The sequence below is a fragment of the Pantoea sp. JKS000250 genome, from assembly GCF_003201065.1.
GTDB lineage: Bacteria > Pseudomonadota > Gammaproteobacteria > Enterobacterales > Enterobacteriaceae > Pantoea > Pantoea vagans.
Window position 1 is genome coordinate 1,197,759 of the sequence record NZ_QICZ01000001.1, and the last position, 57,671, is coordinate 1,255,429.

Genomic DNA, 57,671 nt, shown 5'->3' on the forward strand with positions numbered 1-57,671 from the left:
GGCGTAATCAGCTCACTGACGAACTGCTGAGTCAGTATGCCAGCGGCAATGCGCGTGAGCAGTTGGCGTCACAATATGGCAAGGCCATACAGTTTTTACAGGCGAAGAGCTATGCCGATGCGAAGCGGATTATGACGCCACTGCTGGCGAAACAGCCTAATAATGTCTGGTTCCTGGATATCATGTCGGACATCGATATCGGCCTGAACCAGCCACAACAGGCTATCGCCCTGCTCACCGCCGCAACCGGTGCCAAAAACAGCCCGGTGGTGCAGCTCAACCTGGCGAACGCCTACGTGGAAGCGAAGCAGTATGCCAGTGCCAGCCGTATTCTGAACCGCTATACCTGGGCCAATAAAGACGATCCCAACGGCTGGGATTTACTGGCACAGGCTTCTGCACAGCAGGGACTGAATGATGAAGAGTTATCTGCACGGGCTGAGAGCCTGGCGCTGAATGGCCAGCTTGATCAGGCCATCACCGCGTTAGGCAGCGCCAGCGCACAGGTGCCACTCGGCAGCCTGAAGCAGGCGCGCTACGATGCCCGTATCGATCAGCTGCGCCAGTTGCAGCAGCGCTTTAAGCAATATCAGAAAGGCTGAGAAACGACGTAGCTGACATGCCAAAAATAAAAGGAGAGTCTTAAATGGTGACGATTTACCACAACCCGCGCTGCAGCAAGAGCCGCGAAACGCTGGCGCTGCTGAACGTCCGCGGCATTGAGCCGGAAGTGGTGCTCTATCTGCAGACGCCGCCCGATCGCGAGACGCTGCAGATTCTGCTACAGAAACTGGGGATGCAGAGTGCACGAGAGTTGATGCGTACCAAAGAGGCGATCTACAGCGAGCTGGCACTCGGCGACAAAAACGAAAGTGCGCTGCTGGATGCGCTGGTAGAAAACCCGGTGCTGATTGAAAGGCCGATTGTGATCAATGGCGATAAAGCGCGGATCGGACGTCCGCCAGAAGCGGTGCTCGACATTATTTAAAGGCCGAGCGTCTCTTTAACGAAGGGAATAGTGAGTTTACGCTGCGCGCTGATCGAGGCGCGATCAAGCCGATCCAGCGTATCAAACAGCGTGCGCATTTCACGATCCAGTCGCTTCAGCAGGAAGCGACCCACATCTTCCGGCAGCTCAAAACCACGTAACCCGGCACGTAGTTGCAGCGCCTGCAGTTTGTCTTCGTCGGAGAGCGGCTGCAGTCGATAGATCTGCCCCCAGTCCAGCCGCGAGGCGAGATCGGGCAGCTGCAGATTCAGCTGACGTGGCGGACGATCGCCGGTAATAAACAGGCGCGTATTGCCGGTTTCCAGAATGCGGTTATAGAGATCGAAGATCGCCATCTCCCACTCCGGTTCGCCTGCAATGCACTCGATGTTATCGATGCAGACCAGTGACAGCTGCTCCATTCCTTCCAGCACTTCCGGCACAAACCAGGTGCGTTTATCCAGCGGAACGTAACCGACCGCTTCGCTGCGCGCGGACATTTCAGCGCACGCGGCGTGCAGCAGATGGCTCCGCCCACCGCCTTCGCGTGACCAGAAGTAGAGATAGCTGCCATGTTGTTGGTTGAGAGCGCCTTTGAGTGCGGCAATCAGCGACGTGTTTTCCCCCGGCCAGAAGCTGGAGAAGGTTTCATCGTCGGGTAAATAGAGTGGCAATGACAATTGTGCCGGCGTGTTCAGAAGCACCTCAGCAAGAGAACAAGCAAAAAATCGGGGGAAGTCTAACACAGTTTTCAGAAAGAGATGAATGGGGCGTCCCTGCCCCGATCCTGTCAGGCGCGCTGCGATCAATGTTCGCGCGGTTCTTCAGCCTCCAGCACCACTTCTTCCGGACGCAACAGCGAGATCACGCGGAAGATCAGCGCCAGGCCAACACCCACGATCGTCGCCAGCGCCATGCCTTTCAGCTCTGCCGCACCGATATGTACCTTCGCTCCGCTGACGCCGATGATCAGGATCACCGAGGTCAGAATCAGATTCTGCGCTTTGTTGTAATCGACTTTGGATTCGATCAACACGCGGATACCGGATGCGCCAATCACGCCATACAGCAGCAGCGACACGCCGCCCATCACCGGCACCGGGATCGCCTGGATCACCGCCGCCAGTTTGCCAACGCAGGAGAGCAGAATCGCCAGAATCGCCGCACCGCCAATCACCCAGGTGCTATAGACGCGGGTAATCGCCATCACGCCGATGTTTTCACCGTAAGTCGTATTCGGTGTGGAACCGAAGAAGCCAGAAATAACGGTGGATAAGCCGTTGGCGAACATCGAACGATGCAGGCCGGGGTCGCGAATCAGATCTTTCTTCACGATGTTGGCCGTAACCACCAGATGACCGATATGCTCGGCAATGACCACCAGCGCCGCAGGCAGAATCGTCAGCATTGCCACCCACTCGAAACGCGGTGTATAGAAGGTTGGCAGGGCAAACCACGGGGCTTTCACCACGCCACTCCAGTCAACGATGCCCATAAAGGCAGAGAGCAGATAGCCTGCCACCACACCGACCAGAATCGGGATAATCGCCAGGAAGCCACGGAACAGTACCGAACCGAAGACCGTTACCGCCAGCGTGACCAGCGAAATCAGCACGGTTTTGCTGTCGGGCGCACTGCCTTCAACGGGCAGCAGGCCAGCCATATTGGCGGCGACACCCGCCAGCTCCAGACCGATGACGGCGACAATCGCGCCCATCGCCGCCGGAGGGAACATCACGTCGAGCCAGCCGGTTCCGGCACGTTTCACAATCAGCGCCACGATACAGAACAGCACGCCGCACAGGATAAATCCGCCCAGCGCGACCTCGTAACCCAGTGGCAGTAACAGCAGCACCGGCGAGATAAAGGCAAAACTGGAACCGAGGTAGGCAGGAATTTTGCCTTTACAGATAAAAAGATAAATCAGTGTGCCGACACCGTTAAACAACAGCACCGTCGCCGGGTTGATGTGGAACAGAATCGGCACCAGTACCGTGGCACCAAACATGGCAAACAGGTGTTGCAGGCTGAGTGGAATGGTTTGCAGTAACGGCGGCCGTTCACTGATGCCAATGGCGCGACGAGTCATCATTTATCCCCTTATGTTTTGTATCCCCGTGGGTTCGCGCCTCTGGCACAGCAGCAGGCACGCCGGTGCGCATTGCGGCAGACCGAATCCGTTCGGGGCATTATTTTTGTCAAAAAAAAGCCGACTCTCTGGTCGGCTGTGCGATTTATTTGGTTCCGAAAATCTTGTCCCCGGCATCGCCGAGCCCGGGAATGATGTAACCCTTTTCGTTCAGTCCCTGATCCACTGACGCGGTGTAAAGCTCGACGTCAGGATGCGCTTTCTCCAGTGCGGCAATCCCTTCTGGCGCGGCAACCAGAACCAGCACTTTGATGCTGGTGCAGCCCGCTTTCTTCAGCAGGTCGATTGTAGCAATCATGGAACCACCGGTCGCCAGCATCGGGTCGACCACCAGCGCCAGGCGCTCTTCGATGTTAGAGACCAGCTTCTGGAAATAGGGAACCGGCTCCAGCGTCTCTTCATCACGGTAAACACCCACCACGCTGATACGGGCGCTGGGAACGTGTTCCAGCACCCCTTCCATCATGCCCAGGCCGGCACGCAGGATCGGGACCACCGTGATTTTTTTGCCTTTGATCTGATCGATCTCTACCGGGCCGTTCCAGCCCTCAATGGTCACGCGCTCTGTTTCCAGATCGGCGGTCGCTTCGTAGGTCAGCAGGCTGCCCACTTCAGAGGCCAGCTCGCGAAAACGCTTTGTACTGATATCATGCTCACGCATCAGGCCCAGTTTATGTTTGACCAGCGGGTGTCTGACTTCCACGATCTTCATTGGTGTTCTCCCGGAATGAGTTGAGCTAAAAAAAATCGCGGGATTATACCGCCTTTTGCACGCTGCGCCACCTGCTCTTGCGCAAAGCCGTGGGTTTTACCGGGACAAACAGAGGATTAATGAAAATCGCCCGATGCGCAATGCCGGACTCGCAAACGTTTGCCTGCACTGATAGAATTGCCGCGCTTTATTTTAAACCACCAACCGCAACTCGCGTGGGGACCTCGCAGTGACCGACAAAACCTCTCTCAGTTACAAAGACGCCGGTGTTGATATTGATGCTGGTAACGCTCTGGTTGACCGTATTAAAGGCGTAGTGAAAAAGACGCGTCGCCCGGAAGTGATGGGTGGACTGGGCGGTTTTGGTGCGCTTTGCGCGCTGCCGCAAAAATACCGTGAACCCGTGCTGGTCTCCGGCACCGATGGCGTAGGCACCAAGCTGCGTCTGGCGATGGATCTCAAACGTCACGATGCCATTGGTGTTGACCTGGTCGCGATGTGCGTCAATGACCTGGTGGTTCAGGGCGCCGAGCCGCTCTTCTTCCTCGACTACTACGCCACCGGCAAACTGGATGTGGATACCGCCTCTGCGGTGATCACCGGCATCGCCGAAGGGTGTCTGCAGTCAGGTTGTGCGCTGGTGGGCGGTGAAACCGCTGAGATGCCAGGCATGTATCACGGCGAAGATTACGACGTGGCCGGTTTCTGTGTCGGCGTGGTGGAAAAGTCAGAAATTATCGACGGCAGTAAGGTGCAGGATGGCGACGTACTGATCGCCCTCGGCTCCAGCGGCCCGCACTCTAACGGCTATTCGCTGGTGCGCAAGATTCTGGAAGTCAGCAACACCGATCCGCTGGCTGAACAGCTGGAAGGCAAACCGCTGGCCGATCATCTGCTGGAACCGACCCGCATCTACGTGAAAAATATCCTGAGCCTGATTGAGCAGGTCGATGTGCACGCTATCGCACACCTGACCGGCGGCGGCTTCTGGGAAAATATCCCGCGCGTCCTGCCCGACAATACCCAGGCTGTCATCGACGAGAAGAGCTGGCAGTGGCCGGCGGTCTTCAGCTGGTTACAGCAGGCGGGCAACGTCAGCCGTTTCGAGATGTACCGCACCTTTAACTGCGGCGTCGGCATGATCATTGCACTGAGCCCGGCAGACGCGGACAAAGCGATTGCGCTGATGCAGGCCGCAGGCGAGAAAGCCTGGAAGCTCGGCGTGATCAAAGCGTCGGATGCTGAAGAGCGTGTGGTCATCAACGGATGAAAAAGCTGGTTGTACTGATTTCCGGCAACGGAAGTAACCTTCAGTCCATCCTTGACGCCTGCGAAAGCGGGCGGATTCACGGCAGCGTCGCTGCCGTGTTCAGTAACCGTGCTACTGCTTATGGGCTGACGCGGGCGCAGGAGGCGGGGATCCCCGCCCACGCGCTTGCCGCCAGCGACTTCGCTGACCGGGACGCTTTTGATCGTCAGCTCATCGCTGAAATAGAAGCCTACCGTCCGGATTTGATTGTGCTGGCGGGTTATATGCGCATTCTCAGCAGCGCGTTCGTGGCGCATTTTCACGATCGCCTGCTGAACATCCATCCTTCCCTGCTGCCGAAATATCCAGGACTGCATACGCATCGTCAGGCGCTGGAAAATGGCGACAGCGAACATGGCACGTCCGTGCATTTCGTGACGGATGAACTGGATGGCGGTCCGGTGATCCTGCAGGCTAAAGTCCCGGTCTTTCCTGACGATAGCGAAGCGGAGATTACCGAGCGGGTGCAGCACCAGGAACACGCGATCTATCCGCTGGTGATTGGCTGGTTTGTTGAAGGCCGGCTGCAAATGCGTGATGGCAAGGCCTGGCTGGATGGCGAACCGCTGCCACCGCAGGGCTATGCTAACGACTGATGCACCGGAAGCCAGGGCTTCTTATGAAGTACTGGCAGAGTAAAGGCTCAGGGAGCCTATGCCCTCCGTAAAGACGCAAAAAATGCCATCCATGGCCCGCGATGCTTTACTACGGGCATAGGCTCCCATCGCTTTAAGCATATGAGCCGTCTGACACAAAAACCTGTTCTGCTCCCGATGCTGGCTCAGCCGTAGCGTCCCGTAATGTAATCTTCGGTCCGTCGCTGTTTCGGCGCGGTAAAGATCCGGTCGGTCTCATCAAACTCCACTAACGCGCCCTGATGCATAAACGCGGTGAAATCGGACACGCGCGACGCCTGCTGCATGTTGTGCGTCACCAGCACCAGCGTGAAGTGCTGCTTCAGGGTGGTCATCAGCTCTTCAATCACCAGTGTGGAGATCGGATCCAGCGCGGAGGTCGGCTCATCCAGCAGCAGCACTTCCGGCTCAATGGCAATGGCGCGGGCAATCACCAGCCGCTGCTGCTGTCCGGTCGAGAGCGTCAGCGCATTCTGTGACAGCTGATCTTTCACCTCACCCCACAGCGCCGCCGCACGCAGCGCACGCTCACACGCCTCGTTCAGTACCCGCCGATCGCGCACACCCTGTAAACGCAGCCCGTAAACCACATTTTCATAAATCGATTTTGGAAAAGGATTAGGCCGCTGAAACACCATGCCGACCCGACGGCGCAGCGCGGAGAGATCCTGTTCGGGGCGCAGGATCGGCTGCGATCCCAGCAACACTTCACCCTCTACCCGGCAGTGATCAATCACGTCGTTCATGCGATTAAAGCAGCGCAGCAGCGTCGACTTGCCGCAGCCCGAGGGGCCAATCAGCGCAGTAATCCTGTTTTTCGGCACCTGCAGCGAAATATCCTGCAGCGCCTGGCGCTCGCCATACCACAGCGACAGATGGTTAACGGTCAGCGCGATATCCGTGTCGGACGTCATAGTCATAGCCTGTTATTGAGTCATAAGGCGATAGCGTTCACGCAGACGGTGACGCAGGCCCATCGCCAGCAGATTAAGCGACAGAATAATCAGCACCAGCAGCAACGCGGTGGCGAACACCAGCGGCCGGTCAGCTTCAATATTCGGACTCTGAAACGCCAGATCGTAAATCTGGAAGCCCAGATGCATAAACTTGCGATCCAGATGCAGATAAGGGAACACCGCGTCGACCGGCAGTTCCGGCACCATTTTCACCACGCCCACCAGCATCAGCGGCGCGGTTTCACCTGCTGCACGCGCCACCGCCAGAATCAGGCCGGTCAGCATGGCCGGCACTGCCATTGGCAGCACCACATTCCACAGCGTTTCCGCCTGGGTCGCGCCCAGCGCCAGCGAACCCTGCCGCAGGCTGTTGGGAATCCGCGATAAGCCCTCTTCGGTCGCCACAATTACTACCGGCAGCGTCAGTAACGCCAGGGTCAGCGACGCCCAGAGTAAACCTGGCGTGCCGAAGGTGGGATTAGGCAGTGCGCTGGCAAAAAAGAGCTGATCAATCGTGCCGCCCACCAGCCAGACAAAGAAGCCCAGACCAAACACCCCATAAACAATGGAAGGAACGCCGGCCAGATTGACTACCGCGATGCGCACCAGCCTGGTCAGCGCATTCCGTCCGGCATATTCATGCAGCCAGATAGCGGCGACGACGCCCAGCGGCATCACCACCACCGACATCAGCAGCACCATCAGCACGGTGCCGAAAATCGCCGGAAACGCGCCGGATTCACTTTCGCCCCCGGCAGGTGAATCACTGACGAAACGCCACAGCTGATGCAGAAAATGTCCGGTTTTTCCGGTCAGCGTCATCGCGTTCGGCTTCCAGCTGTCGACGATTTCGGTCAGCGGAATCGCATGTTCATTGCCCTGCCCATCCCGCAGGATTAACAGATCGCGCTGACTCTGCTGTTGCAGAGAAGCCAGTGTCTCACTCAGCTGATTAAAGCGGCGCTGCAGTGCGGCCTGATTCGCCTGATATTCTGACTCTGCCTGCAGATCAAAGCGTCCGGCAGCCCGGTTTGTGCCCGCCTGCTCATCAAGCTCTTCACGCTGGCTGTTGAGGCGCGCCATATCCACCCGGCGAATCTGGTTAGCCTGCCGCACCAGCATCTGTACCTGACCGAGCCGCTGATGCAGCAGCGCATCGGGATTCTGTGCAGTTAACTCTTCGTTATCTTCACGCAGGCCGACAAACCAGCCATAGGCCTGACCGTGGCTGCGCCGCTGCAGCACCATGACGTCCGGCGGCTGACTGATTTTTGCCGCTGTACGGCTGTAGACCACGCGGAAATCGGGAGCGTCCCAGTCGCGGTTACCGGTTTTAATCAGATAGCGATTCACCTGACCACCACTATTGCCCTGCTCATCGGCCGGCGCTGGAAAGTGCCGCTGATGTTCCAGGGTTTCACCCAGCAGGCGCGTTTCACCGCCTTCAGGCTGGCTGAAGGTATAGAGATCCACGCGCTGCGGCCAGAAAGCACGGACGCCCTGCCACGCCAGTAGCCCAATCAGCAGCGTGAAGGCCAGCAGGCAGACGGCGACGGCACCCGCGGTTAACCAGCGCCAGCGATCGTTTTGTCGCATCGCCTTCATGCCTGCTCCTCCTGCTGGCTGTAACGCTGACGCAGCCGCTGGCGGATCAGTTCGGCAACCGTGTTAATCACCAGCGTAAACAGCAGCAGCATCAGGGCGCTGAGAAACAGCACGCGATAGTGCGCACTGCCCGCTGCCGCTTCCGGCATCTCAATGGCGATGTTGGCGGACAATGCGCGAAGACCGCTGAACAGGCCACCTTCGCTTTGCGGCGTGTTCCCGGTCGCCATCAGCAAAATCATGGTTTCTCCCACGGCGCGTCCCAGACCGATCATCAGCGCGGCAAAAATCCCGGCGGAGGCGCCCGGCAGGACGACGCGGGTCAGGGTTTGCCATGGCGTCGCGCCCAGTGCCAGCGAACCCTGGCCCAGCGCCGCAGGTACGCTGAAAAGTGCATCTTCAGAAAGGGTGAAGATCAGCGGCACCAGCGCAAAGCCCATCGCCAGCGCGGCCACCAGCAGATTGCGCTGCTCGTAATGGGGCAGCCAGTCGCCCGCATCCGGTATAAACAGCGTCGGCAGCCACAGTGTCAGCAGTGTAACCAGCAGCAACAGCGGCAGCAGAATCACTACTTCCCGGCCCGGCTGACGCCAGCGCGGCGGTAAACGCGCGCTGAATACACCACACAGCAGCAGCGCGCCTGCCAGCGTCAGGGGCAGCAGCAGTACCCCCACCAGCGCCTGACCAATATGTGGCGCAAGCCAGATCCCGGCAATCAGCCCCACCACTACGCTTGGCAGCGCGCCCATCATTTCAATGGCTGGTTTAACCCAGCGCCTCAGCCCCGGTGCCATGAACCATGCGGTGTACATCGCCGCGGCCAGCGCCAGCGGCGTGGCAAACAGCAACGCTAAACTGGCCGCTTTCAGCGTTCCCGTGACCATCGGCATCAGGCTGAACTTGGCCTGATAGCTGTCACCGGCGGCGGTGGATTGCCAGACCCAGTCGGGTCCGGGGTAGTTTTCATACCAGATTTTCTGCCAGAAATTACGCCAGGTCACATCCGGCCACGGATTATCGAGCCGCAGGGTTTGCCAGCTTCCCGCCCGCTCAATCAGCAGGCTGTCGCCATGGGGTGAAAACTGCGCCTGCACGATGCCGGGTTCAAGCTGACGCTGCAGTATCGGGCCAGTCTGCTTGCTGGCGAACAGTTGCAGCATCCCCTGTTTACTGAGCGTCGCAAACACGCGACGCTGTGATTCTGTCACCAGAATCGTTTCGCCATCGCTGTGCGCAAAGGTCCGGATACGCTGCAGGCGCGGCCCCTGATCGCTGGCGATAGCAAACCACTGGGTGACACCGCTGCGATCCTGAATCAGCAGGCTTTTGCCGCCCACCAGCAGATGCAGACTTTGTGGGGGCTGCGACAGAGTATGCGTTTCGCGCAGCAGGGCACGGTCATCGTCCAGCTGCCAGACCCGCAGCAGCGTGCCGTCGGTGGTGTAGAGCAGATCGCCGGAGGGCGAGATCGCCAGCAGATCAAGCTGGCGTTGCGGCAGCGGGATAACCGACGCCTGACGATCGGTGCCCAGCGTCAGCACCCGCAGTCCGGCCTCAGTGAGAGCAGCGATGCGCCACTGACCCGCATGACGCGTCGCCAGCGCCATCTTTGTCACTGCGCCATCAGGCAGATGAAAGGGTTTGTCGCCCAGCGGGAAGCGCCACTGCTGGTCGGTCGCAGGCTGCATCAGCGTCAGCGCGCCCTGCATATTCAGTAGCAGCGTCTGCCCATCGGCACTCTGCACCACCTCATCAGGCGCCGGGGTCAGCGCCAGCGCCGGTTCCGCAGGCTGACCATCCAGCGGAATAAAACGTGCTGCACCGTGCGCGCTGATACGCCAGCCAATGTTGCCCTGATTGCCTATTGCTAAAGCGGGCGTACGATCCCAGAGTTGCTGGCTGGCCGCGATTTGCAGGCCCGGCGCATTAAACAGCGGTAATACCACGCCAATCAGCCAGCAGAACAGCAGCAGCATCAGTAGCAGGATCGCGACGCCACAGCAGGTGATCAGCCGCCGCGTCAGACGATCAACGGCACGACGCTTGCGATCGCTGAATTGGACAGGAATGTGGTTTGCGCTCATGCGGTTCCGGTAGCAGGCCAAAATAAGCCGCTATGTTGCCCGTAGCCGATTGATAAGACAACTCCTGGCGTTGGACAACGCTGCCATACTCTCGCCATAATGTTGGTGGATACTGGATCTTCAGTCCTGCAACCGCTAAATGGAGTGAGAATGGGTCAGGTAAAGCTTTATATAGAAAAAGAATTAAGCTGGTTATCCTTTAATGAACGGGTTTTGCAGGAAGCAGCAGACAAAAGCAATCCACTGATTGAGCGGATGCGCTTTCTGGGCATCTACTCCAACAATCTCGACGAATTCTATAAAGTGCGTTTCGCCGACCTCAAACGCCGCATTCTGATTGGTGAAGAGCAGGGTTCCGCCAGTACGCCACGCCATCTGTTTAAGAAAATTCAGCAGCGGGTGATGAAGTCCGATCAGGAGTTCGACGCACTTTATAACGACCTGCTGCTTGAGATGGCACGTAACCAGATCTTCCTGATCAATGAACGCCAGCTGTCGCCCAACCAGCAGGCGTGGCTGCGCCACTACTTCAAACATGAACTGCGTCAGCATATCTCCCCGATTCTGATCACCCATGAAACTGACCTGACCGAATTCCTTAAAGATGATTACACCTACCTGGCGGTAGAGATTATCCGTGGTGACGATATTCGTTATGCACTGCTGGAGATCCCGTCCGATAAAGTGCCGCGCTTCATCAATTTACCGGCAGAGCCACCGCGCCGTCGCAAGCCAATGATCCTGCTGGACAACATCTTACGTTACTGCCTGGATGATATTTTCAAAGGCTTCTATGACTACGACGCGCTTAACGCCTATTCAATGAAAATGACGCGTGACGCCGAGTACGATCTGGTGACGGAGATGGAGTCGAGCCTGCTGGAGCTGATGTCCTCCAGCCTGAAGCAGCGACTGACGGCGGAGCCGGTGCGGTTTGTCTATCAGCGTGACATGCCAGAGGCGATGGTTGAGCTGCTGTGCCACAAGCTCTCGATTTCCAACTTTGACTCAATACTGCCGGGCGGCCGCTATCACAACTTCAAAGACTTTATCGGCTTCCCGAACGTAGGTAAAAACAACCTGGTTAACCGCCCGCTGCCGCAGATTCGCCACATCGGTTTTGATGGCTTCCGCAACGGGTTTGATGCGATCCGCGACCGCGACGTACTGCTCTACTATCCGTACCACACCTTTGAGCACGTGCTGGAACTGCTGCGTCAGGCGTCGTTTGACCCCAGCGTGCTGGCGATCAAAATCAACATCTACCGCGTCGCTAAACACTCCCGCATCATGGATGCGATGATCCATGCCGCCTATAACGGTAAAAAAGTCACGGTGGTCGTTGAGCTGCAGGCACGCTTTGATGAAGAAGCCAATATTTACTGGGCGAAACGCCTGACCGAAGCAGGCGTGCATGTCATTTTCTCCGCACCCGGCCTGAAAATTCACGCCAAGCTGTTCCTGATCTCACGCCACGAAGGCGAAGAGATTGTGCGCTACGCGCATATCGGCACCGGCAACTTTAACGAGAAAACCGCGCGGCTTTATACCGACTACTCATTGCTGACCGCGGATGCACGCATCACCAATGAAGTACGCCGGGTGTTCAACTTTATTGAGAATCCTTACCGGCCCGTAACGTTCGATCACCTGATGGTGTCGCCACAGAACTCACGCCGGATGCTGTATGAACTGATCGACACCGAAATTGCCAATGCACAGCAGAATAAGCCCTGCGGCATTACTCTGAAAATCAATAATCTGGTGGACAAAGGTCTGGTAGATCGGCTTTATACAGCCTCCAGCGTAGGGGTGAAGGTTAATCTTCTGGTGCGCGGAATGTGCTCATTAATCCCTGACCTGCCGGGGATCAGTGAAAATATTCGTGTCATCAGTATTGTTGACCGTTATCTGGAACACGATCGCGTCTATATTTTTGAGAATGGCGGCGATAAGAAGGTGTTCCTCTCCTCCGCTGACTGGATGACACGTAACATTGATTACCGCATCGAAGTGGCCGTGGCGATCCTCGATCCCCACATCCGGCAGCGCATACTCGACATTATTGCTATTCAGTTGAGTGATACGGTGAAAGCCCGCATCGTCGATAAAGAGTTGAGTAACCATTACGTCCAGCGCGGCAACCGTCGTAAAGTGCGCTCGCAGCTGGCCATCTATGATTACATCAAGAAACTGGAACAACCTGAATAAATCCTATGCCAATTTCTCATAAAAGTACGCCAAAACCCCAGGAGTTTGCGGCGATTGACCTGGGCTCGAACAGTTTCCATATGGTGATTGCGCGGGTCGTCGATGGTGCGATGCAGGTACTGGGCCGCCTTAAACAGCGCGTCCATCTGGCTGACGGGCTGGATGCTCAACACAACCTCAGCGAAGAGGCAATGGAGCGGGGATTAGCCTGTCTGGCTCTGTTCGCCGAGCGCCTGCAGGGGTTCAGTCCCAGCAACGTGACGATTGTCGGCACCCATACGCTGCGCGAGGCGGTCAACGCCGAAACCTTCCTGCAGCGGGCTGCTGAGGTGATCCCCTATCCGATCGAAGTGATTTCAGGCCATGAAGAGGCGCGTCTGATCTTTATGGGTGTTGAACACACGCAGCCGGAGAAAGGTCGCAAGCTGGTGATCGACATCGGCGGCGGCTCCACCGAGCTGGTGATTGGCGAGGATTTTGAACCGCAACTGGTTGAGAGCCGACGCATGGGTTGCGTCAGTTTCGCCCAGCTCTATTTCCCGAAAGGCGAAATCAGTCGTGAAAACTTCCGTCGCGCCCGCTTAGCGGCTGCGCAGAAGCTGGAAACGCTGGCGTGGCAATACCGTCTGCATGGCTGGCAATATGCGCTGGGTGCGTCCGGCACCATCAAGGCCGCCTGCGAAGTGCTGCAGGCGATGGATGAGAAAGAGAAGCTGATTACGCCTGAGCGCCTCGACAAGCTCTACGACGAGGTGATGAAGCACAAATCCTTTGCGGCCCTCAGCCTGCCGGGCCTGTCGGAAGAACGCAAAGGGGTGTTTGTACCCGGACTGGCGATTCTGTGTGGCGTGTTTGATGCGCTGGCGATTCGCGAGCTGCGTCTTTCTGACGGTGCGCTGCGTGAAGGCGTGCTCTATGAAATGGAGGGCCGTTTCCGCCATCAGGATATTCGCAGCCGTACGGCGCAAAGTCTGGCAAATCATTACGCCATCGACAGCGATCAGGCGCGCCGCGTGCTGGACACCACCGAGCAGCTTTACCTTCAGTGGAGCGAGCAGAACCCGAAACTGGCCAATCCGCAGCTGGCCGCCCTGCTGAAGTGGGCGGCGATGCTGCACGAAGTGGGTCTGACGATTAATCACAGCGCCCTGCAACGTCATTCCGCCTATATCCTGCAAAATACCAACCTGCCGGGCTTCAATCAGGATCAGCAGATGCTGCTGGCGGCGCTGGTCAGATTCCACCGCAAAGCGGTGAAGCTCGACGAGTTGCCGCGCGTCACGCTGTTCAAGAAAAAGCAGTTTGTGCCGCTGATTTTCCTGCTGCGCCTGGGTACCCTGCTGAACAATCAGCGCCAGGCCACTACGCGTCCGGATGCGTTAACTCTGAAATGCGATGACGGCCACTGGACGCTGATTTTCCCAGCGGGCTACTTCAACCAGAACAACCTGGTTCAGCTCGATCTGGAACGTGAGCAGGTTTACTGGAACGACGTCACAGGATGGAAGCTGATCCTCGAAGAAGAAGCCTGACAACCCGGGCGCCTGGCGCCCGTTTAACTGAATTGATGAATATGACACAACCAACTGCACCACTTTCAGGCGAAAACTATTTTGCCGAAATCTATGGTTTAACATCGCCCCACTCCGAAGTGGTTGCGGCTCTGCCTCAGCTCAACGTCGGCAAGGCGCTGGATCTGGGCTGTGGCGTGGGACGCAATACGCTGTTTCTGAACCAGCACGGCTTTGACGTCACGGCATGGGACCATAATCCGCAAAGCCTGGCCCGCCTGCAGGATATTATTGCCCGGGAAAACCTCAGCGGAATTCACACCGAGCAGCGCGACCTGAACAACACGCGGTTTAATGGCGGCTTTAACTTTGTGCTGTCGACCGTGGTGATGATGTTTTTGCAACCGCAGACCATTCCACAGCTGATTGCTGACATGCAGGCCTGTACGGTCAGGGATGGTTTCAACCTGATTGTGGCGGCGATGAATACGGAAGATATGCCCTGCCCGGCTGATTTCTCCTTTGCTTTCAAGTCGGGCGAATTGAGCCACTACTACCGTAACTGGCACATCGTGAAGTACAACGAACATCCCGGCCAGCTGCATCGCAAAGATGAAAATGGCAACCGCATTACCTGCCGCTTTGCTACGCTGCTGGCACAAAAAGCGAGTTACTGATCTTTATCTGCTGTTTTTTTCAACAGCGATTGATTTCATCAGGCGACTGTGACTAAATATTGCAGTCGCCCCTGATGGGGTCATTACAGGAACCACCCCGCGTGAACAGCGCTATTTCTCCCCGAAGACGTCAAAAAACCGGCACCATGACCCGTATTGTGCTGCTGATCAGTTTTATCATTCTCTTTAGTCGCCTGATATTTATCCTGCCCGCTGCCTTCGAGCATCACCAGCAACAGAAAGCGATTCCTGAACCGGTTACCGTTACATCAGGTGATACGCGCTAACGAATACTGACTTTTCGCCTGAAAGACTTCTTAAAAGTAAATGTTATCCAGACAACTGGACTCTTTTTTGCATCCCTTTTTCAGGCGAAACGCTACACTTCGTGCTGGTGCTTTCAGACTAAAGGGATCTCATTGTGTCTGCCTCTCACTCTCAACGTTTAAGTGAAATACGTCATCGCATTCTGACGCTGCTGCTCAACGAGCACGATCTGGTTGATGCTCTGCTGGAGAAATCCGGCGATCTCAATCCTGAACAGCAACGTGAAAATGCGGCCCAGCGTGATGCGCTGGAACAGGACATTCTGCAACTGCATGCCGCTGACCTCGCGGATATTCTCGAAGCCCTGCCCGAAGAGGAGCGTCAGGCGCTGTGGCGGCTGGTGCCAAATGAGCGGCGCGGCCACGTGCTGGTTGAAGCCTCTGAAACGGTCTGGGCCAGCCTCACCGAGGAGATGAGCGATCGCGATATTCTGCGAGCTATCCAGCCGCTGGATATCGACGACCAGGTCTGGCTGGCGCGTTATCTGCCGCGTGACCTGACCGGACGCCTGCTGGCAACCGTGGAGCCTGCTCTACGCGCCCGCATGCTCGATATGGTGCAGCTCGACCGCGATCGCGTGGGCCGGGTGATGGATTTCAATATCCTGACGGTGCGCGACGATGTCACGCTGGCAACGGTGCAGCGTTTTCTGCGTAAGCGTAAAGACATGCCAGGCGGCACGGATAAGCTGTTTATCACCAATAAAGAGAATCAGCTGCTGGGCGAGCTGATGCTGACAGATATCCTGCTTAACAAACCTAAAACCCTGGTGAGCGACGTCATGAATGCGCGCCCGACCACCTTCCAGCTCAACGATAAGGCCGAAGACGCCGCCAGCGCCTTTGAGCGTTATAACCTGATATCTGCCGCCGTCACTGACGCAAAAGGAAAACTGATTGGCCGTGTCACCATTGAAGACATCATCGACCTGGTCAACGCCGAAAACGAAAGCAACATCCGTAAAATGGGCGGTATCAGTCAGGAAGAGGATGTTTTCGCGCCGGTGCGTAAATCGGTGCGTAAACGGTGGGCCTGGCTGGCGATTAATCTCTGTACCGCTTTTGTCGCCTCGCGCGTTATCGGGCTGTTTGAAGGGACGATTTCGCAGATCGTCGCGCTGGCAACCCTGATGCCCATTGTCGCGGGTATCGGTGGCAACACCGGTAACCAGACCATCACCATGATTGTGCGGGCGCTGGCCTTACATCAGGTTGAACCGGGTAACTTCTCGTTTTTGATTGTCCGTGAACTTGGCGTGGCGCTGATCAACGGCCTGTTCTGGGGCGGCATCATGGGCGGCATTACCTGGATCATGTATGACAATATGGCACTGGGCGGGGTCATGATGCTGGCCATGGCGCTGAACCTCCTGCTGGCCGCGCTGATGGGCGTGCTGGTCCCACTGGTGATGACCAAAATGAAGCGCGATCCGGCTGTGGGTTCCAGTGTGTTGATCACCGCACTGACCGATACCGGTGGCTTCTTTATCTTCCTGGGGCTGGCGACAATCTTCCTGCTGCCGCACTGATCAGATGTGAAGACCGTAACGTTGCAGCGACCCGTTAAGATTGCGCTGTCGCGTCACCTGTGCCAGCTCACGTGTCGCTGCGGGCAGCGTATAATTACCGCGCTGGCTCAGCCACTCCAGTACATCCGCTAAGTGCCAGATAGCGGTTTTACCGTCATGCACCGGCAGCGGAAACGGCGGGCGGTGGCTGAGCATCAGCTTACGCATATTCTGTCGCGTCATGCCGATGATCTCCGCCACATCTGTCAGGCCCACAAAATCGGGGGCTGCTTCCACCAGCGTGGCGCCCGGTATCGCTCGCAGTACATCCTCTTCCGCCTGCTTTAATACGTCCGTTGCAGAGTCAGACTCCCTGGTGAACTCCAGTGCAATTCGTCCAGGCATCCCCAGACCGATCAGCGCATCGTCACAGCCTGCTGCTGCCAGCGTTTCCAGCATCTCATCCACCGGCGCATGCCCTTCCGGCAGGCTGAACCGTAGCGTAAAACAATATTCCATATGCCTCTCCTTGTGCTGTCTCAGGACTTCAGATAGTGACAGTTATCGACCACGCGCCGCAGCGCACGGGCATGATGATGTACGTTTTTTGGTGTGCTCCAGATACAGGTCAGACAGAACTCCCCGCATCGGCACATCAACAGATTTTTCGGGCAGTACATTTTGCCCCAGGCATGATGGCCTCCGGTAACCACCAGCCAGCCGTGGGATTCGGCGTAACGTAACGCCATCTCTATCTCTTTACTGGGATGCCGCTTCCTTGCCATATGTGCCCCTATGCTGACGCCGAATGAAAGAGTTGTCAACTGACAACTCAATGAATATTTCTTAATATGGCTCAGCATGCGGAGACTTTTTCTCGCAGTAAAACAGTCAGGGTATAAACTGGAAAACGTCACGCAAAAAACGATCGGCAGCAGTAACGATAATTAATGGAGGCAATATGTTTAAAGCAGAGGATTTTGTTCAGTCGAAAACCGGCGGCCCTAAAATGCAGGTGCTCCGCGTAGAAGGCGACACCCTGTGGTGCGCGCGCATTGATGATGCGGCGAAGAAAGAGATCGAAGTGAAGGCAGAGAGCGTCAACCTCTATCATGAAGAAGGTGACTTTGGCGTGTGCTGAGGCAAAACGGCCCCTGACGGGGCCATATTGTCAGGGCTTGTCCTGCTGAAGATTGTCGTTGCCCAGACCGCCAATAAACGGCAGCCGCAGCCGGAATGGCGAAAAATCGAGTCCCATGTTCAGACCCAGCAGGTTCATTTCAAATCCCTCTTCTGCACCCAGTGTCACGCCCGCCACGCCCAGAATCGACACCTGCACACCGCGCCCGGATGGCGGCAGCCCGACAGGACGCCACAGTGGCCGGTAATCTTTGCCCAGCGCATTGGCGGGGAGATCCAGCCTCAGGGCGGGCACTTCACGGCCAATGTGTGCCAGGAAGGTGTTGCTGTTCGGACCTGGCCAGGCACGGTAGGTTGTCGGCCACGGATACGATTTAATGGCGGCTTCTATCTGCGGGATCATTGCTTCAGCTTCCGGTCCGCGATGTTCCACCAGCAGCCGCGGTTTTGCGCCATACCAGTAACCATCCGGCAGGTTGGTGTTGCGGCGGACCTTATCACCACTGCCCCAGCTAATCACTTCATAGCGCGTGTAGTGTGTTTCACCCGCACGCTTGAAGATGATCCACGGATGCACCGCCACCCGCCCTTTCCAGCCATAGGTCGGCGCGGCATAGACCTGCACGATAGCCAGGCTATATAAAGCGCGCGGATCGGGCGCTATGCCAGCCGAATCACGCCGGGCAGTCGCCCAGCCACCTGACTCTGAACTTTCGCCGTGACGCGTTGCCTGCGCAATGCTGGCTCCGAGCGATAACAGCAGTACGGCAACAAAAAACAGGCTGAACACTTTCAGTGAGAGCATGACAACATTCCTGGTGACGTAAGAATCACGAAATGCCTGATCAGCAGGCGGTTTCAGTAAGTGGTGGCGTTGGGATAGATCGGTGAAAGCGGGACACAGCTGAAGTGAAGTGCAGCTTTTACTGCATGGAGGATAGCGTAATTCCCGGCAATGTGAACAGAAAACCGTCAGATGGCTATCCGGATGTGCCGAAAGGTTAAAGCGGGGAGTCTGCGTGTGTTTCAGGCAATAAAAAACCCGCTGGAAGCGGGCTTTTTAGGCATCAGGGTTTAATCGGCGCGAACCGGTTTATTCCCACTCAATCGTCGCCGGTGGCTTACCGCTGATGTCATACACTACACGGGAAATACCGTCGACTTCATTGATGATGCGGTTAGAGACGCGGCCCAGGAAATCATACGGCAGGTGCGCCCAGTGTGCGGTCATAAAGTCGATGGTTTCTACCGCGCGGAGCGAGACAACCCAGTCATATTTACGGCCATCACCCATCACGCCAACCGAGCGAACCGGCAGGAAGACGGTGAATGCCTGGCTGACTTTGTTGTAGAGATCCGCTTTGTGCAGCTCTTCGATGAAGATAGCATCGGCACGACGCAGCAGGTCGCAATACTCTTTCTTCACTTCGCCCAGTACGCGCACGCCCAGACCCGGACCCGGGAACGGATGGCGGAACAGCATGTCGTATGGCAGGCCCAGCTCCAGACCAATCTTGCGCACTTCGTCTTTGAACAGCTCTTTCAGCGGCTCAACCAGGCCCATCTTCATCTCTTTCGGCAGGCCACCGACGTTGTGGTGCGATTTGATCACGTGCGCTTTACCGGTGGCAGACGCCGCCGATTCAATCACGTCCGGATAGATGGTGCCCTGCGCCAGCCACTTCACGTCCTGCAGTTTCAGCGCTTCTTCGTCGAACACTTCCACAAAGACGCGACCAATGGTTTTACGCTTGGCTTCAGGTTCATCAATACCCGCCAGCGCATCCAGGAAGCGCATTTCAGCCGGTATATGGATGATGTTCAGACCAAAGTGGTCGCCAAACATATCCATCACCTGCTGTGCTTCGTTCAGACGCAGCAGGCCGTTATCCACAAACACGCAGGTCAGGCGGTCACCAATGGCGCGATGCAGCAGCATTGCGGTCACAGAGGAGTCCACGCCACCTGACAGACCGAGGATCACTTTGTCGTTACCCACCTGCTCACGCAGGCGCTCAACGGCATCTTCAATGATTTTGGCAGGGGTCCACAGGGCTTCACATTCACAGATGTCGATGATGAAGCGCTCGAGCATCCGCAGACCCTGGCGGGTGTGGGTCACTTCCGGGTGGAACTGCACGCCGTAGAAACGCTTCTCTTCGTTGGCCATGATAGCGAACGGACAGCTTTCTGTGCTGGCAACGGTCACGAAGTCAGCCGGGATCGCCGTGACTTTGTCGCCGTGGCTCATCCAGACATCCAGCAGCGGTTTACCCGCAGCGCTAATCGCATCTTCGATGTCGCGAACCAGCGCGCTTGGCGTGGTGACTTCGACCTGCGCATAACCAAATTCGCGCTCATTTGATCCTGAAACGGTGCCGCCCAGCTGCATCGCCATGGTCTGCATACCGTAGCAGACACCCAGCACCGGCACGCCAGCGCTGAAGACATATTCAGGTGCACGCGGGCTGTTCAGCTCGGTGGTGCTTTCCGGGCCGCCGGAAAGGATGATGCCGCTTGGGTTGAACTGGCGGATCTGCTCTTCGGTGACATCCCATGCCCAGAGTTCACAGTAAACGCCGAGTTCGCGCACGCGGCGGGCAACCAGCTGAGTATATTGTGAGCCGAAATCGAGAATCAGAATGCGGTGCTTATGGATATTTTCCGTCGTCATTGAGGGGTTTCCAGAACGGTGACTTGATCAATAAAAGCGCCCGGCTGAAGCCGGGCGGGAAATCGGGATTATGAACCCATGCGGTAGTTCGGTGACTCTTTGGTGATGGTCACATCATGCACGTGGCTCTCATTGATGCCTGCGCCGCTGATGCGGACAAATTCCGCTTTGGTGCGCAGGTCGTCAATGGTCGGGCAACCGGTCAGGCCCATGCACGAACGCAGGCCACCCATCTGCTGATGTACGATCTCTTTCAGACGGCCTTTATAGGCAACGCGGCCTTCGATGCCTTCCGGCACCAGTTTGTCAGCGGCATTATCGGTCTGGAAGTAACGGTCAGAAGAGCCTTTGGACATCGCGCCCAGTGAACCCATACCGCGATAGGATTTGAATGAACGCCCCTGATAGAGTTCGATCTCGCCCGGTGACTCTTCGGTCCCCGCCAGCATCGAACCGACCATCACACAGGAAGCACCGGCGGCGATCGCTTTCGCAATGTCACCAGAGAAACGGATGCCGCCATCGGCGATAACCGGAATACCGGTGCCTTCCAGCGCGGTCACAGCGTCAGAGACGGCAGTGATCTGCGGAACGCCCACGCCGGTTACGATACGGGTCGTACAGATAGAGCCAGGACCGATACCCACTTTAACAGCGCTGACGCCTGCCGCGACCAGCGCCAGTGCGCCCGCGCCAGTCGCAACGTTGCCGCCGACGATTTCAAGGTCAGGATATTTGGCACGGGTTTCACGGATACGTGACAGCACGCCTTCAGAGTGGCCGTGTGAAGAGTCGATCAGCAGCACGTCAACGCCCGCAGCAACCAGCGCATCGATACGCTCTTCGTTACCGGCACCCGCGCCTACTGCCGCACCGACACGCAGACGACCCTGCGCATCTTTACAGGCGTTAGGTTTACGTTCGGCTTTCTGGAAGTCTTTAACGGTGATCATGCCCAGCAGATGGAAGCTGTCATCCACCACCAGCGCTTTCTCAACACGCTTTTCGTGCATTTTTTGCAGCACGACATCACGGGCTTCGCCCTCTTTCACCGTCACCAGGCGATCTTTCGGGGTCATAACCGCAGAGACCGGCTGAGAAAGGTCTGTCACAAAGCGGACGTCACGACCGGTGATGATACCGACCAGTTCGTTGTCGCGGTTGACGACCGGATAGCCCGCAAAGCCGTTGCGCTCGGTCAGGGCTTTAACGTCAGCCAGCGGCGTGGTTGGCAGCACGGTCTGCGGATCGGTAACGACGCCGCTCTCATGTTTCTTCACCTTGCGTACTTCATCCGCCTGGCGTTCAATCGACATGTTTTTGTGGATGAAGCCAAGGCCGCCTTCCTGTGCCAGCGCAATCGCCAGACCCGCTTCGGTCACGGTATCCATGGCAGCGGAGAGCATAGGAATATTCAAACGGATATTTTTGGTCAGCTGAGTGCTGAGATCGGCCGTATTAGGCAGGACGGTGGAGTGAGCAGGAACGAGCAGAACGTCGTCAAAAGTGAGTGCTTCTTTAGCGATTCTTAACATGGCAATACTCCACCTCGGGTGATTGAGATTAGATAAAATATTGCCGCGGCATTATACAGGCCGTAATCGATTGCCTCCAGCATTATTTACGAAAAACTCTTGATCCGCACTGACAGCCCTGTAGTATCGATGAATTAACCTGCTGATTTGGAATTTGATCTTCGTCACATGTCGCTGCCATCTACCGCCAATATTTTTACCGTCAGCCGTCTCAATACGACAGTGCGTCAGCTGCTGGAGAAAGAGATGGGCCTGGTCTGGATCAGCGCCGAGATCTCCAACTTCACGCAACCGGCTTCCGGTCACTGGTACTTCACGCTGAAAGATGATGGCGCTCAGGTTCGCTGTGCCATGTTCCGCAACAGCAACCGTCGCGTCACCTTTCGGCCGCAGCATGGTCAGCAGGTGCTGGTTCGCGCCAACATCACGCTCTATGAACCTCGCGGTGACTATCAGCTGATTGCTGAAAGCATGCATCCGGCGGGTGAAGGCCTGCTGCAACAGCAGTTTGAACTGCTGAAAGCAAAGCTGGCGAGCGAAGGCTTGTTTGAGCCGCAGCATAAGCAACCGCTGCCGGAACCGGCGCGTCAGGTCGGGGTTATTACCTCCTCCACCGGCGCGGCGCTGCATGATGTATTACGCGTCATGCATCGCCGTGACCCCTCCCTGCCTGTGGTCATCTACCCGACTGTGGTACAGGGCGTCGATGCGCCAGCGGCTATCGTCCGGGCGATTGAAATTGCCAACCTGCGTAACGAATGCGATGTGTTAATCGTCGGGCGCGGCGGCGGTTCGCTGGAAGATTTATGGAGCTTTAACGACGAACGCGTGGCGCGCGCCATTTTTGCCAGCCGCATTCCTGTCGTCAGCGCCGTCGGTCACGAAACGGATGTCACCATTGCTGACTTCGTCGCCGATTTACGCGCCCCTACCCCTTCAGCAGCCGCAGAAATCGTCAGCCGGAACCAGCTGGAACTGCTGCGCCAGTTGCAGTCGCAGCAGCAGCGGCTGGAGATGGCGATGGATTACTATCTGGCGCGCCAGCAGCGGCTTTACACGCGTCTTGAACATCGCCTGCAGCAGCAGCATCCACAGCTGCGTCTGGCCCGTCAGCAGACCGCCCTGTTCCGCCTGCAGCAGCGTCTGGGTGAAGCGATGGAAACCCGCCTGCGTCAGGCCACACGTCAGCAGGATCGCCTGGCGCATCGGCTCAACGCTCAACAGCCGCAGCAGCGTCTGTTCCAGGCGCAAAAACAGCTGCAAAGCTGGCACTATCGCCTGCAGCAGAGCATGGCATCACAGCTGAGCAATAATAAACAGCAGTTTGGTCAGCTGGTCGCACAGCTCGAAGGTGTCAGCCCGCTGGCGACGCTGGCACGTGGTTTTAGCGTGACCACCGACACCGCCGGTCAGGTGGTGAAGAAAACCGCACAGCTACAGAGCGGCGACCTGCTGCGCACCCGTCTGGATGATGGCTGGGTTGAAAGCCAGGTGACACAGCTGTTGCCTGAAAAGAAGCTCCGCCGTAAAACCGCTTCCTGACGCTCTCCGCCAGCTCACACTTCTCCGCTTACCGCTGGTCTCATTCATGAGGCCTGTACAGCCTGACCGATTGTGTTTATGACTGACTTTTGCTACCACAAATTCTCATAGAATCCGTCAGAATGGTTGTCTGAAAAATAAGCGCCATCTCCAGTCCGCCCCTGACACTGACTTTGCGCGCCACCTCACATTTTTCCATTTACCGCTGGCCTCGCTAATGAGGTCTAACCAGCCAGACGGGTCTATACTTTTGACTCATTCCTTTTTGCCAAGGAGTCTCACATGGCTTACTGCGTTATTCCTCCCTATATCCTTCGCAAGATCATCGCTCACAGTTCCGGCCACCAGCAGGAGCAGGCGCGCCGCACTCTGACGCACGTTCAGCACCTGATGGCGGAACACTGGCAAAAACCGACCGGCGTGAAAACGGCGGCGGGCGGTCATGTTGATCGTGAAATTTATGATGCGCAAAACCAGGAAACCCTGCCGGGTAAGCTGATTCGTCAGGAAGGCCAGCCGGGTAATGATGATGTCGCGGCTGAAGAAGCCTGGGACTACCTTGGCGTCACCTATGACTTCTTCTGGCAGGCGTATCAGCGTAACTCGCTGGATGGTCAGGGCCTGAAGTTGCTGGGTACCGTGCACTACGGTGAGAAATACCAGAACGCCTTCTGGAACGGTCAGCAGATGGTATTTGGCGATGGTGACGGCGAAATCTTTAATCGCTTCACCATTGCGATTGACGTTGTGGCCCACGAACTGGCGCATGGCGTCACGGAAAACGAAGCAGGATTAATCTATTTTGAGCAGGCTGGCGCACTGAATGAGTCGCTGTCGGATGTCTTTGGCTCGCTGGTAAAACAGTTCAGCAAAAAGCAGCGTGCGGATGAAGCAGACTGGATTATTGGTGAAGGGCTGCTGGCGAAGGGGATTAACGGGCGTGGCCTGCGGTCGATGTCCGAACCCGGCACCGCCTACGATGACCCGCTGCTGGGCAAAGACCCGCAACCGGCCCACATGGATCACTATGTGAAAACCCGCGAAGACAATGGCGGCGTGCATATCAACTCCGGCATTCCTAACCGGGCTTTTTATCTGGCGGCCAAAGCGCTGGGTGGTCATGCGTGGGAACAGGCGGGATATGCCTGGTATGACACGGTGTGTGACGACGAACTGCCACAGGATGCAGATTTTAAAACCTTTGCTCGCTTCACCATTAAGCATGGCGAAAAGCGGTTTAACCCGTCAGTGAGCAGTGCCATTGAACAGGCGTGGAAGGAGGTTGGCGTGCTATGAGTGACCTGCCCGAACTCACCGATGATGCGACCATCGTCGTCGCACGTGAAGGCGGCATGGCCTTTATTCCGGGGCTGCGTGCCGAACGTCGTTTTATGCTGGGCGAACTGCCACCCCCTGAAAAACAGCGCGTCTGCCACGCGCTTGAGCAGGCGATGCCGCTGGGCGAACCCGAGGAGAAAGCCGCACAGGTGGGCAGTGGCGACCAGCGTTATTTTCGCATCCAGATTCAGTATGCCACCCGCCGTGAGGCGGGCACCATTGTGCTGCTGATCCCGGAACAGGTAGCCCCGCCTGAGCTAAAGGCGCTGTGGCACGACGGAAAATAAGCAAATAAAAAGGGCCGACAATGTCGGCCCGGAGACAGCGGATAATCCGATGTGAATCTTGCAGCAACGAATAAGCTTAAAGCGAAGGTAACACGGTCAGAGGAGGAAAGCGTCCCGCGCCTGGGACAAAAACGCCGGGAGCGTTTTTGAACAACGCAACGCGTTGGCCCGGCAACGGGCGCACCTCAGGGATGAGGTGCGTAATCGCGCGGGCCGAGCAGTCATGGATGACGATTTTGCGACTTTCCGATCTGACCGTGTTTCCTGAGCATGCTCGCTCTTGCAGCGAACCGGCCAGGTCTTTTTCAAAAAAAGGGCCGACAATGTCGGCCCTTTTCCTTATGCGTTGTTACTTGCTGTCTGGCAGCGCGTAAGCAATCACGTAATCACCGCGGTCCGGTGACTGACGTGCGCCACCTGCTGAGATCAGGATGTACTGCTTACCATCTTTTGGTGAAACGTAGCTCATCGGGCCACCCTGACTGCCGACCGGCAGGCGTGCTTTCCACACCTCTTTACCGGTTGAAGAGTCAAAGGCGCGCAGATAGTAATCCTGCGTACCGGCGATGAACACCAGGCCACCCTGTGTTGCCAGCGTACCGCCCAGCGTTGGCATGCCAACCGGCATTTTCACACGCATTTTGATGCCAAACGGACCGGTATCCTGCACAGTGCCGACCGGCACCTGCCAGACGATTTTCTGGGTTTTCAGATCAATCGCCGACAGCGTACCAAATGGCGGCTTCTGACAAGGAATGCCCAGCGGCGACATAAAGCGGTTTTTGTTCACAGCATATGGCGTGCCTTTCAGCGGAACGGCACCCATACCGGTGTTGATCGCTTCGCCGCCGTTGCTGCCACGGGCAATGTTGCTGGTATCCGCCGGGATCATCTGAACCCACAGGCCCAGACGCATGTCATTGACGAACAGCAGATGGTTGTTCGGATCGATCGACATGCTGCCCCAGTTCATCCCGCCCAGCGAACCCGGGAAGCTCAGCGACTTGTCGGTGTCCGGCACGGTGAACAGGCCGTCGTAGCGCATCGATTTGAAGGCAACACGGCAGGCCAGCTGATCGAACGGCGTTGCACCCCACATGTCAGACTCTTTCAGCGTCTGGTTGCCAATCTGCGGCATACCGGTCGAGTGTGGCTGTGTTTTCGTGTACTGCTCGTTCGGGATATGACCCTGCGGCATCGGCAGTTCTTCGACTTTGGTCAGCGGCTTGCCGGTCATACGGTCAAGCACGAAGATCATGCCGGTTTTACCACCAATCACCACCGCTGGCGTGGTGCTGCCATCTTTCTGCGGGAAGTCGATCAGGCTTGGCTGCATCGGCAGGTCGAAGTCCCACAGATCGTTATGTACGGTCTGATAGACCCACTTCTCTTTACCGGTAGTCGCATCCAGTGCCAGCACTGAAGCACCGTATTTGTGATCCAGTTCGGTACGGTTCGCACCCCAGAGGTCAACCGAGGAACTGCCCATCGGGATGAACACCGTGTTCATTGCCGGGTCGTACGACATCGGCGCCCAGGAGTTTGGCGTACTGCGGGTATAATCTTTACCCGGCATCAGAATCGCATTCGGGTCCACATTGCCTGGGTCAAACGCCCAGCGCATTTTACCGGTGATAACGTCAAAGCCACGCAGCACACCACCTGGCATATCGGTCTGCACGTTATCTGCGACACGACCCCCCACCACGACGGTAGTGCCCGCCAGCGTTGGCGCTGACGTCAGCTGATACTGTGGATCCGGTGCCTGGCCCAGTCCCGCTTTAAGATCAACGATGCCGTGATCGCCGAAGTTTTCACAGAACTCACCGTTATCGGCGTTGATCGCAATCAGACGCGCGTCGATGGTGTTCATCAGAATGCGACGCTGGCAGCTGTCACCGGCTGGCAGCACAGCGGCAGGTACAGGTGAAGAGCCCGGCTTATCCGGCTGTTGCAGCGGTTTGGTTGCGTCAAAATAAGCCAGACCACGGCAGCGTGGCCAGACTTCTGCTTTGGCATTGATTTCACGTTTCCAGATCTGCTTACCGCTGTTGGCTTCAACCGCGATGACGTTGTTGTGCGGCGTACAGAGGTAAAGGGTATTGCCAATCTGCAACGGTGTCTGCTGATCTTCCGCACCGTTACCGGTCGGGCTGACAGGCGTATCACCGGTGTGGAAGGTCCAGGCGACCTGCAGATCTTTCACGTTGTCGCGGGTGATTTGGTCCAGCGCCACAAAGCGGCTGCCCTGCGGAGTGTTACCGTAGTTATCCCAGTCTTTCTGCTGTTTCGCTTTATCAACCGGGATCAGTGGCAGCTCTTCGCCGGTCGCTGCAACGGTAGGATGTGGCTGGAACATCTGCACCAGCGTTACCACCATGCCTGCCGCCAGCAGCGCAGAGAAGGCGTATGAAGGTTTTGCCAGTGAGTGCTTACCTTCGTGCTTACGCAGTGAAGGCCAGATCAGGAAGGCCAGCAGCATCAGTCCGGCTGGCACCATCAGGCGCGAAACCAGTGGCCAGAACTCCAGACCCGCATCGAAAAGTGACCAGATCAGGGTGCCGACAAAGACCAGCAGGAACAGAACCACTGCCGATGATTTGCGACGGAAGAATTGAATTGCGCAGAGTACAGTGACGATACCCGCAATTAAAAAGTACCAGCTGCCGCCAAGGGCTACCAGTTTACCGCCGCCAATGGCAAAAAACAGACCGGTGGCAAGCAGCACCAGTCCGAGCAGCATGGATGCGATTCCCAGCCCCTTTCCGGAGCGGGAGGATGTTTCAGCCATAACACTTACTCTCCTGAATAAACAGAGCATCCGGACAGATGCCGTCCGGACTCTGGCGCGTTATGCACATCCGCGCAGAGCATTGCACTGTTTCAAATCGAATATAAACAGACCCGCGTCCGTGAGAATCTGTGGGCCGGAAGAGCACGGATGTGGCTGACCCCTCCCACGACGCGGCAGGATTGTACCACCTGGTACATTACAGAGTGAACATATACAACGCGTTTGTTACGGCGTAATAGCATTTTTGCTACAAAAAAGGGCCAGGGTCACGCTGCGTTATCTGACATTTTAAGCGTAGCTGAAAGCGAGGTCAGTGACCGGGTGGCTGGAAAAGTACGCGCTTGCGGGAGATCAGACCATGTCCGTTGCGGCAAAAATAGTCCACTGCGCCGCAGGATTTCAGCACCTCAAGTGGCTGATGACACTCAGGACAGCAGGGATGCGCCGGGTAATGCGCTCCGCAGGCTGTGCAGATAAATTCACCGTCGCTGAGCGACAGCAGTTGCTGACATTTTTCACAAAGTACACGCATTATGTTCACCCTCCTGCGTTATTCAGCACAAAAAAAAGAGGGCCAGATGGCCCTCATTTTATTAACGCTTATTCTTTTTCATATGCGCCATCAGACGCTTACGTTTACGCTGCTGCGTTGGCGTCAGCAGGTTACGTTTGCCTTCATAAGGGTTATCACCCTCTTTGAACTGAATGCGAATTGGCGTTCCCATCACGTTAAGTGATTTACGGAAATAGTTCATCAGGTAGCGTTTATAAGAATCTGGCAGATCCTTAACCTGGTTACCGTGGATCACCACGATAGGCGGGTTATAGCCACCAGCATGCGCATATTTAAGCTTAACGCGACGACCGCGTACCAGCGGCGGCTGGTGATCGTCTGCCGCCATGTTCATGATGCGGGTCAGCAGCGAGGTGTTAACGCGTCGGGTCGAACAGTCATAGGCTTCTGTGATCGACTCAAACAGATTACCCACGCCGCTGCCGTGCAGCGCAGAGATAAAGTGGATGCGGGCGAAATCGATAAAGCCCAGACGGAAATCCAGCGTCTCTTTCACTTCATCACGCACTTCCTGCGACAGGCCATCCCATTTGTTGACCACAATCACCAGCGAGCGACCACTGTTAAGAATGAAGCCCAGCAGCGAGAGATCCTGATCGGAAATACCGGCATGGGCATCAATCACCAGCATCACGACGTTGGCATCTTCAATCGCCTGCAGCGTCTTGATTACCGAGAATTTCTCTACGGTATCCGAGATTTTGGCACGCTTACGCACGCCTGCGGTGTCGATCAGAACGTATTCACGTCCATCACGCTCCATCGGAATATAGATACTGTCGCGCGTGGTACCCGGCATGTCGTAGACCACCACACGATCTTCGCCCAGGATGCGGTTAGTAAGCGTTGACTTACCTACGTTAGGACGGCCAACGATCGCCAGTTTGATTGGCAAGCCAGTCGGGTCGAAGTTTTCCTCTTCCTCTGCGGCTTCCTGCTCAGCAATCTCGTCAGCTTCAAGCGCAGCCCAGTAAGCCTGGTTCTCTTCTTCTTCAGTGAGCTCGACCGTCTCAGCTTCTTCCATCCACGGCAGCAGTGCCTCTTCTATCAGGCTGCTCACACCACGACCATGCGAGGCTGCAATGGCATGAATCTCGCCCAGGCCCAGTGAATAGAAGTCGACAATCGCCTGATCCGGATCGAGACCGTCAGTTTTGTTCGCCACCAGGAAAGTCGCTTTCTGACGGGAACGGAGATGCTTAGCGATCTGCTGATCGGCGGCCATCATGCCCGCACGTGCATCGACCATAAACAGAACAACATCGGCTTCTTCAATCGCCAGCAGTGACTGCTCGGCCATACGCGTTTCAACACCCTCTTCGGTGCCGTCGATACCACCGGTATCAATAACAATAAATTCGCGCCCTTCCACTTCGGCGCGACCATATTTGCGATCGCGAGTCAGTCCAGGAAAATCCGCTACCAGCGCATCACGTGTGCGGGTTAAGCGGTTAAATAGCGTAGATTTTCCCACATTGGGACGCCCAACCAGCGCGACCACAGGTACCATAACAAAATGCCTCAATAAATAATGAATCGCCCGAATGGCGTGATTATAACGGCTCTGGCCGCTAAGTTCAGGCTTAAGGCGCAAAGAATACCATGCCTGACTAAAAACGAAACGGCCCCTGATTAAATCAGGAGCCGTCGGAACGGAGGATTTCACCTGCCAGACGTTTACCCGTTAACGGGTAATCGCATAAACCTCGCCGTCTTTCGACTGGATCAGCAGCTTATCGCTGGCAACCACCGGCTCAGTCTGGAAGCCTGAGCTATCCAGTTTCTGCTGTGCGACAAAACGACCATCAGTGGTGTTCAGCCAGTGCAGGTAACCTTCACTGTCGCCGACCACGAGGTAGCCGTTGTAGAGCACCGGAGAAGTCAGGTTGCGATGCAGCAGATCGCTCTGACGCCAGATGGCAACACCACCGTCAGCGTTCAGCGCAATCACGCGGTCATCCTGATCGACCAGATAGATACGACCGGCATCGACAATCAGATCTTTCACACCGCCAATTTCGCGTTTCCACAAAATCTGGCCGGAACGCAGATCCAGCGCCGACAGGTTACCGTTGTAAGCGAGTGCATACACTACGCCGTTGACGATAACCGGCGTGGTATCGACGTCATTAAGACGGTCTATCTCAGTGGCACCGCTGACCTGAGAAATACGCTGCTGCCAGATTAGCTGTCCCTGGTTCATCACCACGGCACTGACACGACCGTTGTCGCCACCGACAATGGCGCCGCCAAATGCGACAGCAGGTGCGGATTCACCGCGCAGAGACAACGCTGGCATATCCAGGTTGACGCTCCACTTCACCGCACCGCTGCTCTGATCCAGTCCCTGCAGCATGCCGTTACTGGTATGCACCAGTACCAGACCATCGCTGACAACAGGACGAGACAGCGCTTCACCTGCGACGCTGGTCTGCCAGGCCAGGCTGCCATCGCTGCTGTTCAGGGCATAAACTTTGCCGCGCTCGCTGCCGACATAAACCCGATCGCCATCAGCGGTCAGGCCGCCTGATAACAGCGCTGAGCGGTTTTTCGAGAAGAAGCCGGTTTTCTCAGAGAGATCGACTTTCCATTTTTCTTTACCGTCTGCGGCATCCAGCGCTTTGACAATACCAAAACGATCGGCTGCAAAAACAGTGTTGTCCTGCCAGGCCGGATGCAGATTTGAGTAGAAATCACCAACGCCATCGCCTACCGAGGTGTTCCACACTTTCTGTGGCGTGAACTGATTTTCTACCTTCGGCAACGGGGCCATTTTTACTACATCTTCTTCGCCGCTAAACAGCGAACAACCGCTGAGCAAAGTGACTGAAATCAGTCCTGGCAGCAGGTATTTACGTAATTCCATGTGCGCTCTCTTGACTGGCTTAGCTTAAGTTATTCATCTTCATCTGCATCATTTGCTTCAATGCCGGAGAGGCGTCAGATTCGACTCCTTTACTCCAGGCATCGCGCGCGCCCTGCTTGTCACCTTTGGTCAGCAGCGCTTCGCCACGAATATCGGCCACAATGGCTGTCCAGCCATCACCCTTCACACCGTCAAGGGTTTTAAGCGCCGCATCCGCTTGATTCTGTTGCAGTTGAATGCGTGCCAGGCGCAGGTTAATCACCGCCTGCAGATTGGCATCTTTGGTGTCTTTCAGTCCGTTTTGCAGCAGCGTTGCGGCCTTATCAAGCTGACCAGCGTCAACATACTGCTTCGCCAGATCCATCGCAGCCAGCGCACTGTAGGTATTGCTGTTTTCACTGGCAAAACGGCTGACCGCTTCCAGCGTTTCCGGTTTACCCGCCTGCATGGCGCTGGTGAGCTGCTGATACTGCGCGGACACGGATTTCGCCGTATCATCCTGATGACTGCTCCAGTAACGCCAGCCACCCAGCGCAGCAATGCCGATGACTACGCCAATGGCTAACGCTTTGCCATTACTGGCAAAAAAGTTGCGCAGCGCGTCGGTCTGCTCGTTCTCATTGCTATACACTTCCACGCAATCCCTCTCCTTTCTATGGTTGGTGCTGTGTCACGCTGACTGTAACAGCGTGCGCAATACAGCAGCAGCCTCTGCCTGATCCAGCGTTTGCTGCTCGCCACGGCGCAGATCTTTAATCACGACCTGACCGGCTTTAACTTCGTCTTCGCCTAACACCAGGGCAACGCGTGCGCCCCACTTGTCAGCACGGGCAAATTGCTTCTTGAAGTTGCCGCCGCCAAAGTTAGTCATCAGCCTCAGTTCCGGCGCTTCATCACGCAATTTCTCAGCCAGCTGCATCGCAGCAGACTGCACGCCCTGACCTGAAGCGATAACATAGACATCCACATTGCTCGTCGGTTCAAATTCAGGATTAACCGCCTGAACCAGCAGCACCAGACGCTCCATGCCCATGGCGAAACCCACGGCAGGCGTTGCACGACCACCGAGCTGCTCAACCAGGCCATCATAGCGACCGCCGCCACACACCGTGCCCTGTGAACCCAGGCTATCGGTCACCCACTCAATCACGGTGCGGTTGTAGTAATCCAGGCCGCGTACCAGACGCTGATTGACGGTGTAGCTGATGCCTGCGTCATCCAGCAGGGTACACAGGCCGCTGAAATGCTCGCGGGATTCGTCATCCAGATAGTCGCCAAGCTGTGGCGCATCATTCAGCAGTTGCTGAACATCGGGATTTTTGCTGTCGAGAACGCGCATCGGGTTGCTGTACATGCGGCGTTTGCAATCCTCGTCCAGCACGTCTTTGTGCTGCTCAAGGAAGGCAACCAGCGCGTCGCGGTAGTGAGCACGAGCTTCCAGCGAACCGATAGAGTTGAGTTCGAGGCGAACGTGCTCAGAGATACCCAGGGCTTTCCACCAGCGGGCATTCAGCATGATCAGTTCAGCATCGATGTCCGGTCCCTGCAGACCAAACACTTCCACACCAATCTGATAGAACTGACGATAGCGGCCTTTTTGCGGACGCTCATAGCGGAACATCGGTCCCATGTACCACAGGCGCTGTTCCTGGTTGTAGAGTAAACCGTGTTCGATACCGGCGCGCACGCAGCCAGCCGTGCCTTCCGGACGCAGCGTCAGGCTTTCACCGTTGCGGTCATCGAAGGTATACATCTCTTTTTCAACCACATCGGTGACTTCGCCGATAGCGCGTTTAAACAGTGGGGTTTGCTCTACCAGCGGTAAGCGAATTTCGCTGTAACCGTAGCTCGCCAGCGTCTGCTTGAGAACGCCTTCAATCCGTTGCCAGAGGGCAGTATCCGCAGGCAGGTAGTCGTTCATCCCGCGAATTGCCTGAATATTCTTCGCCACGTTAAAATCTCTTAATGCAAAAAACCTGTCCGGCATCATACCTTATGAGGATGAAACCGCACAGGTTCAGTCAAAAAAGTCACGTACGCAGGCCGCGCACGCCATTATTTTTCCAGATGCTGCACATCAATACGGCGGCTGGCATCCAGCATTGATGCTTTGGCACGAATGCGCGCTTCCAGCTGATCGATCATGTCATTGTTGTCGAGACGATCGCGCTGACGCACACCATCTTCGTAGAAACCACTCTTCTTGCTGCCGCCGGTTACGCCCAGCGTAGAGAGGGTCGCTTCGCCGGGTCCGTTGACTACACAGCCGATAATCGACACATCCATCGGCGTGATCAGATCTTCCAGACGCTGCTCCAGCGCGTTGACCGTACCAATGACGTCAAACTCCTGGCGTGAGCAGGTCGGGCAGGCGATGAAGTTGATACCGCGAGAGCGAATACGCAGTGACTTCAGGATATCGAAACCGACTTTCACTTCTTCAACCGGATCGGCCGCCAGCGAGATGCGCAGCGTATCGCCGATCCCTTCTGACAGCAGCAGCCCCAGGCCAATCGCCGATTTCACCGCGCCCGCACGGGCACCACCCGCTTCGGTAATGCCGAGATGCAGAGGCTGTTCGATCTGTTTCGCCAGCAGACGATAAGATTCAACCGCGAGGAAGACGTCAGACGCTTTTACGCTGACTTTGAATTGATCAAAGTTAAGACGGTCGAGATGATCGACATGGCGCATAGCGGATTCCAGCAGCGCCTGTGGCGTCGGCTCGCCATACTTTTCCTGCAGATCTTTTTCCAGCGAACCGGCGTTCACGCCAATTCGAATCGGAATATTGTTGTCGCGTGCGCAGTCGACCACCATACGGATGCGCTCATTGTTCCCGATATTACCGGGATTGATGCGCAGGCAGTCGACGCCATATTCGGCGACTTTCAGGGCGATGCGGTAGTCAAAATGAATATCTGCAACCAGCGGGACGTTAACCTGCTGTTTGATCAGTCTGAATGCTTCTGCGGCATCCATGGTAGGCACCGAGATACGCACGATGTCGACACCGACGCGCTCAAGGGCTTTAATCTGATTTACCGTCGCTTCCACATCAGTGGTGCGGGTGTTGGTCATCGACTGTACGGCGATTGGCGCGCCGTCACCGACCGGCACCTTGCCGACGTAAATGCGTTTGGATTTACGGCGGATAATGGGTGCTTCGTTATGCATATTTCTTCTCCACAATTGCCCGGTACGCGATACGCTGTTATTGCGCACCCAACGTCAGGCGAGCAACCTGGTTATTACGGATAAAACGGCTTAAATCAACGGGCTGATTCTGATATTGCACCTGAACCGCGGAAGGCGCGCCAATTTTCAGACGATACGGAGGCGTTCCTGCGAGGCTGAGTTTACCACCACTGCGCTGAATACCGCTGAACAGTTTTTTGCCGGTCGCATCGCTCACTTCCAGCCAGCAGTCGGCGTTAAAGGTCATGACCACTGCGTTAGGGTCAGCCGCCGGCTCACTGACGGCGGCGGCGCCCACTGGCATCTGAGGTGCTGTGCTGTTGCTGGCAGCTGCAGGGGCAGCCGCTGAATTGTCCACAGGTGCCTGACTCGGCGACACCACCGCATTGCTGTTGGTGTCTTGCTGTGCGGCAGTCGCGCTATTGCTGGCGCTGGCGGCCGGAGCCGCGCTCGCTGGCGTGCTGGCCACGTTGTTACTGGTAGTGGTATTACTTTCGTCAGGTGCTGCTGGGGCCGCGCTGTCACCGCTGGATTCACCCAACGGGATCGACTGGCCATTGTCGCCGCTACTGCTGTTCTGATCGGTCATCGGCACCAGGTCATCCTGCGACGCCTTATGGTTCTGCCACCACCAGGCGCCGGTCAGCCCCACCACCACAAACACCACCAGCCAGGTGAAAATCATCAGCCAGCCGTCGCGTTTTTTGCGGCGCTTACCCAGTGAGAAACTTTGCATCGGTTCGATTTTTGCAGCCCGAACCGGTGTCTGTTTCGCCATCATTGGCAGCAGTTCCTCTTCAGGAATGTGCACCAGACGCGCGTAAGAACGAATATAGCCGCGCAGGAACGTAGAGGCTAAATCGGCAGGCGATTTGTCTTCCTCAATGTCACGCACGGTAGAGAGTTTCAGGCACAGGCGCTCAGCGACGTTCTGCTGCGTCAGCCCCATCTGCTCACGGGCCAGACGCAGGCGTTCACCTGTTGAATGTAATGCAGAGTTTTCTTGAGTGGCTTCAGTATTCATTAGCTAAATAACGCTGGTACTGTATCGATTGCGGAAAACGTCGCGCTAACTGGTCGCCATAACGTGAAACGTCAGCGGCATTTCCCTGTAGCGCGGCGAAACGTAAGTGTAACGCCAGACTTCGTGCCGTTTCGGGCAACTGTTGCTGGTAAACGTCGAGCAAAACCTGCACCTTTGCCAGCTGGTTATCTGCCATCAGCTTTTCAGCTTCCGACAGCAGCGAATCCGCTTTGCGTCTGTCGGCCTCAAGGGCCTGGCGTAACGTCCTGCGGGCAGCGGCAACATCGCCCGCCCGCAGATAACAAAACCCTGCCAGCTCACGCGCGTCATTGCGTGCATCAAACTGAGGTGCAGCGCCTGCCCGACTAAACTGTTGATGCGCTTCGTCATACTGCCTTAAAGCGCAGAGAAACGCACCGTAATTGTTAGCAACAAAACCATTATCCGGGGCCTGCTGCTGTGCCAGTATAAACCGTGCCTGCGCCGCTGTCTGATTACCCTGCTGCTGCGCCAGCCGTGCCAGTGCAAGCGAGACCCGGTAGTCCTCGGGCGCGGCGGCCTGTGCACGCAGAAAGTTTCGCTCAGCTGCGGCATAGTCTCCACCGGCCAGATAGTGCATCCCTAACTGCAGACGCACCTCTTCAGCGCCGGGTTCATATGGCTGGCTGACACACCCGCTTACAACAAACAGCGCCAGTAAAACTGCAGGTAATCCGTTACGCATAATCGTTTCCATCCGGTTGACGTTGACAGGCTGCAGCCTGCCACGCGTCATCACTTCAGGAAACGCACTGTGTCACTCTTCTAGAGAGCCTTCACAGATATGGCTTCACCCGCCATTTTTTTACGCAGCGTTCGCTTGGTACGGTCGATCACTTCTCCGGCTAACTGACCACAGGCGGCATCAATATCGTCGCCACGGGTTTTACGCACGATGGTGGTAAAACCATAGTCCATCAGCACCTTGGAGAAACGATCGATGCGGCTGTTTGAGCTACGGCCATACGGCGCGCCCGGGAAGGGGTTCCACGGAATCAGGTTGATTTTACACGGTGTTTCTTTCAGTAGTGCGGCAAGCTCATGCGCATCGTCGGTGCTGTCGTTGACGTGATCCAGCAACACGTATTCAATGGTCACACGTCCCTGATTGGCGTTGGATTTACCAATGTAGCGTTTCACCGCCGCCAGGAAGGTTTCGATATTGTACTTTTTGTTGATCGGCACGATGTCATCGCGCAGCTTATCGTTCGGCGCATGCAGGGAAATGGCCAGCGCGACGTCAATCATATCGCCCAGTTTATCCAGCGCAGGAACGACACCCGAAGTAGAAAGGGTCACGCGACGCTTCGACAGACCAAAACCGAAGTCATCCAGCATGATTTCCATCGCCGGCACCACGTTATTGAGGTTGAGCAGCGGCTCGCCCATGCCCATCATTACCACGTTGGTGATGGGACGCTGGCCGGTGATTTTGGCTGCGCCGACAATTTTCGCCGCACGCCACACCTGACCAATAATTTCTGACACCCGCAGGTTACGGTTAAAGCCCTGCTGTGCGGTCGAACAGAATTTACACTCCAGCGCACACCCCACCTGTGACGAAACACAGAGCGTAGCGCGGTCGCCTTCCGGGATATAGACCGTTTCCACGAGCTGGTCACCGACACGAATGGCCCATTTGATGGTGCCGTCGGTAGAGCGCATCTCTTCCGCCACTTCTGGCGCGCGGATCTCCGTCAGCTCCATCAGCCGGTTACGCAGCTTTTTGTTGATGTCGGTCATCTGCTCGAAGTCATCGCAGCAGTAGTGATAAATCCACTTCATGACCTGATCGGCACGGAACGGCTTTTCACCCAGCGACAGGAAGAATTCGCGCATCTGCTGACGGTTGAGATCCAGCAGGTTGATTTTCTGGCTTTTGGGGGAGACGACAATAGGGGATGCGGACGCGGACGTCACAATCTGTTCGGACATAATATTCTCTGGCCTCGTTGTTACACGTTATGGCGCTGTTCAGGGATAGGTGAAAAAATTGCGCCTTCATTAAGCGATGTCAATGAAGGCGCAATATTGTACAACATCTGCGGCCTGATAACAGGCGGGAGTGACCTCCCCTACGCAGATTTTTGTAAAGCCGCTGTAACGTTTATCGCCAGGCGATTAACGGGTACGTGGGCAGATTTCGTTTTCGCCGAAGAAATAAGCGATTTCGCGGGCAGCGGATTCAGCAGAATCTGAACCGTGGGTCGCGTTTTCGGTGAAGCTGTCAGCGTAGTCAGCACGCAGTGTGCCAGCCAGTGCGTTTGCCGGGTTAGTGGCACCCATCAGGTCTCGGTGACGCTGAACGGCATTTTCACCTTCCAGCACGGAAACAACAACCGGGCCAGAGGTCATGAATTCAACCAGACCATCGAAGAATGGCTTGCCCTGGTGCTCAGCGTAAAAGCCTTCAGCCTGCTCTTTGCTCAGCTGCAGCATTTTTGCGCCAACGATTTTGAAGCCTGCGCTTTCAAAACGGTTGTAGATAGCACCAATCACATTTTTAGCGACGGCGTTTGGCTTGATGATAGAAAAAGTACGTTCGATTGCCATGATGACCTCTGTCTTGACGTTCTGAAGAAACCGGTGGCGTCCGCCCCGGTTAAGAAACGGCGCCGATTATAGGGGCTGAGTCCGGCATTGCCTACCAGAGATCCCTGATTTGTTGAAAATTCTTGATCTGAGTCGAAGCAGAAGCGCAACGGTTGTGATTTAGCGCAGAAAAGCGTCAGTCCCGGCTAAAAGTGACCGAGACAAGCTGACCCTCTTCATCCATCACCACCAGTTGATACTCGCCCGGATGATCGAGATGCAGCGACATCTCTGCGGCATTTTGCGTTATGAGAGGTTCACCATTCAGGAACCACCAGCGCTGCGTACCCTGCCCGCCCTGCACCGCGACCGGGATCGTCAGCGCACTGTTGCCCGGCAGCGGCTTAACAATTTGCCCCTCAATGATGCCGGTAATGATCAGCGGTGCACTGCTGCCCTGCTGTAACGGTGGACAGTGCGTATCAACAGGTGGCAGACGCTGCGCTCGCCGCTCCTGAGGCGGCAGCCAGGCTTCCAGCGGCAGCGGCCAGACCAGCCGTTCGTGACGGGTGGCGCCGGGACAGTCGGCAGCAACGCGCAGTCCCTGCGCATTCTGCCAGTAACTCAGGCGTAATCCGCTGAGGCTCTCCTGGCCGGGTGCCAGCAGCGTTGGCGGCAGCGTATCCGAAGCAACCCAGCTTTGCCGCCGCTGACGACAGTTTTCGTCTCCGGCGGGCAGCGGCTGACCACCAGGCCAGCAGATGGTCGCGACCGTGACCGAGGCCGGACGCGGATCGCCTGGCACGTCACGCCTGCCGAGGCGGCTCATCAGCACGCTGTTAATCTGATTCATGATCGGCACGGCTGAGGCAAAACCAAACTGGCCGGCAACCGGCGTCGCATCAGGTCGTCCGACCCACACGCCAATCAGGTAACGGGGATTAATGCCCACCGACCAGGCGTCGCGATAGCCGTAACTGGTGCCGGTCTTCCAGGCCAGCGGCACTACGTCGGGCACGTTGCCATTACCGGCAGGCTGCGCTTCGCCGGCCAGGATACGCCGGATGATCCACGCCGACGCCTTTGATAGCAGCGGTCGCTGCTGCAACGGTTGATCGGGCATCCAGCGCAGCTGAGCGGCATTGCCGTGGCGGGCAAAAGCGCTGTAGGCCGCGACAATTTCATCCATGCGCGCCCCGGTGCCGCCGAGAATCAATGAAAGATTGGGTTCAGCGCCAGGCGGAAAACGTAAATTCAGACCCACATTGCGCAGACGCGCCGCGACATTTTTCGGCCCCAGCGCCTCCAGCAGCTGAACGGCGGGCAGATTCAGGGAGCGCACCAGCGCGTCGCTGGCGCTGACCGGTCCGTGAAAGCCGGTGTCAAAGTTGCCGGGCCGGTAATCACCAAAGCGACGCGGCACATCCTGCAGCAGCGATTCGGCATGAATCAGTCCCTCGTCCAGCGCCATGCCGTAGATAAAGGGTTTTAACACCGAACCTGGCGAGCGCACGCTGGCGATCATATCCACATGACCAAAACGGCTGTCATCGGTAAAGTCGGCCGAGCCGGCATAACCCCGAACGGCCATGGTGGTGTGATCCACCACCAGCATCGCCAGCGAGGTGCGCGGCGGCAGCTGGTTTTTAACGTTGAGCGCCAGGCTTTCCAGTTCGCGCTGCAGTGAAGGATCGAGCGTGGAAACAATCTTATCGCTGCGGCTGATCGACAGCAGCCGCCGGGCCAGCAGCGGGGCCATCTGCGGCATCTGTCGCGGCGGCAGCCACACCGGCTCCTGACGAATTTCCGCCACCTGTTCCACGGACCAGATGTGGTATTCCGCCAGCCGATCCAGCACTTTATTGCGAGCGGCTTCCGCCCGCTCCGGCCAGCGATCGGGCCGCAGACGGCTGGGTGCCTGCGGCAACACGGCAAGCAACGCCGCTTCACCCGGCGTCAGCTGTGACGGGGCTTTGCCCAGCCAGCTCCAGCTTGCCGCGCCCACCCCTTCCAGCGTACCGCCAAAAGGCGCACGATTAAGATAGAGCGTCAGGATGTCTCGTTTGGAAAGATGCCACTCCAGCTGTAGCGCACGCCACGCCTGAATCAGCTTGCCCCGCAACGTGCGGGGTTGCGGGTCGACAAGGCGTGCCACCTGCATGGTCAGGGTGCTGCCGCCGGAAATCACACTCTGATGACGCAAATCCTGCCAGGCCGCGCGCACCAGCGCCAGGGGATTGATGCCGGGGTGATACCAGAACCAGCGATCTTCGTAGGTGAGCAGCGCCTGCAGATAGGCCGGTGCCACCTCTTCTGGTGTAACCGGATAGCGCCAGATGCCCTTGCTGTCAGCGAAGCGCCACAGCGGCGTACCGTCGCTGGCCACAATGACCCGCGCAGGCTGCACCTGTTTAAGCGGCAGCGGGAACAGCCGATCCAGTCCCCACGTCGCCAGCCATAACGCCAGAAAAAAAAGCGGCAGCGCGAGCCACCACTTTTTAAGGGTGCGAGGTTTTAACACGCGTCGCGTCACTTACTGGATATGCAGCTGCGGCGGCGTAATTCCGATGGCGCGCCACTCCGGCACATACATCGACTCGACCTGCGGCGGCGGCATCAGGAAGCGACCCGGTGTGACCGCCCGCGCCAGATAGACCAGCGTTGCGGGACGATAAGTATCTACCGCCAGTGCCGCGACAAAGCGATCGTCGCGGAACTCAATGTGCTTAATGTCAGCCTGCTGCATATCGCCCATGCTCTCTTTCAGCGCATCCGCACTGTCACCGAGGCTGGCGCTGCTGTCGGCCAGATTCTGGTTTTCCAGCTCCAGACCGGCAGGCAGCAGATCCACCACCAGCGCATCGCTGATGCTGCGCTTTGACGAAACGGTCAGACGCACCACCAGCAACTCCCCGCTACGCAGATTACTGAGATCGGCGGCTTTGCCATCCAGGGTAAAGTATTCACGCTTTATCCCGAGCACATTGCTCTCAGGCTGAGGCGCGGCCAGCGGATAACCGGTGACGTCCAGACGACCATACAGCGGTGCACTGCCCGGATTACGGATGGCTAAGCCCTGTAACAGGCGGTCAGCCGCCAGCCCTTTATTGAGTGGCGCATCGCCCTGCAGCGGTTCAGGATTGCCCGACAATAGCGCCTGCCAGCTTCCGCCCTGCGCACGTTGCAGAGTGTGAGCTGCCAGATAAAGTGCGTTATTTTCCTGAGTCGAGAACCAGCGTTTGCCATTGACCTCTCTGGACAGTGACAGCAGCAGACTGTTTTGCACATCCGGCTGCAGCTTATTTTCCGCCAGCAACGCAATCATCATCCCCTGATCGCGCACCGTGCTGCCATAGTCGCCATACCACTCTTTATCCGAACGCGTCAGCGTGGCACCCTGCATGATCGCCTGCTGTGCACGCTGTCCGTCACCCATCAGCTTCAGCGCGACGCCAAGCTGCATCAGCGCCAGGCCGGAGCGGGACTTCTCACGTTGCTGATACAAGGCGCGCAGCGCACCCAGCGGGGCACGTTGCTGACGCGCCAGCACCAGCCCGGCGTAAGCCTGTACGCTGAACTGTAGCGCGGCATTGTTATCACCGCCGCCGCTGATCTGCGAGGGATCCTGCAGATAGCGCAGCAGCCGGGCATTAGCGCGCTCCACCACATTATCCGGCAACGCATAGCCCGCCTCGCTGGCGCGCAGCAGGAAGTCCGTCACGTAAGGCGTCAGCCAGAACTCCTCTTCACTCTGTTTATCCCACAGCCCGAAGCTGCCGTTGGCGCGCTGCATCCCAGCCAGACGGGCAATGCCGGTGTCGACCGCGGCCCGTCGTGCTTCATCGCTGCTGGTTTTAATGCCCATCGCGGTCAGCTCAGCATGGCTGGTGTAAAGCGAAGGCCAGAGTCCGCTGCTGGTCTGTTCCAGGCAGCCGTAGGGATAGGCGTAAAGCGCACTGATATAGCTGGCGATATTCAGCGGCGGACGATTGCTCAGCGTCAGCTGGCCGCTCAGGGTTTGTGCATCCAGCCCCGTCAGCGCCGCTGCCGCGATCTCCCAGGGCTGATCGGGATTGATTACGGCATCAAAGTTCAGCGTCTGCGCCGGATAAGGCGGTCTGACACCAATTTTCCACTGCTGTCTGCCGGGCTTCACCTGCTCACCCGGCAGATTCAGACCGGAAATCTGTACGGTAACCTCGCCGTCACCAAAGCCGGTTTTCGCCGTGACCGGAATCTGTAACGTGGTGCGTGCACCTTTAGCCAGCGTCACACTCTGGCTGGCAGCACCGGCCAGATCCACCAGGCCACTGCTGGAGAGATCAACCTTAAGGTTTTGCGGCAGATCGGTCAGGTTAGTGAGATCCAGCGCCATTGATGCGGTATCGCCGCTGGCAAGAAAACGTGGGGTAGCCAGCTCGCTGATCAGCGGCGCCGCGACCACCAGTTTGCGCTCTGCGGCACCGAAGCTGTCATTGCTCCAGGCCTGCGTCATCAGCCGGAGTTCACCATTAAAGGCCGGGATCGGCAGCGTAATCGTTCCGTTGCCCGCTTTATCCAGCGTCACCGCCTGTAACTGCTGTGCGACGATATTGACGTGCGTTACCGGCTTTTTACCGCCGCGCGTCATCGATTCATCCTCGCCATCACCACCAAAACGCAGCGCCGCCAGACGGCCGCCGCCTTCGATCAGCTGACCAAAGACGTCGTACTGATCGACGTTGTAGCGTTTACGGCCAAAGAAAGCCTGCCACGGATCGGGCGTTTTAAAATCCGTCACACTGAGTACGCCACTGTCCACGGCTGACAGCAGCACATTCACTTTTTCTGGCAGCGGACCGCCGTCACGACTGGCATGAACGTTAACCGTCAGGAGTTGCTCAGGACGGATTTTATCGGGTGCCGCAAGCGTCAGGTTTAAGCGACGTGCTTCGGTCGCCATCGGCAGGTGCAACAGCCCTACCGCGCGTTTGGGTGTGGCACCACTGACTTTATCGCCATCACGCACCACAATAGCGCTGAAGTAGAGATCGTGACGCCGCCAGCTCTCAGCCACCGGCACATCCACCGTGGTGCCGCCCTTTGGTACGGTCAGCGGCTGCCACCAGAGCGTGCCGCTGCTCGACTCCACCATCAGATAGCCTTTACCGGCAGCCGGTGATTCAACCTGCAGATGCACGGTGTCGCCCGGCTGGTAAGCCGCTTTATCCAGCTTCAGTCTGACCTGATCGGGACGCAATGCGCCTGTGCCGTTGGTGTTGTCCTGCCAGTCATAACCGGCCTGGAACCGCACGCTGCTGACGATCTTCTCGCCCGCCTGCACTTCCAGCCGGTAGTGGCCCCACTCGACCGGGAAGCTGACTTTGGTGCTGCCGTCAGCCGGGATTGAGATGGCGCGTTCATCTTCCTGCAGATCTTTGTCGCCGTACTGCGACTGCCAGCCTTCGCTGTCAGAGAAGCTCCAGTAGTAATCACGGCGCTCACGGATCAGTCGCACGTCCAGCTTGTCTGCCGCCAGTTTCCTGCCCTGACTGTTGGCATAGACAATGTCGAATTCGGCCAGGCTCTCTTCCGGCACGGTAGGCTCATCGTGATAGCTGTCGCTGCGGTAGTCATAAACTGCCTTATTACCAAACAGCGGCCGGATGCCTGGCAGGGCGTCAGCAGGCCAGATAGCCTGGGTGGCCCGACGGATGACCGGACGTCCGCCGGTCTCCAGCAGGCTGGTCTGCAGGATCAGGTTAAGCGGGGAGTGCAGCTGATCCCACTGATTCTCTACCTTAAGCTGCGCTTTACCGCTGGCATCGAGCTTAAGATCTACCTCATCCAGCGTGCGCTTTAATCCCTCTTCGGTGATGTCACCAAACTGGTAGCCCGGCAGTGCAGCCACGGCTTCACGCGCCGGTCGCAGATAGAGTTGCCCCTGTAAGATGTTCCCGGCAGCTGGCGCGCCATAGAGGTAGCGTCCTTCAATACCGAACTCAACGCTGGCATCAGGAGGCTGCGGCTGAGGATCATTTTTCAGGGTTAAAGCCATGCGCTCCGGCAGGAAATCCTCGACGTGAAACTTCCACTCACGCTTAAGGTTATCGCCGGTATTGAGCCGCAGCATCCAGTCGCCGGTCATGGCGGACGCGGGCAGTGCCAGTCGCTGCTGGTAGAGTCCCGCTTCCGGCTGCCAGACAAAGGTTCGCATCACCTGGCCGTCAGGCTGCACCAGCTCCGCTTTAATCGGCTGTGTGGGAAGCGGGCGTCCGTCGGCATCGCGCAGCAGCGCATTAACAATGACGATTTCGCCGGGCCGGTAGATATCGCGCGGCCCAAAGACAAACAGCTGTTTGTCATAGCCCTGCGGCCCGGCTACCGGAAACTCAGCCAGATCCAGCGCCGGACGCGCCAGGTCGATCAGCGAGGTCTGTTCCCCCTGCACGGCCAGCAGGAGCTTGCCTTTTTCATCCGCTTTCAGGCGCAGATGACCGGTGCTGTCACTGGTGTCGCTCTGCAGCACCTGCCCTTTCTCATCCAGCAACCTGACGCTGACGCCGGAGAGCGGCTGGCCATTTGCCAGACTCTGGGCGAAGAGTTCGAACTGAGTCGGGAAGCGGTGCAGTGACAGGCCAATATCGCTCAGAGTGAAGAGTGTGGCGGGCTGGCTGTAGTGATAAGTCCCGGCCTGCTTCATGACGGCCAGATAGACGCCGGGCTGCTGAAGCGCCTTGATGTCACTCATCGGCAGCTGCAGTTTTTCACGGGTGTTTCGCGCCGGATTAAGCTCAAAGCGTCCGGTATAGACCAACTGGCTGCTTTTCAGCAGATCCTGTGACTGCCAGCTTGAAAGGTTATTGCTGTAATTCCACTGCGAGAGAAATTCCGCCAGGCCAGCATTCTTAATGCGGAAGAAATCGACATCGACCTGGTTAACATTCAGCGCCAGTACCGGCAGGCCCTGCGTGATACGCAGCGGCAGCAGTGAACCGCGGCTGGCAAAGCCCACCATCGGCTGGATATCGCTGGACGCGATTTTTTTACTGTAATCGGCGGCGAGCGTCTCACCGCTGGCCGCACGCAGTCCCGCATCCACCGTGACGGTGAAGTGGCGCGACGGTTCGGGATGGCGAAAGCGCAACGTTTTACGGTTAGCGGAAAGCTCCCAGCCGCCATCCACCCGGCCCTGTTTGTCGTCGGTCAGCCTGACTTTCTGCGCGATATCCTGTTTGTCATCCAGCGGCTGACTGAAGGTTAAAACCAGCGCAGCAGCACCGTCGATCTGCAGTTCCGAGAGATCGATAATCGTCAGCGGTTTGCTGACATATTTGGTTGCGGGTGCCTCTGCCGCCTGAAGAGGCAAAGCAGGTAACAGGGTCGCTGACAGCAGCGAGCCACCGATCAGCATGCTGAGCAGCAGCCGGGTAGTGCGTTTCTTCATGGTAGTTCCTTCACCGGGACGCAGGGAGTGTCGTTTGATTACGCTGCGCAATTTCATATCAATGCTCGCATTTAATCAACGCTTCTCTTGAGATGGTGCGCACATTCCCTGACACTGGTATGACAGATTGCTGAGATGAGGTTGTTATGACGACGCCACTGTTTGTGTCCGCCGACTGGTTACAAGAGCACTACAACGATGAGCGGCTTCAGGTGCTGGATGCACGTCTGTTGCCACCCGGAATGGAAGCGGTTCGCGATGTCCAGGCTGAATATCTGGCAGGTCATCTACCCGACGCCCCTTACTTTGATATTGAAGCGCTCTCCGATCACACCAGCCCTTATCCGCATATGCTGCCGCGTGCCGAGACCTTTGCCGTCGCGATGCGCGAGCTGGGCGTGAGCAGTGATAAGCATCTGGTGGTCTATGACGAGGGCAACCTCTTTTCCGCGCCACGCGCCTGGTGGATGCTGAAGACCTTTGGCGTGGCGCAGGTGTCGATTCTGGCCGGTGGTTTGCAGGGCTGGAAAGAAGCCGGTTTTGCGCTGGCAACCGGCGACGTGAATCTGCCGGAAGGTGAGTTTGAAGCCCACGCGGATGAAAGCCGGGTGAAACGTCTGACGGACGTGCTGCTGATCAGTCATGAAGGCGGTGCACAGATTGTTGATGCGCGTGCCGCTAATCGTTTTAACGCCGAAGTGGACGAGCCGCGTCCCGGCCTGCATCGCGGACATATTCCCAACAGCCTGAACGTGCCGTGGAATACGCTGGTTGAGCAGGGAAAACTCAAGCCGGAAGCGGAACTGCGCAGGCTGTTTGCTGACGCGGGCGTGGATATCACACAACCGGTGGTCGCCAGCTGTGGCTCTGGCGTAACGGCGGTGGTATTGATTCTGGCGCTGACGGCGCTGGGCGCTCGGGATGCCACGCTGTATGACGGGTCCTGGGGCGAATGGGGCAGTCGCGACGACTTACCGATAGCGAAGTAAAAAACAGGCGGCTGATAAGCCGCCTGTTTTTTTAAGTGAATCAGATAATCCGCTCACTGCCCTTGAAGTCACGCAGGAAACTGCCCCAGCGACGTTCATAAAATGGCGTGATGTGGGCGGTAAAGAAGTGGCTGATGCCACGGTCCTGCAGCGTGACTTCACAAATATCAATCGGTGCATCGTCTGGCAGCGTGTCCGTTGCCACACTGCCCGCCGCCTGAATAATCGCCTCAATGTTGCTGTCCGCTTCAATACCAATCAGCAGATTAGGCGCTTCATCAGACCGCTCACGAATGCTGGCGATAAATGCCCGGCGCACCTGCTTATGCTTAGCGAACAGCTGCGTCAGCGAATCGATCATCTGCGCAGGCGGCTCGGCCACTTCAGACAACAGCAGGGACTGTCCGCCTTCCAGCAGGGTTTGCTGGCTTAGCGCACTGCCCTCTTCAGCCAGCAGATGGGTGATCTCGGCTGCAGTAAACTCTTTACCGGAAGGCAGTTTGGGATTGAGAAACAGCGTCTCGCCACGTGTAATCTCAAACAGCGTCCGGACCGGCAGACGCAGCCAGGACTGCTCACCGCTCACCGCTTCACTCATCGCCTCTTCAGACGTGAAAAAAGGAATGATGCTGCTGCCATCCTCTTTTTCCCAGTGCTGCAGATCAACGGGCGTGCTGGCATCAAGCTGTTGCGTAGTGCTTTCGCCTGGAACAAAGACATCAGACTCCAGCAGCAGTTGAAAAAATTCGGGCCGATGGGCAGGCTCGGTGGTTGCCAGCTTCAGCACCTCTTCAAGACGGTTCATAGTTTCCCTCTGAACAGCGGCGGCATCTGCCACCGCTGAGCCCTTCTTATTTCAGTAACAGATTAGCGATGGTTCGCACGCCAAGACCTGTTGCACCCGCCGCCCATTGATCAACTGCCCCTTTACGATAGGTGGCGGAACAGTCGATGTGCAGCCAGCCCTGCTGATAGTTGCTCACGAAGTGGGACAGGAACGCTGCCGCACTGCTGGCGCCTGCCGCATGAGACGGGCTGGCGATGTTATTGAGATCGGCGAAGTTAGACGGCAGATGGCTGCGGTGGAATTCAGCCAGCGGCAGACGCCAGAAAGGCTCGTTCTCACTCACCGCGCTGCCCATCAGCGACTGCGCCATCACATCATCAAAGGTAAACAGCGCATGATAATCGTTGCCCAGCGCGGTTTTAGCCGCGCCGGTCAGCGTGGCAGCATCGATGATCAGCGTCGGGTTCTGCTCGCTGGCGTCGATTAAACCGTCGGCCAGGACAAGGCGACCCTCCGCATCGGTGTTCATCACTTCCACCGATTTGCCGTTGCGATAGCGAATGATGTCGCCGAGCTTGAAGGCGTTGCTGCTGACCATGTTATCGGCACAGCAGAGGTAGAGTTTGACGCGCTTGTTCAGACCACGCGAAATCGCCATTGCCAGTGCGCCGGTAACGGTCGCCGCGCCGCCCATGTCAGACTTCATTGAGTCCATGAAGCTGCTCTGCTTCAGGCTGTAGCCGCCGGTATCAAAGGTGATGCCTTTACCGACCAGACAGGCATAGACCGGTGCATTCTCATCGCCGGTTGGGTTGTAGTCGAGCGCCAGGTAAACCGGCGGGCGATTTGAACCCCGTCCCACCGTGTGCAGGCCCATATAGCCCTGAACGCGCAGATCGTCGCCTTTGGTAATGCGATAGCTGACGGCGCTGCCGCCCACTTCACTGATCAGATCGATGGCCGTATGCGCCAGTTGTTCCGGCCCCAGATCTTCTGCAGGCAGGTTAATCACGTTGCGGACCCAGTCGATGATTTTCAGACGGCGATCAAACTCCGCCTGCTCATGTTCGCCCAGCGCTGGCCACTCAACCTGACGCTGGCCTTTCGGGCCACGGAAGCCCTGCCAGAATGCCCAGCACTGCTCCAGGTGCCAGCCTTCGCCGGTCAGCGCCACGTGGCGGATGCCCTGGCTGTCGATTTTGTGCGCCGCACGCTGAATGGTATTCAGCGCATCCGCGCCGGTCAGATGCAGCGTCATACCGCTGTCGTTGCTGCTCAGAATCGCTTTTTCGCCCCAGCGCGCATCGGCGGGCTGGCTGCTAAGCGTAATGTTCATGGGTTGTGTGGTCATCGAAAAGCTCCGTAATCGTTATCTGTTTCATCCAGCCTGATTGTTATGACGGCTTTAATAAGATGTTAAATGTATTTCGCAGAGACCTGATAACAGATTCCGCCGGACGATGCCAGCGAAGCGCCCATATTGACGCAGTTTCCGGACTATGACCGGGTATCAGGATTTCATTAAGGCCCGCAGCCGGGTCACCGACTTCTGCACCAGGGCGATGGCGTAGTCGATCTCTTCTTGGGTCGTGAAGCGTCCCAACGAGAAGCGCAGCGAACTGTGCGCCAGCTCCTCACTTACGCCCAGCGCGCGTAAAACATAGGAAGGCTCCAGGCTGGCAGAGGTACAGGCCGAGCCGGAAGAGAGGGCCAGATCTTTCAGCGCCATAATCAGGGATTCACCCTCAACGTCAGCGAAACTGATGTTAAGAATGTTCGGCACACACTGATGCGGATCGCCATTGAGAGTAACGTCCGGCAGCGTGCTGATGCCCTGCCACAGACGATCGCGCAGCGCCTGCAGACGCGCCATCTCCGTTTCGCGCTCTTCAGCCGCGATACGATAGGCCTCGCCCATACCGACAATCTGATGCACCGGCAGGGTGCCGGAGCGCATCCCGCGTTCATGCCCGCCGCCGTGGATTTGCGCAGCAATCTGTACGCGCGGTTTACGCCGCACATAGAGCGCACCGATGCCTTTCGGACCATAGAGTTTGTGGGCCGAAAATGACATCAAATCGGCCGGTAACTGGCTGAGGTCGATGGGCAACTTACCGACGCTCTGGGTCGCATCCACATGAAACAGAATCTCACGCTCGCGGCAGAGTTCACCAAAGGCGGCGATATCCTGAACCACGCCGGTTTCATTATTAACGTGCATCAGAGTAACCAGAATGGTGTCATCGCGCAGCGCCGCACGCAGCTGTTCAGGCGAGACAATGCCGTTAGCTGCCGGCGTCAGATACGTGACATCAAAACCTTCGCGCTCCAGCTGCTGACAGCTGTCGAGCACCGCTTTGTGTTCCGTCTGGCTGGTGATGATATGTTTGCCGCGCGCCTGATGGGCGTGGGCTGCGCCTTTAATCGCGAGGTTATCGGATTCGGTGGCGCCAGAGGTAAAGACGATTTCGCGCGGATCGGCGTTGACCAGTTCGGCAATCTGATTGCGGGCAACATCGACCGCTTCTTCAGACTGCCAGCCAAAACGGTGCGATCGCGAAGCCGGATTACCGAACGTGCCATCCAGCGTCAGAAACTGCATCATTTTGCTGGCTACACGCGGATCGGCCGGCGTGGTGGCGGCATAATCCAGGTAAATCGGTAATTTCATTGCGCTACAGCTCCGTATAGAAAATCATACGTCTTTATAGCAGATTCGGCCCTGACCGCGTTAGCAGTAAGGGCCGCAACAGCGGGGATTACGAGGCGCGCTGGTTGACGTTAATTTCCTGCGAACGCGGGCTCTGGAAGCGACGATTATCGATCGCATTCTGACGATCGGCCACATCCAGAATCTCCTGATTATTCACCAGCTCAGCCAGCGTAATATTGTTCAGGAAGTCACTGATACGCACGCTCAGATCGCGCCACAGCACGTGAGTCAGACAACGCTCACCGCCCTGGCAGCCTTCTTTGCCCTGGCATTTAGTGGCATCAACTGACTCATCAACCGCAGTGATCACTTCGCCGACAGAGATGGTGTCTGACGCTTTACCCAGCAGATAACCGCCACCCGGGCCACGAACGCTGGAAACCAGGTCGTTTTTACGCAGTCGGGAGAATAACTGCTCCAGATAGGAGAGCGAGATGCCCTGACGTTCTGAAATATCAGCCAGCGGGACCGGACCTTCATGGGAGTGAAGGGCAACGTCCAGCATTGCAGTAACGGCATAACGTCCTTTGGATGTCAGTCTCATAGCGTACGACCTCAATAGCGTCCGGTTATCGGAGGATTAGCAACAGATGCCATGAAGTCTGACATTCCCGAGTAAATTGGTCAACTATTTAACCTGGTAAATTAGTCAGGTATTTAACCAGGTAATTTACTCAACTATTATCTGGTTCTTTTTTCTCGTTTTTTCGCTTTTCAAACGACGAAAGCATACCGCGCAGGATGTTCAGTTCATCACGTTCCGGACGGGCGCGGGTATAAAGACGACGCAGTTTGCTCATCACCTGGCCTGGATTGGCTTCACGGATAAAGCCGCTGTTCAGCATCATCTGTTCCATATGCTGATAGAAGCGCTCAAGGTCATCCACCAGCGGATAAGGCGATTCTTCAAACTTTGGCGGCGGGCTGGCCTGCTCCTGCGACTGTAACCATGCCATGCGCACTTCATAGGCGATAATCTGTACTGCCATCGCCAGGTTCAGCGAGCTGTACTCCGGGTTAGCCTGAATCGCGACGTGATAGTGGCACTTCTGCAACTCTTCGTTGGTCAGGCCAACGCGTTCACGACCAAACACCAGTGCGACCGGTGCCTGCTGGCCCTCTTCCACACTTTTTACGCCGCATTCACGTGCATCCAGCATCGGCCAGGGCAGCGAACGCGAACGTGCGCTGGTACCGACCACCAGACTGCATCCGGCAATTGCCTCATCCAGTGAATCGACGATTTTTGCGTCGCCGATAACGTCACTGGCACCGGCAGCCAGGGAGATCGCCTGTGAGTCGGGTTTGACCAGCGGATTAACCAGATAGAGGTTGGTTAAACCCATGGTTTTCATGGCGCGCGCAACGGAGCCCATGTTACCGGTGTGAGAAGTTTCGACCAGCACGATACGAATATTTTGCAACATGATTAGGGATACTCAGAAACGGGTCAGTAAAATCAGTGGAGAGAATCGTAACATAAAGCAGGACATTTACCGAACACGCTGCTATACTCCGCGCCGTTTTCCCCGTTCTTTAACATCCAGCGAGAGATACCGATGCATCCAATGCTCAACATTGCCGTGCGCGCAGCGCGCAAGGCCGGAAATTTAATTGCCAAATATTATGAAACCCCGGACGCCGTCGAAGCCAGCCAGAAAGGCAGCAACGACTTCGTAACCAATGTTGACCGCGAAGCAGAACGCCTGATTATCGAAATTATTCGTAAATCTTACCCGAAACATACCATCATCACTGAAGAAAGCGGTGAACTGGCGGGCGAAGATCAGGATGTTCAATGGGTTATCGATCCGCTGGATGGCACCTCCAACTTCATCAAACGTCTGCCCCACTTTGCTGTTTCAATCGCGGTGCGCATCAAAGGCCGCACTGAAGTCGCCGTCGTTTACGATCCAATGCGCAATGAACTGTTCACCTCTTCACGTGGCCAGGGCGCTCAGTTGAATGGCTATCGCCTGCGTGGCAGCATTGCGCGCGATCTGGATGGCACCGTTCTGGCAACGGGCTTCCCGTTCAAAATGAAGCAGCACGCGCCTGCTTACATGAACATCCTGACCAAACTCTTCACTCAGTGCGCTGACTTCCGTCGCACCGGTTCTGCTGCGCTGGATCTGGCCTATGTGGCTGCGGGTCGCGTAGATGGCTACTTTGAGATTGGCCTGAAGCCGTGGGATTTTGCGGCGGGTGAACTGCTGGTTCGTGAAGCGGGCGGTCTGGTCACTGACTTCACCGGTAACCACGGCTATCTGCTGTCAGGTAACCTGGTCGCGGGTAACCCGCGCGTAGTAAAAGCCATGCTGTCGAACATGCGTGATGAGCTGAGCGAAGCGTTAAAACGCTAAGTTTCAGTATAGAAAAAGGCGGCTTATCAGCCGCCTTTTTTATTGCCTGCGAATCAGTGATGATTAACGACGTTCGTGTGCCAGCACCTGACGGGGCTGAGTACGACGACCCACCATACCCATCACACCAGCCAGTACGGCTTCGATGATCAAAAGAATCAGGGCATACCAGCTCGCTTTAGCGGTCGCAGCAGCGGCTTTTTCGCCCGCTTCACGTGCTTTCTGCTCAGCCTGCTGTTTCAGTTCATTATACTTCTGAACGGCCTGCTGATAGCTCTGCTCGGTTTTCGCAACGATCTGATCCACTTCCTCATCGCTTTTACCGGTACGCGCTTTGATGATATTTTTCAGTGCGTCACGGTCGGCTGCCTGCAGGGTATCTGAATGACGATCCAGTACACCTTTGACCCAGTTAGTCAGATCGGTATCGGCTGTCTGCGGATGGTTCGCGGTGTTGTTAGCCTGGTTTTCCGCATTCTGCGCTTCTTTATTTGCGTCCTGCTTCAGATTCTCTGGCTGTAATTCCGGCTTACCGGTCTGGCGTAATGTGGTTTCAAGTTCGTTCTGCAGGCTGTCTAAATTAATATTATTTTCCTGCAGCTTTTCTTTTGCCATTTGCGTGACCGAAGGCGCAGCGGCGGAAATACCACTGCCCAGCGCCTGGAAGCCTGAACCCACAATATTCATCGCGCCACCTAATACGCTGGTTGCCAGCGCAATTGCCAGATAAATAGTGAAAATTGTGCTAAGGCCAAACATCAGTAAACCGTGCAGTGCGCCTTCACGCTGTGCCAGTCGACCGGCAACATAACTACCCGCCGCCATCGCGACCAGCATTTCAATGGCCGTCCAGACCAGCGCGCCAGTGCCAAGGCCGTCCAGCGGATTCTGTTCTTTCATCGGATCAATGGTGGTAGCACCAATGGCGGTTCCCAGCAGCGTCAGAATGATATGAACGATTAATGCACAAATAACACCGGCAAACACCGCGCTCCAGGAAATACGTTTTAACGGTAATCCTGCCGGCCCGGTCGCCAGCGTTTCGGTGTAGCCATTATTAATACGGGTATCAGCCATGAAATATACTCCTCGCAATAAACAGAAAACTGCTCTGATCTTTTATCATCCCGACGGCGGAATGCCGTTTTGGTATTAACAGCGTAGACAGGGAATAGTCATTTCTCCACTAAACTGCCCTGAGAAAAAAATAAAGAGATGAATTAAGAGATAATTAGCGAGGTAAGGATAACCGCGGGAATTTTATTCCCGCTGCGTTTATAATCAGAAAGGTCGAATTCCGCCGCCTGCCGTCAGCTGTGCTGACTGCCATAATGCGATGCCCGCCACAATTAAAATCAGGCTACCGGTTAAGGCCAGCGTTGGCAACAATAGTCGCGAGATGCCTGAGACTGCACCAGGCTGTGCCAGCCGTTGCGCCACCGAGCGCGCCTGCTGCACCAGCAGGCCAATCGCCGAAATGGTCAGCGCCGTGCCGACCGCCATCACGGCAGCAGAGAGAATGCCCCAGCCATAAACACCAATCACTTTGGCAAACAGCAGCATCATAATCGCGCCGGAGCAGGGACGTAATCCCATCGACACCACCACCAGCAGCTGGGTTTTCCAGCTAACGTTGCCGCTCATCTGCTGCGGGGTTGGCAGATGCGCATGCCCGCAGCCGCAATGCTCATCATGCTGATGGTGGGGCCGGAAGGCACGAAATACCGGAGCTGGACGCAATGCCCGCCACAGTGAACGCAGCGCCCGATACCCGATCATCACGCCCAGCCCAATCACCAGCAGATAACTGCCCTTCTCCAGCCAGAAACTGCTGAGATGCAGCTGGCGCGACGAGGTTTTCAGCACCACCAGCATCACCGTCACCAGCCCAATCGCCACCGAACCCTGCAACAGCGAGGCGAGTAGCGTCAGCCTGATACTGGTTTTCACTTTTGCAGGATGAGTTGCCAGAAAGGTCGCGATCACCACTTTGCCGTGGCCCGGACCCAGCGCGTGCAGCACGCCATAGAGCAGGCTGAATATCACCAGCGAGAGGCCCGCCTTGTTGGGCTGCTCCGCCACCTGTTGTAACAGCTGGGTCATCTGGCGGTGCAGATCTTTCTGCCACAACACGCTCTGCAGCAGAATCTGCGACCAGTAAAGCCAGACCAGCAATGCGCCGCCGATGAAAAGTCCCGCCAGTAACCACAGCGGCCAGAGCCGGGAAGCCCGCAGGGGGGCGGAGATTACTGACATGTCAGTACCACCGTTTGTGCGAACTGGCGACCTAAATCCATCTCCTCCGCAGGCGCATCGGCTTTATCCAGCGACAGCGCATACTGCTTCAGAGAGTCATTGGGTTTTGGCGTATTGAGCGCAAATTTACAGCGGGTCTGCAACGCCGGCGGCAGCGTTAACGCGCCGGGATTGTCATAGAACATATCGACGAAGTAAGTGGGATCGAAGGTCAGGATCTCAAAGCGCTGCCCGGCCAGCGTCGGGGGCTCCGCCAGCGGCAGAACAAATTCCAGCACCGCTTTGTGACCGCTACGCGACAGATTATATTCCGTTGGCAGATTCAAAAACTTTACCCGCTGTTGGTTGTGCCAGATTTCAGAAAAGTAGTGCTGGCCCAGTACGTTCGCCATCACGCCCGCCGCCAGCTTTTTCCACACCACGCTGCCTGGCTTCGCCTCACCCGCGTCATACAGCAGGTCGGCGGAGGTGATCTCATCCATGGTCCAGGTCATCTTTAATCCGGTAAAGGTGTCACCCTGCACCACCAGCTCGGTTTTCATGTCGATGAAGCTGTGAGGATGGGCCAGCAGAGCCGGACTTAATACCATCAGTAAGGCAAAGAGTGCGCGTTTCATAATGTTATAAAGTAACGTTCCTGATGAAAAGAATCTATAAGTAACAAAATTTTGTGACCCGCCTTAAACCTCCGGCAAATAAACCGCGTAAACCGCGCGGGCGCTGACCGGGTTGACTACGCTTAGCTCAAATTAGCCTGCTGGAAATCTAATTGATGAGTTCTGCTACCCCTTTGGCACCACTCTTCACCCGTTCACAGCGTCAGTGCCATCTTTTATTGTTGCTGTTTCTGCCCGCACCCGTGCTTACGCTTGAAAAAATCTGCCAGCTGAATGGCATCGATCCTGCCGTTGCCCGACAGGATATCGCGGATGTAGGCCTTGAGATACAGCGATATCACCAGCTGGAATTGCATCAGATGGTGGATGGCAGCTTTCGTCTTCATGGTACAGAGCTGGACCGGCGCCTTTGTCTGTTGCACAACCTGCGACGCAGTCTGCGTTTATCGCAGGACTTTGTCTGCCAGCATTTTGCCACGCCGCTGCGTCAGCGCCTGAAGGTCATGAAGATTGAAAAAGCGTTGTGGGATGAGACCAATTTACAGGCGCTGATTCAGCACTGCAGCCTGCGTCTGAAGCGTGATTTCAGCGAACGCGACCGGCTTTTTCTGCAGATATTTATGAAGTATGGCTTGTGCCAGCGTCAGCCGGTGCTGTTCAGTGAGGCGCAGTCTCTCTGGCTGCAGCAGAAGCCTGAGCGGCAGGCCGCCGAAGATGTGATACATCACTGGCGAAAACGCTGCCATCTTGCCCCGCACGTCAGTGAAATCGACTTCTGGACGCTGCTGTTCAGCCAGATTCATACGCCGGTCGTGGACGCAATTACCCATCCTGCTGAACAGCAGTTGATGAACGCGACGCAGCAACTGATCAATGACTTTGAAGCCTGCGCCGAAATCACTTTTGCTGACCGCGACGAACTGCTGCACCAGCTCTACCCGCATCTGGCGCAGGCGCTGGATCGCACTCACTTTACTATCGGTATCGACAATAGCGTCGCACTGGATGTCAGCCGCCTCTATCCTCGCCTGCTGCGCACCACTCAGCAGGCCCTGCAGGCTTTTGAGCAGCATTACAACATTACTTTTACGCCGGAAGAGGTGAGTTTAGTCACCATTATATTTGGTGCCTGGCTGATGCAGGAGAGTGCGCTGCAGGAGAAACAGGTCCTGATCCTGACCGGCGACGATGCCGATCTGGAGCAGGACGTGGAGCAGCAGATCCGGGAGATCACGCTGCTGCCTGTCAATATTTCCTACCTGGACGTCAAGCAGTTTCAGCGGGACGGCGCGCCGCGGGATGTCGACATCATCATTTCGCCCTACCCTACTTCGCTGCCCTTATTCTCTCCGCCGCTGGTGCATGCGGAACTGCCGCTGACGCTGCACCATCAGCAGCGCATTCGTTATTTACTGGAGTCGTAGCCGGGACGCAGGAACAGTGCGGGCAGGGCCACCAGTGCCATCACCCAGAAAAGATGCCCCTGCAGATGCGCGAACAGCACGCCGCAGATCATGGTCATTACTGCAATACCCCCGCCCATCGCCAGCGCGGAATAGAGCGACTGTAGCCGGATCACTTCCGCCCCCTGCCGCGCCGCGATAAAGCGCATCGCCGCCAGATGACAGACGGTGAAACTGCCACAGTGAAGGATTTGCGCCACAATCAGCAGCGGCAACGCGGTGCTGGCTCCCAGCAGGCCCCAGCGGATCAGCGCGCAGATGCCTGAAAGCAGCAGCAGGTCACGCGCGCTCCAGCGGCGGAACAGGCGGCTGCTCAGAGCGAACACGATAATTTCCGCCACTACGCCCAGCGACCAGAGATAACCCACCGTCGAGGCGGAGTAGCCGCTCTCCTGCCACCAGATAGCGCTGAAGCCGTAATAGGCAGCGTGCGCGCCTTGCAGCAGCGTTACGCAGAGCATAAATCGCCATACTGCATTTTCACGCAGCAAATCACGCCATTCCTGCCAGCCGCCGCCCGCAGCACTCTGACGCTCATGACCCTGTGGCTGGGTGGCCGGTCTCAGCATCATGCCCGCGAGCATGGCGATGATACCAACGGAAAGCAGCAGCAGAATAGCCTGAGAGGAGTAAGCACTGACCAGCACGCCGGTTAACGCCGAGCTGATTACAAAGGCCAGCGATCCCCACAGCCGCACCGGCCCGTACGCCAGCCCAATCTGCTGTGTCCAGGTCGCGGCCAGCGCATCACTGAGCGGCACCAGCGGCGAGAAGAAGAGGTTAAAGCCGATCATCACAGTCAGCAGCCACATCCACTGCTCACCTACCCAAAAACCGGCGGCG

The 57,671-nt window shown here is 56.8% G+C and carries 49 protein-coding genes (2 of these 49 cut by a window edge); 16 read left to right on the forward strand and 33 right to left on the reverse strand.

Features of this window, described 5'->3' with window-relative positions:
* A protein-coding gene (locus BY447_RS05735) for a tetratricopeptide repeat protein (RefSeq protein ID WP_107320009.1) crosses the window boundary here: on the forward strand, positions 1-602 show its final stretch. It extends 862 nt beyond the left edge of the window; only the last 602 of its 1,464 coding nucleotides appear in the window; its start codon lies beyond the left edge, outside the window; its stop codon occupies positions 600-602.
* A 44-nt stretch (positions 603-646) separates the two neighbouring features.
* Positions 647-988 carry an arsenate reductase (glutaredoxin) gene (gene arsC, locus BY447_RS05740; protein WP_095706808.1) on the forward strand — a complete coding sequence of 114 codons (342 nt, stop codon included), beginning with the start codon at positions 647-649 and terminating at the stop codon, positions 986-988.
* Here arsC and hda read toward each other — a convergent pair.
* From hda to upp, 3 genes are all read right to left on the reverse strand, one after another.
* Positions 985-1,686 (reverse strand): DnaA inactivator Hda, encoded by a 702-nt coding sequence (hda, locus tag BY447_RS05745; RefSeq protein ID WP_218832236.1) that lies wholly within the window; start codon positions 1,684-1,686, stop codon positions 985-987. The two genes, arsC and hda, sit on opposite strands and share 4 nt — an antisense overlap.
* Before the next feature lie 107 nt (positions 1,687-1,793).
* Complete coding sequence (gene uraA, locus BY447_RS05750; protein ID WP_110330728.1) at positions 1,794-3,077, reverse strand: uracil permease; 1,284 nt, start codon at positions 3,075-3,077, stop codon at positions 1,794-1,796.
* Positions 3,078-3,222: 145 nt separating this feature from the next.
* Positions 3,223-3,849, reverse strand: coding sequence for a uracil phosphoribosyltransferase (gene upp, locus BY447_RS05755; RefSeq protein ID WP_009088774.1), 627 nt, complete (start codon positions 3,847-3,849; stop codon positions 3,223-3,225).
* Between the two features lie 229 nt (positions 3,850-4,078).
* On the opposite strand from upp, the gene purM reads away from it, so the two are divergent.
* Entirely contained in the window at positions 4,079-5,119 is a 1,041-nt protein-coding gene (purM, locus tag BY447_RS05760) for a phosphoribosylformylglycinamidine cyclo-ligase (RefSeq protein ID WP_033783865.1), read from the forward strand.
* Positions 5,116-5,754 carry a phosphoribosylglycinamide formyltransferase gene (gene purN, locus BY447_RS05765; protein ID WP_110330729.1) on the forward strand — a complete coding sequence of 213 codons (639 nt, stop codon included), beginning with the start codon at positions 5,116-5,118 and terminating at the stop codon, positions 5,752-5,754. Before purM ends, purN begins: the two co-directional genes overlap by 4 nt.
* Before the next feature lie 185 nt (positions 5,755-5,939).
* Here purN and pstB read toward each other — a convergent pair whose 3' ends face one another.
* The 3 genes from pstB to BY447_RS05780 are packed head-to-tail and all read right to left on the reverse strand — an operon-like array spanning position 5,940 to position 10,438.
* On the reverse strand, positions 5,940-6,707 hold the full coding sequence (pstB, locus tag BY447_RS05770; protein WP_095706806.1) for a phosphate ABC transporter ATP-binding protein PstB: 768 nt from the start codon (positions 6,705-6,707) through the stop codon (positions 5,940-5,942).
* Positions 6,708-6,719: 12 nt separating this feature from the next.
* Complete coding sequence (pstA, locus tag BY447_RS05775) at positions 6,720-8,354, reverse strand: phosphate ABC transporter permease PstA (protein WP_110330730.1); 1,635 nt, start codon at positions 8,352-8,354, stop codon at positions 6,720-6,722.
* On the reverse strand, positions 8,351-10,438 hold the full coding sequence (locus tag BY447_RS05780; protein ID WP_110330731.1) for an ABC transporter permease subunit: 2,088 nt from the start codon (positions 10,436-10,438) through the stop codon (positions 8,351-8,353). Before BY447_RS05780 ends, pstA begins: the two co-directional genes overlap by 4 nt.
* A 150-nt stretch (positions 10,439-10,588) precedes the next feature.
* On the opposite strand from BY447_RS05780, the gene ppk1 reads away from it, so the two are divergent.
* From ppk1 to mgtE, 5 genes are all read left to right on the forward strand, one after another.
* A complete protein-coding gene (gene ppk1, locus BY447_RS05785) occupies positions 10,589-12,649 on the forward strand; it encodes a polyphosphate kinase 1 (RefSeq protein WP_110330732.1) in 2,061 nt (686 codons plus the stop codon).
* Positions 12,650-12,654: 5 nt separating this feature from the next.
* Positions 12,655-14,181: an exopolyphosphatase gene (ppx, locus tag BY447_RS05790; protein WP_013358707.1), complete on the forward strand. Its 1,527-nt coding sequence runs from the start codon at positions 12,655-12,657 to the stop codon at positions 14,179-14,181.
* A 41-nt stretch (positions 14,182-14,222) separates the two neighbouring features.
* Positions 14,223-14,837 carry a tellurite resistance methyltransferase TehB gene (gene tehB / locus BY447_RS05795; RefSeq protein WP_110330733.1) on the forward strand — a complete coding sequence of 205 codons (615 nt, stop codon included), beginning with the start codon at positions 14,223-14,225 and terminating at the stop codon, positions 14,835-14,837.
* Between the two features lie 101 nt (positions 14,838-14,938).
* Entirely contained in the window at positions 14,939-15,124 is a 186-nt protein-coding gene (locus tag BY447_RS05800; RefSeq protein ID WP_013358709.1) for a YfgG family protein, read from the forward strand.
* Positions 15,125-15,258: 134 nt separating this feature from the next.
* Positions 15,259-16,692 carry a magnesium transporter gene (gene mgtE, locus BY447_RS05805; protein ID WP_110330734.1) on the forward strand — a complete coding sequence of 478 codons (1,434 nt, stop codon included), beginning with the start codon at positions 15,259-15,261 and terminating at the stop codon, positions 16,690-16,692.
* Here mgtE and BY447_RS05810 read toward each other — a convergent pair whose 3' ends face one another.
* Positions 16,693-17,190, reverse strand: coding sequence for a helix-turn-helix transcriptional regulator (locus BY447_RS05810; RefSeq protein ID WP_110330735.1), 498 nt, complete (start codon positions 17,188-17,190; stop codon positions 16,693-16,695). It abuts the gene before it with no gap.
* Positions 17,191-17,210: 20 nt separating this feature from the next.
* Positions 17,211-17,456, reverse strand: coding sequence for a hypothetical protein (locus tag BY447_RS05815; RefSeq protein ID WP_061063102.1), 246 nt, complete (start codon positions 17,454-17,456; stop codon positions 17,211-17,213).
* Between the two features lie 176 nt (positions 17,457-17,632).
* Between BY447_RS05815 and BY447_RS05820 the strand changes: the two genes are divergently transcribed.
* Entirely contained in the window at positions 17,633-17,812 is a 180-nt protein-coding gene (locus tag BY447_RS05820; protein WP_013358712.1) for a hypothetical protein, read from the forward strand.
* Positions 17,813-17,842: 30 nt separating this feature from the next.
* Here BY447_RS05820 and BY447_RS05825 read toward each other — a convergent pair whose 3' ends face one another.
* From BY447_RS05825 to guaB, 3 genes are all read right to left on the reverse strand, one after another.
* Complete coding sequence (locus BY447_RS05825; RefSeq protein ID WP_110330736.1) at positions 17,843-18,616, reverse strand: DUF3750 domain-containing protein; 774 nt, start codon at positions 18,614-18,616, stop codon at positions 17,843-17,845.
* A gap of 288 nt (positions 18,617-18,904) precedes the next feature.
* Positions 18,905-20,485, reverse strand: a complete 1,581-nt coding sequence (guaA, locus tag BY447_RS05830; protein WP_095706801.1) for a glutamine-hydrolyzing GMP synthase — start codon at positions 20,483-20,485, stop codon at positions 18,905-18,907.
* A gap of 68 nt (positions 20,486-20,553) precedes the next feature.
* Entirely contained in the window at positions 20,554-22,020 is a 1,467-nt protein-coding gene (guaB, locus tag BY447_RS05835; protein ID WP_061063105.1) for an IMP dehydrogenase, read from the reverse strand.
* A gap of 168 nt (positions 22,021-22,188) precedes the next feature.
* Between guaB and xseA the strand changes: the two genes are divergently transcribed.
* The 3 genes from xseA to BY447_RS05850 all read left to right on the forward strand — a co-directional run bounded on the left by xseA (position 22,189) and on the right by BY447_RS05850 (position 25,187).
* On the forward strand, positions 22,189-23,562 hold the full coding sequence (gene xseA, locus BY447_RS05840; protein ID WP_110330737.1) for an exodeoxyribonuclease VII large subunit: 1,374 nt from the start codon (positions 22,189-22,191) through the stop codon (positions 23,560-23,562).
* A 282-nt stretch (positions 23,563-23,844) separates the two neighbouring features.
* Entirely contained in the window at positions 23,845-24,858 is a 1,014-nt protein-coding gene (locus tag BY447_RS05845; RefSeq protein WP_033733519.1) for a M4 family metallopeptidase, read from the forward strand.
* Positions 24,855-25,187, forward strand: a complete 333-nt coding sequence (locus BY447_RS05850; protein ID WP_110330738.1) for a protealysin inhibitor emfourin — start codon at positions 24,855-24,857, stop codon at positions 25,185-25,187. Before BY447_RS05845 ends, BY447_RS05850 begins: the two co-directional genes overlap by 4 nt.
* Positions 25,188-25,536: 349 nt before the next feature.
* Here the strand turns inward: BY447_RS05850 and BY447_RS05855 are convergent, their stop codons facing one another.
* The 13 genes from BY447_RS05855 to BY447_RS05915 form a co-directional block, all read right to left on the reverse strand.
* The gene (locus BY447_RS05855) at positions 25,537-27,978 is read right to left on the reverse strand and encodes a glucose/quinate/shikimate family membrane-bound PQQ-dependent dehydrogenase (RefSeq protein ID WP_110330739.1); all 2,442 of its coding nucleotides are present in this window, start codon (positions 27,976-27,978) and stop codon (positions 25,537-25,539) included.
* 313 nt (positions 27,979-28,291) lie between these two features.
* Positions 28,292-28,513, reverse strand: a complete 222-nt coding sequence (locus tag BY447_RS05860; RefSeq protein WP_110330740.1) for a zinc ribbon domain-containing protein — start codon at positions 28,511-28,513, stop codon at positions 28,292-28,294.
* Positions 28,514-28,574: 61 nt separating this feature from the next.
* Positions 28,575-30,065, reverse strand: coding sequence for a ribosome biogenesis GTPase Der (gene der, locus BY447_RS05865; protein WP_110330741.1), 1,491 nt, complete (start codon positions 30,063-30,065; stop codon positions 28,575-28,577).
* Positions 30,066-30,239: 174 nt separating this feature from the next.
* Complete coding sequence (gene bamB, locus BY447_RS05870) at positions 30,240-31,421, reverse strand: outer membrane protein assembly factor BamB (protein ID WP_013358724.1); 1,182 nt, start codon at positions 31,419-31,421, stop codon at positions 30,240-30,242.
* A gap of 19 nt (positions 31,422-31,440) precedes the next feature.
* Positions 31,441-32,058, reverse strand: coding sequence for a YfgM family protein (locus BY447_RS05875; RefSeq protein ID WP_110330742.1), 618 nt, complete (start codon positions 32,056-32,058; stop codon positions 31,441-31,443).
* A 33-nt stretch (positions 32,059-32,091) separates the two neighbouring features.
* A complete protein-coding gene (gene hisS / locus BY447_RS05880; RefSeq protein ID WP_110331915.1) occupies positions 32,092-33,372 on the reverse strand; it encodes a histidine--tRNA ligase in 1,281 nt (426 codons plus the stop codon).
* Positions 33,373-33,476: 104 nt separating this feature from the next.
* On the reverse strand, positions 33,477-34,598 hold the full coding sequence (gene ispG / locus BY447_RS05885) for a flavodoxin-dependent (E)-4-hydroxy-3-methylbut-2-enyl-diphosphate synthase (protein ID WP_003848692.1): 1,122 nt from the start codon (positions 34,596-34,598) through the stop codon (positions 33,477-33,479).
* Positions 34,599-34,635: 37 nt separating this feature from the next.
* Complete coding sequence (gene rodZ, locus BY447_RS05890) at positions 34,636-35,643, reverse strand: cytoskeleton protein RodZ (protein ID WP_110330743.1); 1,008 nt, start codon at positions 35,641-35,643, stop codon at positions 34,636-34,638.
* Entirely contained in the window at positions 35,633-36,367 is a 735-nt protein-coding gene (gene pilW, locus BY447_RS05895; RefSeq protein WP_110331916.1) for a type IV pilus biogenesis/stability protein PilW, read from the reverse strand. The genes rodZ and pilW overlap by 11 nt, the downstream gene beginning before the upstream one ends.
* 80 nt (positions 36,368-36,447) lie before the next feature.
* Positions 36,448-37,617, reverse strand: coding sequence for a bifunctional tRNA (adenosine(37)-C2)-methyltransferase TrmG/ribosomal RNA large subunit methyltransferase RlmN (locus BY447_RS05900; RefSeq protein WP_013358729.1), 1,170 nt, complete (start codon positions 37,615-37,617; stop codon positions 36,448-36,450).
* 186 nt (positions 37,618-37,803) lie between these two features.
* On the reverse strand, positions 37,804-38,235 hold the full coding sequence (ndk, locus tag BY447_RS05905) for a nucleoside-diphosphate kinase (protein ID WP_003848684.1): 432 nt from the start codon (positions 38,233-38,235) through the stop codon (positions 37,804-37,806).
* Between the two features lie 175 nt (positions 38,236-38,410).
* A complete protein-coding gene (gene pbpC / locus BY447_RS05910) occupies positions 38,411-40,735 on the reverse strand; it encodes a peptidoglycan glycosyltransferase PbpC (RefSeq protein ID WP_110331917.1) in 2,325 nt (774 codons plus the stop codon).
* A gap of 12 nt (positions 40,736-40,747) precedes the next feature.
* A complete protein-coding gene (locus BY447_RS05915; RefSeq protein WP_110330744.1) occupies positions 40,748-45,640 on the reverse strand; it encodes an alpha-2-macroglobulin family protein in 4,893 nt (1,630 codons plus the stop codon).
* 146 nt (positions 45,641-45,786) lie between these two features.
* Between BY447_RS05915 and sseA the strand changes: the two genes are divergently transcribed.
* A complete protein-coding gene (sseA, locus tag BY447_RS05920; protein ID WP_033783894.1) occupies positions 45,787-46,629 on the forward strand; it encodes a 3-mercaptopyruvate sulfurtransferase in 843 nt (280 codons plus the stop codon).
* A 40-nt stretch (positions 46,630-46,669) separates the two neighbouring features.
* On the opposite strand, the gene sseB is transcribed toward sseA, so the two are convergent.
* From sseB to trmJ, 5 genes are all read right to left on the reverse strand, one after another.
* Positions 46,670-47,434 carry an enhanced serine sensitivity protein SseB gene (gene sseB / locus BY447_RS05925; RefSeq protein WP_110330745.1) on the reverse strand — a complete coding sequence of 255 codons (765 nt, stop codon included), beginning with the start codon at positions 47,432-47,434 and terminating at the stop codon, positions 46,670-46,672.
* Between the two features lie 46 nt (positions 47,435-47,480).
* Positions 47,481-48,767, reverse strand: coding sequence for an aminopeptidase PepB (gene pepB, locus BY447_RS05930; RefSeq protein ID WP_110330746.1), 1,287 nt, complete (start codon positions 48,765-48,767; stop codon positions 47,481-47,483).
* A gap of 159 nt (positions 48,768-48,926) precedes the next feature.
* Positions 48,927-50,087, reverse strand: coding sequence for an IscS subfamily cysteine desulfurase (locus tag BY447_RS05935; RefSeq protein ID WP_110330747.1), 1,161 nt, complete (start codon positions 50,085-50,087; stop codon positions 48,927-48,929).
* A gap of 88 nt (positions 50,088-50,175) precedes the next feature.
* Entirely contained in the window at positions 50,176-50,673 is a 498-nt protein-coding gene (gene iscR / locus BY447_RS05940) for a Fe-S cluster assembly transcriptional regulator IscR (RefSeq protein ID WP_013358736.1), read from the reverse strand.
* 130 nt (positions 50,674-50,803) lie between these two features.
* Positions 50,804-51,556, reverse strand: a complete 753-nt coding sequence (trmJ, locus tag BY447_RS05945; protein ID WP_013358737.1) for a tRNA (cytosine(32)/uridine(32)-2'-O)-methyltransferase TrmJ — start codon at positions 51,554-51,556, stop codon at positions 50,804-50,806.
* Between the two features lie 132 nt (positions 51,557-51,688).
* On the opposite strand from trmJ, the gene suhB reads away from it, so the two are divergent.
* A complete protein-coding gene (suhB, locus tag BY447_RS05950; RefSeq protein ID WP_013358738.1) occupies positions 51,689-52,492 on the forward strand; it encodes an inositol-1-monophosphatase in 804 nt (267 codons plus the stop codon).
* A 63-nt stretch (positions 52,493-52,555) separates the two neighbouring features.
* On the opposite strand, the gene BY447_RS05955 is transcribed toward suhB, so the two are convergent.
* From BY447_RS05955 to BY447_RS05965, 3 genes are all read right to left on the reverse strand, one after another.
* Positions 52,556-53,569, reverse strand: a complete 1,014-nt coding sequence (locus tag BY447_RS05955; protein ID WP_110330748.1) for a TIGR04086 family membrane protein — start codon at positions 53,567-53,569, stop codon at positions 52,556-52,558.
* A gap of 204 nt (positions 53,570-53,773) precedes the next feature.
* Positions 53,774-54,748: a nickel/cobalt transporter gene (locus tag BY447_RS05960; RefSeq protein WP_110330749.1), complete on the reverse strand. Its 975-nt coding sequence runs from the start codon at positions 54,746-54,748 to the stop codon at positions 53,774-53,776.
* On the reverse strand, positions 54,739-55,365 hold the full coding sequence (locus tag BY447_RS05965; RefSeq protein WP_013358741.1) for a DUF1007 family protein: 627 nt from the start codon (positions 55,363-55,365) through the stop codon (positions 54,739-54,741). The genes BY447_RS05960 and BY447_RS05965 overlap by 10 nt, the downstream gene beginning before the upstream one ends.
* Positions 55,366-55,520: 155 nt before the next feature.
* On the opposite strand from BY447_RS05965, the gene csiE reads away from it, so the two are divergent.
* Positions 55,521-56,789 carry a stationary phase inducible protein CsiE gene (gene csiE, locus BY447_RS05970; RefSeq protein ID WP_110330750.1) on the forward strand — a complete coding sequence of 423 codons (1,269 nt, stop codon included), beginning with the start codon at positions 55,521-55,523 and terminating at the stop codon, positions 56,787-56,789.
* On the opposite strand, the gene BY447_RS05975 is transcribed toward csiE, so the two are convergent.
* Positions 56,771-57,671 carry the 3' portion of a 3-phenylpropionate MFS transporter gene (locus BY447_RS05975; protein ID WP_110330751.1) on the reverse strand. It continues 248 nt past the right edge of the window, so only the last 901 of its 1,149 coding nucleotides appear in the window; its start codon lies beyond the right edge, outside the window; its stop codon occupies positions 56,771-56,773. The genes csiE and BY447_RS05975 overlap by 19 nt on opposite strands.

Bases quoted from the DNA above. Each gene is read 5' to 3' on its own strand.
- arsC (WP_095706808.1), top strand. From the start codon at position 647: ATGGTGACGATTTACCACAACCCGCGCTGCAGCAAGAGCCGCGAAACG.
- uraA (WP_110330728.1), bottom strand. From the start codon at position 3,077: ATGACTCGTCGCGCCATTGGCATCAGTGAACGGCCGCCGTTACTGCAA.
- upp (WP_009088774.1), bottom strand. From the start codon at position 3,849: ATGAAGATCGTGGAAGTCAGACACCCGCTGGTCAAACATAAACTGGGC.
- purN (WP_110330729.1), top strand. From the start codon at position 5,116: ATGAAAAAGCTGGTTGTACTGATTTCCGGCAACGGAAGTAACCTTCAG.
- pstB (WP_095706806.1), bottom strand. From the start codon at position 6,707: ATGACGTCCGACACGGATATCGCGCTGACCGTTAACCATCTGTCGCTG.
- pstA (WP_110330730.1), bottom strand. From the start codon at position 8,354: ATGAAGGCGATGCGACAAAACGATCGCTGGCGCTGGTTAACCGCGGGT.
- BY447_RS05780 (WP_110330731.1), bottom strand. From the start codon at position 10,438: ATGAGCGCAAACCACATTCCTGTCCAATTCAGCGATCGCAAGCGTCGT.
- ppk1 (WP_110330732.1), top strand. From the start codon at position 10,589: ATGGGTCAGGTAAAGCTTTATATAGAAAAAGAATTAAGCTGGTTATCC.
- ppx (WP_013358707.1), top strand. From the start codon at position 12,655: ATGCCAATTTCTCATAAAAGTACGCCAAAACCCCAGGAGTTTGCGGCG.
- tehB (WP_110330733.1), top strand. From the start codon at position 14,223: ATGACACAACCAACTGCACCACTTTCAGGCGAAAACTATTTTGCCGAA.
- BY447_RS05810 (WP_110330735.1), bottom strand. From the start codon at position 17,190: ATGGAATATTGTTTTACGCTACGGTTCAGCCTGCCGGAAGGGCATGCG.
- BY447_RS05815 (WP_061063102.1), bottom strand. From the start codon at position 17,456: ATGGCAAGGAAGCGGCATCCCAGTAAAGAGATAGAGATGGCGTTACGT.
- BY447_RS05820 (WP_013358712.1), top strand. From the start codon at position 17,633: ATGTTTAAAGCAGAGGATTTTGTTCAGTCGAAAACCGGCGGCCCTAAA.
- BY447_RS05825 (WP_110330736.1), bottom strand. From the start codon at position 18,616: ATGCTCTCACTGAAAGTGTTCAGCCTGTTTTTTGTTGCCGTACTGCTG.
- guaA (WP_095706801.1), bottom strand. From the start codon at position 20,485: ATGACGACGGAAAATATCCATAAGCACCGCATTCTGATTCTCGATTTC.
- guaB (WP_061063105.1), bottom strand. From the start codon at position 22,020: ATGTTAAGAATCGCTAAAGAAGCACTCACTTTTGACGACGTTCTGCTC.
- xseA (WP_110330737.1), top strand. From the start codon at position 22,189: ATGTCGCTGCCATCTACCGCCAATATTTTTACCGTCAGCCGTCTCAAT.
- BY447_RS05845 (WP_033733519.1), top strand. From the start codon at position 23,845: ATGGCTTACTGCGTTATTCCTCCCTATATCCTTCGCAAGATCATCGCT.
- BY447_RS05850 (WP_110330738.1), top strand. From the start codon at position 24,855: ATGAGTGACCTGCCCGAACTCACCGATGATGCGACCATCGTCGTCGCA.
- BY447_RS05855 (WP_110330739.1), bottom strand. From the start codon at position 27,978: ATGGCTGAAACATCCTCCCGCTCCGGAAAGGGGCTGGGAATCGCATCC.
- BY447_RS05860 (WP_110330740.1), bottom strand. From the start codon at position 28,513: ATGCGTGTACTTTGTGAAAAATGTCAGCAACTGCTGTCGCTCAGCGAC.
- der (WP_110330741.1), bottom strand. From the start codon at position 30,065: ATGGTACCTGTGGTCGCGCTGGTTGGGCGTCCCAATGTGGGAAAATCT.
- bamB (WP_013358724.1), bottom strand. From the start codon at position 31,421: ATGGAATTACGTAAATACCTGCTGCCAGGACTGATTTCAGTCACTTTG.
- ispG (WP_003848692.1), bottom strand. From the start codon at position 34,598: ATGCATAACGAAGCACCCATTATCCGCCGTAAATCCAAACGCATTTAC.
- rodZ (WP_110330743.1), bottom strand. From the start codon at position 35,643: ATGAATACTGAAGCCACTCAAGAAAACTCTGCATTACATTCAACAGGT.
- pilW (WP_110331916.1), bottom strand. From the start codon at position 36,367: ATGCGTAACGGATTACCTGCAGTTTTACTGGCGCTGTTTGTTGTAAGC.
- BY447_RS05900 (WP_013358729.1), bottom strand. From the start codon at position 37,617: ATGTCCGAACAGATTGTGACGTCCGCGTCCGCATCCCCTATTGTCGTC.
- ndk (WP_003848684.1), bottom strand. From the start codon at position 38,235: ATGGCAATCGAACGTACTTTTTCTATCATCAAGCCAAACGCCGTCGCT.
- BY447_RS05915 (WP_110330744.1), bottom strand. From the start codon at position 45,640: ATGAAGAAACGCACTACCCGGCTGCTGCTCAGCATGCTGATCGGTGGC.
- sseA (WP_033783894.1), top strand. From the start codon at position 45,787: ATGACGACGCCACTGTTTGTGTCCGCCGACTGGTTACAAGAGCACTAC.
- sseB (WP_110330745.1), bottom strand. From the start codon at position 47,434: ATGAACCGTCTTGAAGAGGTGCTGAAGCTGGCAACCACCGAGCCTGCC.
- pepB (WP_110330746.1), bottom strand. From the start codon at position 48,767: ATGACCACACAACCCATGAACATTACGCTTAGCAGCCAGCCCGCCGAT.
- BY447_RS05935 (WP_110330747.1), bottom strand. From the start codon at position 50,087: ATGAAATTACCGATTTACCTGGATTATGCCGCCACCACGCCGGCCGAT.
- iscR (WP_013358736.1), bottom strand. From the start codon at position 50,673: ATGAGACTGACATCCAAAGGACGTTATGCCGTTACTGCAATGCTGGAC.
- trmJ (WP_013358737.1), bottom strand. From the start codon at position 51,556: ATGTTGCAAAATATTCGTATCGTGCTGGTCGAAACTTCTCACACCGGT.
- suhB (WP_013358738.1), top strand. From the start codon at position 51,689: ATGCATCCAATGCTCAACATTGCCGTGCGCGCAGCGCGCAAGGCCGGA.
- BY447_RS05955 (WP_110330748.1), bottom strand. From the start codon at position 53,569: ATGGCTGATACCCGTATTAATAATGGCTACACCGAAACGCTGGCGACC.
- BY447_RS05960 (WP_110330749.1), bottom strand. From the start codon at position 54,748: ATGTCAGTAATCTCCGCCCCCCTGCGGGCTTCCCGGCTCTGGCCGCTG.
- BY447_RS05965 (WP_013358741.1), bottom strand. From the start codon at position 55,365: ATGAAACGCGCACTCTTTGCCTTACTGATGGTATTAAGTCCGGCTCTG.
- csiE (WP_110330750.1), top strand. From the start codon at position 55,521: ATGAGTTCTGCTACCCCTTTGGCACCACTCTTCACCCGTTCACAGCGT.